Below are 57671 nucleotides of genomic sequence, written 5' to 3' on the forward strand. Positions count from 1 at the left end.
GACGCGGGGTGGAGCAGCCTGGTAGCTCGTCGGGCTCATAACCCGAAGGTCGTCGGTTCAAATCCGGCCCCCGCAACCAACACATTAAACACCTTAACGGGTGTTTTTTTGTATCTGCGGTCCGTAAAAAAAGCGCTTTTCAGCGCTTTTTTGTTATCCCCTTCTCGCCAGCGTCGCCCCATCGGCAAAGTAGGCTTTAATCCCCGCCAGAATCGACTCTGCAACTTCCTGCTGGAAGGTCGCCGTTTTGAGTTTGCGCTCTTCCTCAACGTTACTGATAAACGCTGTTTCTACCAGAATGGACGGAATATCCGGCGCTTTTAGCACCGCAAACCCGGCTTGTTCAACCTGATTCTTATGCAGATTGTTGATTTTACCAAGCTTATTCAATACCGCTTTACCAAACTTCAGGCTGTCGGCGATGGTCAGCGACTGCACCATATCGAACATGGTATGGTCGACGTAGCGGTCGCCACTCTTGCTGACGCCACCGATGAGATCCGAGGCGTTCTGGGTCTGCGCCAGATATTTCGCTGCGGTACTGGTCGCGCCTTTGGTCGAGAGCGCAAACACCGACGAACCGCTGGGCTGTCGACTGGTAAAGGCATCGGCGTGAATCGAGACAAACAGGTCTGCGCGCTGCTTCTGCGCTTTCGCCACGCGGACTTTAAGCGGAATGAAGATATCTTCATTTCGCGTCATAAAGACCTTCATGTTGCCCTCTTTCTCTATGAGAGCTCGCAGGCGGCGGGCAATCTGCAGTACCACATCTTTTTCACGCGTCTTGTATTTCCCCACCGCACCGGAGTCTTCCCCGCCGTGGCCCGGATCCAGCATAATAACAATGGGGCGATCGCGTCCCGCTTTGCCCGGCTGTGGGCCACTCTGCGCAGGCGGTACCTGTTTATCCAGATCGCCCCTGTTGTAATCTTCCAGCAATGCCAGCAGCGGATCCTGAACATCCTGGGCATTTGCGGGATAGAGATCCATCACCAGACGTTCTTTAAAGCCCGCCACCGGTGCCAGGGCAAAAAGTTGCGGCTTCACATTCTGTTTCAGCTCGAACACCATTCGCACGGTCTGTGGATCAAACTGGCCAACGCGCGCCGACTTAATATACGGATCGTCAGGACGAATCTGCGCTCCCATGCCCTTGAGCACCGAGTTCAGATTAACGTCTTCAATATCCACAACCACACGCTCAGGATTACTCAGGGCAAACTGTTTGTATTTCAGCAGACGGTTAGATTCTACCGTGACGCGGGTATAGCTGGACGCAGGCCAGATACGTACGGCAACGACCTGACTCGCAGCAGCCAGACCAACCTGGCTGACGCTTAAAAGCCACATAGCACCCGCACCTTGCAGTAAACGGCGGCGACTGATTGCTGAGTTGGATCCCGACATGCTTCTCCCGAGCAAAAGAAATCTGTATTGAGGTAATACGTAAAACGTCCGAATTGACCGGAAACTTTAGCGAATGACGCATAATCTGTCATCTATAAAAGGGTAAACATTCTTTTTATATTCACGGTATTACTGATAAAAATCTTCGGCATGGGTAAAAATTACGCTTGCGCACAGAACAAAAACAGAATAAAAATACACAAATTACGAATAATCATGCAATGAGGGTGTACCGTGGTGAAGGAGCGTAGAACCGAACTGGTACAGGGATTCCGCCATTCTGTTCCCTATATCAATACCCATCGGGGAAAAACGTTTGTCATTATGCTGGGCGGCGAAGCCATCGAGCATGAAAACTTTTCCAGTATCGTCAATGACATTGGTCTTCTTCATAGCCTCGGCATCCGCCTGGTCGTGGTCTATGGCGCACGACCGCAGATTGATGCCAATCTCGCGGCGCATCATCATGAACCGGTGTACCACAAAAACACACGCGTCACCGATGCGAAAACCCTGGAGCTGGTCAAACAGGCTGCGGGGCTACTTCAGCTTGATATTACCGCCCGCCTGTCGATGAGCCTGAATAATACGCCGTTGCAAGGGGCACATATCAATGTGGTCAGCGGTAATTTTATTATCTCGCAACCGTTGGGTGTGGATGACGGCGTCGATTACTGCCATAGCGGGCGTATTCGTCGTATTGATGAAGAGGCGATTCACCGCCAGTTAGACAGCGGCGCGATTGTGCTGATGGGACCGGTCGCCGTTTCCGTCACCGGTGAGAGCTTTAACCTGACGTCAGAAGAGGTCGCCACGCAGTTGGCTATCAAACTGAAGGCGGAGAAGATGATCGGCTTTTGCTCCTCTCAGGGCGTCACCAACGATGATGGCGATATTATTTCCGAGCTGTTTCCCAACGAAGCCCAGGCTCGCGTTGAATTGCAGGAAGAGAAAGGTGATTACAGCTCCGGCACGGTGCGCTTCCTACGCGGCGCAGTGAAAGCCTGTCGCAGTGGCGTACGCCGTTGCCATCTGATCAGCTATCAGGAAGATGGCGCATTACTGCAGGAACTGTTCTCCCGCGACGGGATCGGGACGCAGATCGTAATGGAAAGCGCCGAGCAGATCCGCCGCGCCACCATTAACGATATCGGTGGGATTCTGGAGCTGATCCGCCCACTGGAGCAGCAAGGCATTCTGGTCCGCCGCTCCCGCGAACAGCTGGAAATGGAGATCGACAAATTCACCATTATTCAGCGCGATAATCTGACCATCGCCTGTGCCGCTCTGTACCCTTTTCCGGAGGAGAAGATTGGCGAAATGGCGTGCGTGGCAGTGCATCCGGACTACCGTAGCTCATCACGCGGCGAAGTTTTGCTGGAGCGGATTGCTGTGCAGGCCAGACAAATGGGACTCAGCAAGCTGTTCGTGCTGACGACGCGCAGCATTCACTGGTTCCAGGAGCGCGGCTTCACGCCGGTGGATATCGACCTGCTGCCGGAAAGCAAAAAAGAGATGTACAACTATCAGCGGCGGTCAAAAGTGCTGATGGCGGATTTGGGATAGCGATCGTTGCCGGATACGGCCTACAATTCGCTGGCACATCTTTGGTATGCAGATCGTAGGCCTGATCAGACGCGATAGCGTCGCCATCAGGCACACAGCCGGATGGCGCTGACGCTTATCCGGCCTACATCATGCCATCATTAAACAACGCCGACAGCCCGCTTCGGCGTTCGGTTCGGGTGGCAATGGCGCTACTCAATATCCGTTCATCGGCATACAACGACAAACGACGGCGGGCACGGGTGACGGCGGTATAGACCAGCTCACGGGTCACCACGGGTGAGTGCTGGCTGGGCAAAATCAACGCCGCATGGTCAAACTCAGATCCCTGCGATTTATGAACGGTCATTGCCCAGGTGGTTTCATGTTCTGGCAAGCGACTGGGCTGGACCGATTTGATAGAACCGTCCGGCAGCGCAAACCACACTCTCAGGCCCTGCCCACGATCGAGGGCAATGCCAATATCACCGTTAAATAATCCCAACGAACTGTCATTGCGCGCGATCATCACTGGCCTTCCCTCATACCAGCGGCTATGCGTCGAACGGTGAATTTTGCGTTTTTGCGCCATCACCTGCTCAATGCGTTCATTCAATCCCCCCACGCCAAACGGACCTTCCCGCAGGGCGCACAATAGCTGATACTCATTGAAGGCATGAATGACAGCATCCGGCTCGGCGCGCTCGCGCAGTAAATCAAGATAGTGCCCATAACCCGCCAGCGCTTCCTCCAGCATCGCGGCGTAATCTTCGCTGCTGTGCAGGGCGCGTTTTTCGATGTCGCTAAATCCCTGCTGGAAGACCGTTTTTATCGCGGCTTTGTCACCACGATTAATCGCCGCAGCCAACTGGCCGATTCCGGAATCGCTACCGAAGCGGTAGCTCTTTTGCAGCAGGCATAAACTGTCACGTAAAGACGCGGCCTGAGTTCCGGTTCCCGCTGGAATGGGACTACCGGTCAGTCGACTGAGTTGTTTGGCACGTTCCGGAGTAAAGCCATCACCGACGAAAGCACAGATATCCCCCAGCACCGCCCCCGCTTCAACGGAAGCGAGCTGGTCGCGATCGCCAAGAAAAATCACCCGCCCGTGTGGCGGCAGCGCATCGATAAGGCGCGACATCATCGGCAAATCGATCATCGAGGCTTCATCCACTACCAGCACGTCCAGATGCAGCGGGTTTCCTGCATGATGTCGCAGGCGTTGGCTTCCAGGCTGAGCGCCCAATAAGCGGTGCAACGTACTGGCATCATCGGGAATGCGCTTCTTTTGCTCATCGGTCAGCGGCAGTTCTCGCAGCGCCGCGCCCAACGAGGCGGTCAGACGTGCAGCCGCTTTTCCCGTGGGTGCCGCCAGACGAATACGACAGCGTTCACCGTCCGCCATCTGAATCAACGCCGCCAGAAGCCTCGCCACCGTTGTCGTTTTTCCGGTCCCCGGCCCGCCGGAGATCACCGATATACGGCGGGTCAGCGCTACGGCAGCAGCCACTTTTTGCCAGTTCACGCCCTCCGATGGTGGGAAAAGCGCTTCCAGCGTGCGGATCAACCGTGGCTCGTCCACCTCAATGGCGTAGTTAACTTCACCGAAAAAACGGGCCACCGTGCGTTCGTTATGCCACATCCGGTTCAGATACAAGCGATCGCCGTACAGCACCAGCGGCGTAGGCTGCTCGCCACGGCTTACCGCCCCGGAGGCCAGCAGACACTCCGCCCAGTCTTCGGGCTCTCCCGCTTCAGCGAGCCAGGCGTTCAACAGCGGATGAGCATCTTCGCGTAAAGATAACCGGGAAAGCGGTAAGCAAACGTGCCCCTCGCCCGCCTCACGGCTAAGCAGAGCCGCCGCCAGCGTAACGGCAGGGTTGTCGTTTCCGGCAACCGCCAGCGCGAACTGGGCATCCAGAGGCCGGAGCTGCTTTTGCTCAACGGCTTCCAGTAATCGTTTCTGGATTGTCATGACATATCCTCCAGCGGCACTCCGGCAAACAACTCGTCCATCAACGCGATCAATTCCCCATCGGGTCGGGTGGCGTAAATTCCCTGCTGCGGATTGTCACTGTCAACGCCACGCAGGAAAAGATAGATAACGCCGCCAAAATGGCGTTCATAATCGTAACCAGCAATGCGATGGCGCAAGTAGCGATGCAGCGCCAGGGTATAAAGTTGATACTGCAGGTCATAGCGATGCGCCTGCATGGCAGAGGCCATTGCCTGCTGGGTATACGCAGAACTGTCTTCACCCAGCCAGTTTGACTTGTAGTCGAGCAGGTAATAACGCCCCTGGTGGCGGAATACCAGGTCAATAAACCCTTTCAGCATGCCGCGCACCTGCATAAAGTCCAGCGCAGGGCATCCTGCCGAGAGTGGATCGTATTGGCGGATCAACGCATCAAGTTGGCTGGCCATCAACGGCTGCGAAATCGGCAGATAAAATTCCATCTCCACCTGTTTTTCACGCGCGGAAAGCTGACTCAAACTCACGCCGGTCTCATTGAGAGGCACCTGCAAAATGGCATCCAGCCATGCGGTTAAAACCGGCGTCCAGTGCGCGTCATAACCGCCCAACGCCAGTTTTTCTTCGACCCAATGCGGTTCTACCGGTTGGGTGAAGTCGAGATCTTCAAACAAGCTATGCAAGAATGTACCCGGCGAAGCGCCGCGCGGGAACTGATGCGGCGTGAGTCCTGACTCTTCAATAACCTCACCGACGCCTGCGGCATCGATATCCAGTCGCGGGATCAGATCCTGCGCAATACCATGTCCACGCTGTTGCAGGCCGGAATAGCTGGTCACGCGCCAGCTGTCGCCGGGCGTACGCTGCAGTATTTTCGCGCTCAGTTCACCGCTGACGTTCTGCGCAACCTGCCAGGGTTCGCCGTCAGGCTGCGCAGGCGTCTGGCAGGCAATATCATCGCAGCACAGCGCTTCAATCGCGCCACGCAGACCCGCGGCATCCATCGGCTCGCCTTTTTGCAACAGGCGGCCAAGGGCGCTCTGATGCACATCGGTATCCCCTTTTTTATCGCCCCGACGGCGCACCAACGGCGCCACGCCAAGGCTGCAGTGCCATACCGAACGGGTCAGCGCGACATAGAGCAAGCGCAAATCTTCTGCCAGACGTTCCGCTTCGGCCAGCTCAACGCTCTCCGCGGCATCGCTGAGATCCAGCACCGCTTCAAAGGAGCTGCGATCGTGGTAGAACGCCTGATCCTGGACGCGGAAATTAGTGATAAACGGCAGCCAGACCAGTGGATATTCCAGCCCTTTCGATTTATGAATAGTGACGATTTTGACCAGATGCTTATCACTTTCCAGCCTGAGCTGCTGACTGGAGGCATTGCTGTCGGGTTCAAGAATATGCTGAGATAGCCAGCGCACCAGCGCATGCTCGCTTTCCAGTTGCGATCCCGCTTCCTGGAGCAGTTCGCTGATATGTAAAATGTCAGTCAGGCGGCGTTCACCCCCCGCCGTCGCCAGCAGGTTTTCCGCAATCTGGCGGGCAGCCATCAGCGCGCGCAGCATCGGCATCACGCCGCGTTTATGCCAGATCTGACGATAACCATCGAACTCCTCGACCACCGCATCCCAGGCATTTTCGTCGTTATTTAACGCTTCAAGATCCTGCGCATTCAGCCCCATCATTGAAGTCGCCAGCGCGCTACGCAGCGTGTTCTCACGCTCCGGCGTCATCACTGCCTGCAGAACCCACAGCAGCTCCTGTGCTTCGAGCGTTTCAAACACGCTGTCACGGTTGGAGAGATAAACAGAGGGAATGGCCAGTTGCGTCAGCGCATCGCGGACCAGCGCCGCCTCCTGGCGGCTACGAACCAGTACGCTGATATCCGAGGCGCGTACCGGCCTGGACGCTTTACCGCTGACCAGTTGCGCAGCGCCAGAATGCCCGGCCTTAAGCCAGTCGCGAATTTGCGTGGCGCACACCTGCGCCATGTAGTTCTGATAGTCGCCCACGCCACAGCTGTCCCCTTCCATCAGCCACATACTCATGGCAGGCTGCGTTTCACCGTGTATAACAAACCGTAGCGACTGATTTTTCTCTGCGGATCTCACCGGGCTAAAAGGAATTTCGCGGAACATAAAGGCGTCGTTCATCTGGCTGAAAATCGTATTCACGCCATTGACCATGCCAGGAGCCGAACGCCAGTTAGTATCAAGCGTATAGTGCGCGCTGACTTCGCTACGCGCCTTCATGTAGGTAAAAATATCCGCGCCGCGAAAGGCGTAAATAGCTTGTTTAGGATCGCCTATCAACAACAACGCTGTATCCGGTTGATGCTGCCAGATACGGCGGAAAATACGGTATTGCTGCGGGTCGGTATCCTGGAATTCATCAATCATTGCCACCGGGAAACGGGTACGAATAGCCGCCGCCAGCGCATCGCCGCTTTCGCTACGCAGCGCCGCGTCCAGGCGGCTGAGCATATCGTCAAAACCAAGCTCACCACGTCGGCGTTTTTCCTGTGCGACCGCCTCGCGGATTTCCGACAATGCCCGGGTGATCACCAGATCGCGGATTGTCAGCGGTTCACTCAGCAGTTCATCAATCGCGACAAACAGCGGATGTTGAGGGGTTACACCACCCGCTTTGGTGCGGTCTTCCAGAAAACGCTGAGAGAATTTCTCCAGCGCATCAGGAAGCTGGTAGCTTCGGGTTTCTTCCTGCGCCCACGCGCTGATCTTTTCGATCCACTTCCCCTGATTACCACGATTAAATTTACGTCTGTCGATCCCGGAGGCTTCCAGTAGACCGTCCAGCTCAGCGACGGAATCACGCCATTGCTGCTTAATCTGGTCGATACACGCCAGAATTTTTTCGTGCCGGGCTGCCAGCGTTTCATCAGCTGGCGGTGGGGCTTTAATCACCGGGGATTCACCCTGCAGGTAGCGATCAATATCCCTTAGCAGCGCCTGTGGACCTTTCCACGTTTCAAAAACAACCTGAGCAATGTCGCGAGACAGCGGGTAACAATGTCGACGCCAGAAATCTGCGCAGGCCTGATAGCGCAACAGCGACTCATCCTCAATCAGCTGCTGTTCAAACAACATGCCTGACTCAAAGGCGTTGAGGCTGAGCATACGCTGACAAAAACCATGAATGGTAAACACCGCGGCTTCATCCATCTGCCTTTCAGCCAATAGCAGCCACTGGGCGGCCTGCTTTTTATCGGCAATTTCATCTAACAGATGAGCGTATAGCGGGTTGTCGGTGGTTTCACGCAGGCAGGCAATGCGCAGTTCATGGATGTTGCTACGAATACGACCGCGCAGCTCTTCAGTAGCCGCCTCGGTGAAGGTGACCACTAACAGTTCTTCGACGGTCAGCGGACGGGGAAAGGCGGCAGAGCCGCCCAGCCCAAGCAGTAAACGTAAATACAGGGCGGCGATGGTAAAGGTTTTACCGGTGCCCGCAGAGGCTTCAATCAGGCGCTCGCCCGTCAGGGGCAAGCGCAGTGGATCAAGGGACTCAGCGGCATCATTCATTCTTATCACTCATCAGGGGTAAGGTTTGCTGCAACGCGCTGACGGTCTGCCACACTTTCCAGCCTTCCGGGTGCACATATTCTGCTTTCCCGTTCTGACTGCCGGAAACCTGTGACAGTATCGCCATGCCTTGCGGCTCAACCACCGCCTGATGGAAGAAGTCGGCAAGCTTTTGCGGCGTCAGCAGTTTAATCTGAGCCACGATTTTATCACGTGAATCGAAGCGCATATTGCCGCGATCGAAATCTTTGCTTAGCTGAGAGGCTTCGGCCCCCAAAGTTTGCGGCGCCTGCAGCATTTGCGCGATGATCGCTTGCTGAATTTGTGCGAACTCATCAGCTTTCATCGCCCGCAGCTTCGCTTCCGCCGTCGGGAAAAACGCTTTATAACGTTCCCAGAGATAGGACGGTTGCTTGTCGCTGCTTTGCAACAGGAAGCCCATTCCCCACTGACGGCCAACGCTCATTGGGAAAGCAAAGACGGCATAACCTAATTGCTCTTCAGTACGCAGTTGATTGTAGAACCACGGTTGAACAATCTGTCCTAGCATTGCGCTGTAAGCCGAGCTGGTGTACTCGTCATAGCCGGTAGGTACAAATACCGCCGCCAGCGCTGAATCCGTACTGCTGCCCGCTTTTTCAAAGATGGCAGACTGCTTCTTGTCTACCACAACATCTTTGTTTCGGCACCACTGTGAGCCGTTCGCACCAAGCTGCTTCTGGATATCCCGAGCCATGGTTTTCGCCTGAGTTTCACTCATATTGCCGACCACCAGGAATTCGGGACGCGCACCGGCTTTTAAGGTGTCACGGTAGGTCATCACTTCTTTCAACGTAATAGATGGCAACATCTCACGCCGTTCATCACGTGAGAAGTACGGTACCTGAGACAGCATCTGAACCGGCATAATCGCCTGATCGTAGGCTTTGCCTTTCTCCGCAGAGTCCATCATCTGGGCGTACCAGGATTTCGCCTGTTCCAGCTGTTCATCTGTTGAGGTGTAACTGAAATAACCGCTCAGCAGCGCCTGAAAAAGCTGTGGCAAACGTTGGGTGTAGCCGTTGGCATTGAGCATCAGGCCGTTATTAGCGTTAGTAGAAAAACCAATCCCCCCCACTGCGGCCTGGTTACTTAACTGGTCGAGTGCAATACCCGCCAGATAATCGTTCAGGGCGAATAAGACCTGGTTTCTGGCACTGTCCATCGCTTTCGGGTTACGCAGTATCACGCTGACATCAACCTTTGGCTCGCTGGCAAAATATTGACTCGGGGCATACACCACGCGTAAATCAGGCTCATCAACGATCAGTTCCGGATGAGCATATTTTTTATCCGTCTTAATCAGCGTGAAATCATCTGGAATATACGGGTTCAGCTCCGGTAACGACAGAGCAATGCCCTGCGCTTTTTGCTGCCAGTCGGCGAATGTTTTCTCGCTGATTTTATCTACCTGATAAGGCGCATTGACAAAATAAGCGGTTTTATTGTGTGGCTCTTTCTCACTGATATACCAGATGCGCGCATTCTGCGGTGTCATCATCGCTAACCGTTGCTCAACGGCCTTCGCATCGTATTGATCGGCAATATTCACGGCATCCAGAGTATGCTCGACGGGAACGCGAATCATGGTATCAGCCAGCCATTCCACGTAGTCCATATCACGAGTGATGGAAGGATAACGGAAATCGAGATCCAGCACGTGCGCCAGTTCGTCAAAATAGCGTTTATCGACACCTTTCTCTCGTAACAGATTGAGATAGCTAAAGATTGCAGCAACAACTTCATCACGGTTAGCCAGACCTTTGTCGGTCAACGTCGCGGAAATGGCTAACACGCCGCTATTCCCATTAACCACCGGATCGGAGTCCGCACGAATACCTTCAACCAGCCCCTGCTTTTGCAACCAGTCAGACAATGTGCCCGGACTACGATTGCCAATCAGGTAAGTCACCAGCTCATCGGTTTTACTGCGGAACTGCGCGCTATTGTTATCAATACGAAACTCGACGCGCAGCACTTTACGCGGCATTGCCGGAACATAGTGGATAATGACGCCCTTTTGCGCGTCAGTGACTACCGGTACAGTAATTTCAGGCTTGTCGATATTTCTGTTCGGCACGCGTCCAAACGTGTCAGCCGCTATCCGCGCCAGCTCTGGCAATGGTTTATTGCTATAAATCACCGCCTTCATCAGGTTCGCGGAGTAATACTTTTCATGAAATTTTTGTAAAGCCTGCACCACCGGATTGCCCGGTTTATCGCTTAATGTCTCGAGATTTCCGCCGGAGAAACGCGAACCAGGGTGCGCCGGGTTGATAGTCTCAGCGCTCACCTGCGCCATACGCATCCCGTCCCGGGTACGCGCCAGCGTCAGCTCGGAGTTAACCGCGTTACGCTCGCGATCGGCATATTTTTTATCCAGCAACGGATCGGCAATTGCATCCGCCAGACGATCTACCGCCCCGACCAGCGCGTCATTTTCGACTTCAAGATAGAAAGCGGTGCGGTAAGGCGCGGTGCTGGCATTATGGCTGCCGCCGTGCATTTTCAGGAACTCGGCCAGGCTGTCCGGCAGTGGGTATTTTTTCGACCCCATCAGACACATATGTTCAAGGTAATGTGCCAGCCCCTGATGATCGTCCGGATCTTCCAGCGAGCCGACAGGCACCACCAGTGCAGAGAGGGATTTCACAGCCTGAGGATCGGATACCAACAACACGACCATGCCATTATCAAGGCGCACGGCCTGATACTGGCGGGTATCTTTATCGCTTTTACGGATGGTTTCAGCTAAAGGCTGCCAACCGGTATCTGCCTGACTTACGGGCGCCCAAAAGGCGACGAACAACAGTAATGCGCTGAACCAGGTGCTGCGGGGCATTCACAAACCTCATCATTAACGTATTCACCTGTTCACTGCAAACAACGCATTTAGCGTGGTCTGAACAGGGCAAGACACTGTGCTGAACGCGTCAGCCTCTTCTCTTTGTAAGAATCAGTCCGTGACAGAAAGCGCATCATAGTGGAAGCCATCAAGTTGCGCAATTTTTATACAATCATCACGACTGATTAAATCGAAAAATCGGTAACAGATAACGCTGAGACTGTAAAACAATGGTCTCCAGAGTTTCAGCATCCAGTTGACGCCAAAGACGCTGATACCAGATGTCATCACCTTCACCGCGTACCATCATATTGCCTTCATAGGCCTGCAAAAACTTACTGCGCGCTTTTTGCAACGTTGCGTCGTCATCTAACATGGCATCATTTACGGCGTCATAACAGGTTTTTATCCACGCCCCACCACTTTCCGGTAATACCAGTAACGGCGATGACATGCCTTCCCGATATCCCTCAATAAGTTGCGACAGATACTGTAACGCCTGTTCGGCCTCCAGTGGAGGGAAACGCCACTCGCCGTCTTTGCGTAAGAACAACCGGCTTTCTCCCGTGCCGCCACTGGCACAATAGACAAGATGTTCCAGCCAAAGTTGCACGCCCTGCGCAATGCTGATCAAAGATGGGCGCCAGCGCAACAATCCGTCTTCCTGTACCTGCGGGAGCCAACCCGTAATTTGTACGCCATTACAGGTCAGGTCAATTTCCATGCTTTGGCTGGGCTGACGACAGGCAATAATGCGCTCAGCCAGCGACTGCATCTCCTGGTGTTGTGTATCCCAGAGAATTTCACCAAATGCACCATAGGGAAGCGACCCCGCAGCGCGGAAGCGGCGGAACAAACGTTCAGCATCGTGTTCTTCGACCAGCGTGTTAAGCAACTGCTGATTAAGCTGATAACGGCTGAGCCCTTCAAGGATAAAGGGTTCAGTTTCCGGGATCTCGCTCTCTTCTGAGCGGAAATTTACCCTCAGGCGCATCTGGAAAAACGCCCGCACCGGATGAGCCCAAAAGCGTTGCAGCGTTTCCAGCGTCAGGGTTTCAGGCATTGTAAAGGGGAGCGGCTGGACAAAATCCGTGTGCGCTTTGCCTGACAGGTTTGCCGCTGGCAACCACTCGCGCGCATAACTTTGCTGCTCACCTGGCAGATAGTTTTGTGCATCAAAGGGCATCCGGGTATGTAAACGGGTAATGTACGCTTTTACTTTCGCTTCACTTTGATCGCTAGTGAGGAATTCATCGCCCGGCAAATAGTGGCTTTGCCCAATGTAATCCATAAGTTCCTGCACCAGCACCGACGGGAAGCGTTCACTGTTATCCTGGATTGAGCGGCCGATATAGCTGATATAGAGCGTTTGCTGCGCTGAGATCAATGCTTCAAGGAACAGATAGCGGTCATCATCACGGCGGCTTCGGTCACCACGCCTCGGTTTTTGGCTCATCAGATCAAAGCCCAGCGGCGCAAGCTGGCGCGGATAAACACCATCGTTCATCCCAAGCAGACACACCACCTTGAACGGAATGGAGCGCATCGGCATCAGCGTACAGATATTGACAGGCCCTGCCAGGAAACGCTGGCTGATTCGTTCCTGATCGAGTCGCTGTGCCAGCTCATCACGCAACAACGAAAGCGGAATGGCACCGTCATACTCGGCTCCCAAACCTTCGCCAATAATGGCCTGCCACTGCTGTTCAATCAGCGTCATCGCCGCTTCGGTATCCGCGTCCGGCAGGAAGAAATCATTAAGCATGTCCCGGCAAACGGGTAGCCACGCCTCCAACGGACGCTCTACTGCCAGCTCCCGGCGCCAGAGATTAAGCTGCATTAGCAGCGAGGCCAAATGCCCGACTAACTCGGCAATCAAACCGCTGGACTCATCATAGGGCAATACCGACTGCCACTCACCCTGTGCGCTTTCCATCGCATAGCCCAGCAGCATACGTGTTAAACCAAATTGCCAAGTATGCTGGCCAGTTGGAGGAAGCGCGAGTTCGCGCACGTTGTCGTCGTCAATGCCCCAGCGAATTCCAGACTCATTGACCCACAAACGAAGATAGCGCAACCCTTCTTCATTGATGTTGAAACGCGCAGCCAGCACAGGCACATCCAGTAATGCCAGCACATCCTCCGAGATAAAGCGGCTGTCCGGTAGCGAAAGCAGGCTAATAAAGGCCTGTAAGACGGGATGAGACTGACGCGCCCGGCGATCGGAAATAGCATACGGCAGGTAACGATCGGCCGGTGCGCTGCCAAAGACCGACTGAATGAATGGGCTGTAGCTGTCGATATCCGCCACCATCACGATGATGTCGCGCGGCGTCAGCGTTGGGTCCGCCTCCAGCATTGCCAGCAGGCGGTCATGGAGTACTTCCACTTCGCGTTGTGGGCTATGACAGACATGGAACGTCACACTGGTGTCGTTCAGATCCAGCCTTCGTTTATTGTCGCTTCGGGAATACTCCTCCAGCGTAACACCCGCCACCGCATGGTTTTCGAGCTCCAGAATATCCGCTTGAATATTATGCAAAAGGTTATCAGGGGTGATATCGACAAACGCATCCAGCTCCTGGCTGTTTTCCAGTTCCGAAAGCAGATATATGTAGTCGCGTCCTAGTTTTCCCCATGAGGCCAACATCGGATTCCCTACATCCTGCTCACCATCGCTGTTAAACAGTCCTTCAGCATTCTGACTATCGCGAAACAGCGGTAAATGTCGTTCTTCAAAGCTATGCCGACGCTGACGCGCCAACAGTTTAGCCAGATAAGCGGGGTCTTTAATATCCCCCCAGTAGTAACGACAGGGATTGGTAAAAAGCAGATGAATATCAATGTGTTTACCCAGCGCTTGTAATGCCTGCAGATACACGGGCGGTAGCGCGGAGATACCACAAATAAAGACGCGCGAGGGCAGACCTTGTGGGCAGTCAGACGTACTTTCCAGGGTCTGAATAAACCGCTGATATAAATTGGCACGATGCCAGCGTGGCTGTCCCAGTTCAGCCGTATATTCCACCAGTGCTTTCCACAATGGCGCTTGCCAGGCCTGAGCGTCTTCTAACCCCTCCACCTGCTGTCCCGCCTCCCACTGCGTCAGCCATTCTGGGCGGTAGACTAAATACTGGTCGAACAGATCCGCGGCGCGTGATGAAAGCTGAAACAGCTTACGTTTGTCTGTGTCGTCGGTGAGATAGTGGCGTAGCAGTGCGAAATCATCGTTATCCAGCAATTGGGGTAGCAGCGTCATCAGCTTCCAGCTCATGCTCTGTTTGCTGAATGCGCTCTCTTTTGGGATATCCGGCAATACGCGCACAAACATATCCCAGATAAAACTCGCTGGCAGCGGGAAATCAATGTTAGCGGCAATACCAAACTTCTGTGCCAGAGTCATTTGCAACCACTGCGCCATACCGGTGCTTTGAACCAGGATCATCTCGGGTTCAAAGGGGTCGTCCAGCCGCTCGCGCTCAACGATATATTCCATCAACGCTTCCAGCACATCCAGACGATTGGAGTGGTAGACCCTTAACATAGCGACTCCTGACTACTGACGATTTGGGCAGTGCAGTCGTGTCATCTGACCCTGCCTGCCCAGAGGGGAAGTAATTTTAACATTGATGCTGACACATCCCGCTACCGTTGTCTGCATTCGGTTAATTTGCCAGTTCAAAGGTGGTGAATACATACGCAACTGTGTTTGCTGCCAGGCGTGATGCCACAATTGTTGGTACTGGCTTCTGACTAAAAAGCTCTTCATCAGCGCCCGCTGATATCCCGAAAGCGCGGTCACGATCATAATCATCAGCACCATTGCCAGCATCACTTCCGGCAAGCTAAAACCACGCTGTCTGTTCAGGGTATCAGACATAGCTCCAGCACCTTTAACGGGCAGAAATCGCTCCAGCCATGCGCTGAGAATTCGATAGTACCCTCGATAATCATCCCCTGACGCCATAGTGATATACCTTCATATTGCGCAATAAGCAGCACAAGATCGTCGTCGAGCACACGCAGGCAGACCGTCGCCCCCTGCGTGGAATAGCGTCGACACTGCGTTGCCATCTGCAAGCTCCAGGGCTGCATACGTGCCCATTCCATGGCGGATTGCACCACTGCCTGATGTTGTAGCGACTGGCTTTCCGTTGCCACCCGCGACGCAAAACTCGCCTCCTGTCGGCTCACGCCTTGCAGCAACAGACTGCCGAGTACCAGGAGTAAAAGCACCATTGCAAGCGATGAAACACCTCTCTCACGGTTCACAGGTTGAATCCTGTGACGTCATAGAATGCCTCAATGACCTTTTGAGGCTCGGCGTTGCTTCTCCCGCGCAGGTGCAACGAAAGCACAGGCGCAAATCCGCTGATATTCAGGCGCTCCACCTGAAATACCTCAATCTGAATAGAATCCGGATCGGTCATTTTATCCCAACCTTTTCCCACGCAGGTTGTTGCGCCACGCAAGGTTTCCAGCACCTTATCTTGAACACGAAACCCAACGACATCAGCCTCCTTCGCCGGAATATCGTCCCAGACACCGTTGCTGTTGGCATCCCAGCGTACAATCACACAGTCTCCCGCGGCTGATATCATCAGCCCTTCTCCGATACAGTTTCCCCGACAATAGCCAGCCCGCTGGAGATGCTTCGCCACGGTATAGATCCGCTGCCAGAGCTCATCTTCAAGCACCAGCTGACGAGTGTTATGCAAAATCTCTCGCTGCAGCGCAGGTAAAAATCGCGCAGCGCTGAGGAGTAAAATACTGCTTATCACCATAGCGATAAGCACCTCAAGCAGTGAAAAGCCACGTTCACTTACCGACATTGATCCGCCTCACTGCGTTCGCAAAGCCTGATTCGTCCCCAACCAGACACCACCACACGCCATTCACCTGCAGCATTCTTCAGGTAGATATGCCCGGCCCATGCGGTATTACGTAAGCCAAAAAAAGCCAGTGACGGTGTTATCTCTACCATCTCGACATCAGCCCAGAGCGGCGTAAAAATCAACGGTGAAACCGGCTGACACGAAGTTTGTGACGTCGCTGAGCTTGCCAGACACCATGTTCCTCCTTCGCGGAGCACGTTGATGACGTGATCACGATTACGCCAGTTAGCATCTTCGCGCAATTGCAGCAGGTAATCCCGCACCTGGCTGGCTGTTTGCCATAACCGCTGCTGTTGTTGCCAGCGCTGCCAACCGTATAACCCCGATGCGCCAAGCGCCGCGACAATCAGCATTGCAATCAGGGTTTCGAGAAGCGTGTAGCCTTGTTGTTTTTTCATGTCGCCAGTATGGCGTGAGAGAAATTAATAACGAGGGGGAAATTCAGCTTCTTCGGCAAGCTACGGAGAATATTTAGCGCATTGCATCACGTTGCAAAATTTCAGGAATCAACGCCGCAGAATGGAATGTAAGGCAAAAAAAAACCGACGCGTAAGGCGCCGGTTGTGACAGGATTAGTCTCGATCAAATAGCGACCGGTGCTTTAATGCCTGGGTGCGGATCGTAACCCTCAATTTCGAAGTCGTCGAAACGATAGTCGAAAATTGAATCTGGTTTACGCTTGATAACCAGCTTCGGCAGCGCGCGTGGCTCGCGGCTAAGCTGCAGATGTGTTTGATCCATATGGTTGCTGTACAGGTGCGTGTCACCGCCTGTCCAGACAAAATCACCGACTTCAAGATCGCACTGCTGCGCCATCATGTGAACCAGTAAGGCGTAGCTGGCGATGTTGAACGGCAGACCGAGGAATACATCGCATGAACGCTGATACAGTTGACAAGAGAGTTTGCCATCCGCCACGTAGAACTGGAAGAACGCATGACACGGCGCCAACGCCATCTTATCCAGTTCGCCTACGTTCCACGCGGAAACGATAATACGACGAGAATCCGGGTCGTTTTTCAACTGGTTCAGCACTGTCGTGATCTGGTCAATATGGCGGCCATCCGGTGTTGGCCATGCACGCCACTGTTTGCCGTAAACCGGACCTAAATTACCGTTCTCGTCAGCCCATTCATCCCAGATTGAGACATTGTTTTCATGCAGGTAGGCAACGTTGGTGTCGCCCTGCAAAAACCACAACAGCTCATGGATGATCGAGCGTAAATGGCAGCGTTTAGTCGTAACCAGCGGAAACCCTTCCTGCAGATTAAAACGCATCTGATGACCAAAAATGGAAAGCGTTCCGGTTCCGGTGCGGTCGTTTTTCTGTGTGCCTTCATCCAGCACTTTTTGCATCAGTTCTAAATACTGTTTCATGGTTCCTCAGGAAACGTGTTGCTGCGGGCTGCGACGGTACGCCCAGACCATCATAATAATACCTGCGACAATCATCGGGATAGACAGGATCTGTCCCATGCTGATGTACTGGACCCATGTGCCGGTAAACTGCGCATCCGGCTGGCGGAAGAATTCGACGATAATACGAAACGCGCCATAGCCAATCAGGAACAGACCGGAAACCGAGCCCATCGGACGAGGTTTGCGAATGTACAGGTTAAGAATGATAAACAGCACAACCCCTTCCAGCGCCATCTCATAAAGCTGTGAGGCGTGGCGCGGCAACGAGCCATAGGTATCAAAAATAGACTGCCATTGCGGATTAGTTTGCAGCAATAAAATATCTTCAGTGCGGGAGCCAGGGAACAACATGGCATACTTGAAGTTCGGGTCGACGCGCCCCCACAGTTCACCGTTAATAAAGTTACCCAGGCGGCCTGCGCCCAAACCAAACGGAATCAGTGGAGCAATAAAATCAGAGACCTGGAAGAATGTACGCTTGGTGCGTTTGGCGAAGATAATCATCACCAGAATCACCCCAATAAGCCCGCCATGGAAGGACATGCCCCCATCCCAGACGCGGAACAGATATAGCGGGTTATCAAGGAACAGCGGGAAGTTATAGAACAGCACGTAGCCAATACGCCCGCCGAGGAAGACCCCGAGGAAGCCTGCATAAAGTAAGTTTTCGACTTCGTTTTTGGTCCAGCCACTGCCCGGGCGATTAGCCCGGCGCGTCGCCAGCCACATCGCGAAAATAAACCCCACCAGGTACATCATGCCGTACCAGTGAAGCGCGACGGGTCCAATTGAGAAAATGACCGGATCGAAATCCGGAAAATGCAGATAGCTACTGGTCATCTGTCACCACAAGTTCTTGTTATTTCGCTGAAGTCAGACAGCAATTGATAAGCGCGCCAGCATAATGCAGGCGCTCCAAAGGTGCGAATGATAGCACAAGGGGATCGCAGCGGATGCCGGGAAGATGTAAAAGATCTGTATAGGTAATCTTTACTCACCGTATTGCCTGATGGCGCTACGCTTATCAGGCCTACAATCCTCCGCGAATCAATCCTCCCATGCCACGGCGCTCCATAAAGGCCGCCACCTGATGGCGTACTTCTGTCGCCATCTGCGCTTCCAGGCTGCGCTGAGCCAGCGTTTGCGCCTCATCAAAATCGATGTGGCGCAGTAGATATTTAACGCGAGCCACTGAACGACCGTTCATTGATAAATGGCGAAAACCCAGGCCAATTAGAATGGCTACGCACATCGGGTCGCCCGCCATTTCACCGCACAAGCGCAAATCGATGCCGCTTCTTTCGGCTTCCTGTGCAATCATCGCCAGTGCGCGTAACATCCCCGGATGCAGGCTGTCATAAATGCTGGCTACCCGCGTATTGTTACGATCGACAGCCAGAATGTACTGGGTGAGATCGTTGGTCCCAACCGAGATAAAATCGATCCTGTTTGCTAAATGCGGCAGCATAAACACCATCGACGGGACTTCCAGCATGATGCCAATGCGTGGTTTTGGGATCTCGTAGCCGATCATCTCTTCCACTTCGCGTCCGGCACGTTCTATCAGGCGTCGCGCTTCATCCACTTCATCAATACTGGTCACCATCGGCAGTAAAATGCTCAGGTTTCCGGTTGCCGCATTCGCGCGCAGCATGGCGCGAACCTGGATCAAAAAGATCTCCGGTTGATCGAGCGTTATACGGATCCCCCGCCAGCCAAGGCACGGGTTTTCTTCGCTGATGGGCATGTACGGCAGTTGTTTATCGGCCCCGACATCCAGCGTACGCAGAGTTACGGGCTTATCGTTAAACATCTGCAGCATTCCCTGATACTGCGCAACCTGCTCTTCTTCAGATGGAAAGCCGCTTTGCAGCATGAACGGGATTTCAGTACGATACAGCCCGATACCGTCAATTCGGCTACCCAGCTTCTCTTCATGTTCCGGGCTTAGCCCCGCGTTGAGCATCACCTTCACGCGCTCGCCGCTTTTTAACTGTGCTGGCTGGTTGACGTCATCTTCCGCCAGGCGGCTCAGTTCAACTTCTTCACTGATAAGACGCTGGTATTCCTGGATCAATACCGGTTCCGGATCGACCAACAGTTCGCCACGATAGCCATCCACCACCAACGTGCGGCGGTGCAACACAGACGGCTGGATATCAGCCCCCATTACGGTCGGGATCCCCAGCGCACGGACCATAATCGCCGCGTGAGAGTTGGCGGCACCATCCCTGACGACAACCCCTACCAACCGGTCCTGGGGAAGTTCCGCCAGCGTAGTGGCAGACAGCTCATCCGCCACCAGAACGAAACGTTCCGGCCAGGCGTTCGGTCCCTGGATCGCGTCATCAAGATGGAACAGCAGACGCTGGCCCAGCGCGCGCAAATCCCCGGCTCGCTCTTTGAGATAGTTATCGCTCAGCGCGGCGAACTGTTCGGCAAACTTTTCGATAATCGTTTTAACGGCCCACTCGGCCACCGAACCATTATCCACTTCCGCAAATAACTCGCGGCGCAAACGGGTATCGGAGAGCAGGTGCGAATAGAGATCAAAAATTGCCGCCGTCTCTTTCTGTGCCCCGGCAGCAAAACGCTTACTATAGCGGCGAAATTCATTCGCGGCTTCTTCCAGTGCGCCAGTCAGACGTTCACGCTCAAGCACCGGATCCAACGTTGAAGCCTGATACACCTGCTCCATCAGCGGCAGCGTGGCATCCTGCCAGCCTTCCGCGATCGCCACACCGGGTGCTGCAGGCAATGCGCGGATACGCGTTTGCCGGTATTGCCCAAATAGTGCGGTTAACTGCGACTGAGACAGAATAGCGGCCATTTGTGTGGCAAGCGTGACCAGAAATGATTCTTCGCTTTCGTCGTACTGGCGCAACTCACGTTGCTGTACCACCAGGACGCCTAATAACTGGCGTCGCTGGATGATCGGTACGCCTAAGAACGCACGAAAGCGTTCTTCTTTCACCGAAGGAATATATTTAAAGCTGGGGTGTTTTTGCGCATCGGCAAGGTTGATAGGTTCCGCCAGCCTGCCAACCAGGCCAACGATCCCTTCATCAAACGCCAGTGCAACAGTGCGACCGCGTGGTTTTTTCAGTCCTCGGGTCGCCATGAGGTAATAACAGCGTCGGTCGTGATCGGCCAGGTAGACCGAGCAGACCTCTGTATCCATCGCAAGACAGATGTCAGTAACCAGAATATTCAACGCCTCATTGAGACGTGGAGCACTGGCCACCTTTTCGACTATTTCGCGCAGGCGGGTGAGCATAATTTGCGTAGCTTAACCTCTTTTACGTCTGTACGCAGGTGCGCTTTGCGGCTTAGGAGTGCTCTCCTGAAGCGCCATCACAACACTTGCGAATTCTTTCATCACCCTGCGATAGACATCGCGTTTAAATGACACCACCTGTCGAACCGGATACCAGTAACTCACCCAGCGCCAGCCGTCGAACTCAGGTGTACTGCTGGTTTGCATATTGATTTCAGCATCGCTGCTGACCAACTGCAGAAGAAACCATTTTTGTTTCTGGCCGATACAAACCGGCTTTGTGTCCCAACGCACCAAACGTTTCGGTAACTTGTAACGCAACCAGTTACGAGTAGAAGCAAGGATCCGCACATCTTTACGGCTCAGACCTACTTCTTCAAAGAGTTCCCGGTACATCGCCTGCTCTGCTGTCTCTCCTGCATTTATCCCGCCTTGCGGGAATTGCCAGGAGTGCTGACCAAATCGCCGGGCCCACATGACCTGCCCCTGGCGGTTACAAATTACTATCCCTACATTCGGGCGGTAGCCATCGTCATCAATCACCGGACTACCTCAACATAAACCTTATATACAAACGATTGTTTCACACTCCAGAGGGGCGGTAAACCACTCTGTTAAGAGCGCGATATTCTAATAACAATTGAATAACTCACAGCAAAGGGCCGAGTTATAAACAGAAGATACGCTACATAGGCGATTTTATTCACCTTTTCTGTGGATATAGTTGTGAAGAAGTACGGAATTACTATGGGAAAACCCGGAACAGTCTGAATAAGACATCCGTCACAATCCAAAAATAGTCTTATATATTCATTAAGTTAAAAGTAATAACTGTAGCTAAACATGCAGAAGTGTGATGCACATCACGCATACGATCTTCGAGCTGATGAAAGATCGACCAGCGTTGGTTTTATCCACAGATTATGCCAATAAGTTAGGCACAATTTGTGTGAAAATTCGATTTTCGTCGCACGTCAAGGCTGTAAATTGAAACAGTAGTGGGGGTTTTTCACAGTTATCCCATCTTTCTGTGGATAACATGGTGTAAGATCCTGTTCATTGTCAGTGACCAGAATTGGAAAACCCGGCTTTCTGTTGCGCAACCCTCTACATCAAAATATAAAAACCACTATAAATCATGCAATTGGATAAAATATGTGGAAAAAGATAAACTCTGTCCACACGGTATAAAATCATTGCTCATTTTTTAACCCAAGGGTAACCCTGATGCCAGAACTCCATCCATTGCTTTCTCCTCCAGAATCCGAAGCCCAGTTGCTGCACCAGGCACGGCAACTTTCGGGCTACACGCTGGGAGAATTGGCGGCGATGGCAGGACTCGCCACGCCAAAGGATCTGAAGCGGGACAAAGGTTGGATTGGCGTGCTGCTGGAAATTTGGCTTGGGGCCAGTGCGGGCAGTAAACCGGAGCAGGATTTTGCCGCGCTGGGCGTGGAGTTAAAAACGATCCCTGTAGATAGCCTTGGCAAACCGTTGGAAACGACCTTTGTCTGCGTAGCACCGTTAACCGGCAATACTGGCGTGACCTGGGAAACCAGCCATGTTCGACACAAGCTTAAACGCGTGTTGTGGATACCCGTAGAAGGTGAACGCAGCATCCCTGTGGCTGAACGGCGCGTTGGCTCTCCACTACTGTGGAGTCCGAATGAAGAGGAAGATCGACAGTTACGTCTGGACTGGGAAGAGTTGATGGACATGATAGTGTTAGGCCACGTCGAACGTATCACCGCCCGTCATGGTGAAGTTTTACAACTACGCCCAAAAGCCGCCAACGCCCGGGCGCTTACCGAGGCCATTGGCGCTCATGGCGAACCCATCCTCACCCTGCCCCGCGGTTTTTACCTGAAAAAGAACTTCACCCGCGCATTGCTGGAACGGCATTTTCTATTCCAGGCTCAATAACACACCCTGACCTTTCGCCCGTCGCGTTACGCGCCTATAATTACCGCTTCTTTTTTTTGGCAGGACTTTGTTCGATGTTATTTGCATGGATAACCGATCCTAACGCCTGGCTGGCGCTCGGTACGCTGACGCTGCTGGAGATCGTTCTCGGGATCGACAATATTATTTTCCTTTCTCTGGTTGTAGCAAAACTCCCAACAGCACAACGCAATCATGCCCGACGAATCGGGCTGGCGGCAGCGATGGTGATGCGTCTGGCGCTGCTGGCATCCATCGCATGGGTAACGCGGCTCACGAACCCGTTATTCGAACTGTTTGGCGAGGCGATTTCAGCGCGCGATCTGATCCTTCTGCTCGGCGGATTGTTCCTGATCTGGAAAGCGAGTAAAGAGATCCACGAGTCCATTGAGGGTGAAGAGGAAGGGCTGAAAACCCGCGTCTCTTCTTTCCTGGGCGCGATTGTGCAGATCATGCTGTTGGATATTATCTTCAGTCTGGACTCTGTAATCACCGCAGTAGGCTTGTCCGATCATCTGTTTATTATGATGGCAGCCGTCGTGATTGCCGTGGGCGTAATGATGTTTGCAGCCCGCCCAATCGGTGAGTTTGTTGATCGTCACCCTTCGGTAAAAATGCTGGCGCTCTCTTTCCTGATACTGGTTGGCTTCACGCTAATCCTGGAAAGCTTCGATGTCCATGTGCCGAAAGGATACATTTACTTCGCTATGTTCTTCTCTATCGCTGTAGAGACCCTGAACCTGTGGCGCAATAAAAAAAATCCGCTCTGACTGACACTCTCGCTCCCCGCATGGGGAGCGAATACTCCCCGCGCACCTTCCTTCTCTCACAGATTAAGATTTTACTGCTTTCGCCCTGCACAACTTCGCGTTATTACTAAACTAGTGTCAGACGCAGGCCATTGAGGATAAGCAGATGAAAAAATGGGCAGTTTTAATTTCCGCCGTCGGGCTGGCTTTTGCCGTTTCCGGATGCAGCAGCGATTATGTGATGGCAACAAAAGATGGGCGAATGATCCTGACCGATGGTAAACCAGAAATTGACGATGATACCGGTCTGGTGAGTTACCACGATCAGCAAGGCAATGCGATGCAAATTAACCGCGACGAAGTCTCTCAAATCATTGAGCGTTGATGGTTAAGGTCAGCCACGCTGCTGGCCTTAACAATTTTGCTTCCCTTTTTCCCTTCCCTCAGCCATTTTTATAATCCTTATGTCGTGATTATAAAAAGGAAACGGCTATGCAATATCACCGTATACCCCACAGCTCGCTGGAAGTCAGTACACTGGGGCTGGGCACAATGACGTTTGGTGAACAAAACAGCGAAGCCGACGCACATGCACAGCTCGACTATGCCGTTGCACAAGGCATAAATTTAATCGACGTTGCCGAGATGTATCCGGTACCGCCGCGTCCAGAAACCCAGGGACTCACCGAAACTTACGTGGGCAACTGGCTCGCCAAACACGGCAGCCGCGAAAAACTGATCGTTGCCTCTAAAGTTAGCGGCCCGGCGCGTAACAATGACAGCGGTATTCGACCGAATCAGGCGCTGGATCGTAAAAACATCCGTGAAGCACTGCACGACAGTCTGAAAAGACTGCAGACCGATTATCTCGATCTCTATCAGGTCCACTGGCCGCAGCGTCCGACAAACTGCTTTGGTAAGCTGGGATATAGCTGGGCGGATTCCGCGCCGGTCGTTTCCCTGCTGGATACGCTGGACGCGCTGGCAGAGTTTCAGCGTGCAGGTAAGATTCGTTACATCGGTGTTTCCAACGAAACGGCGTTTGGTGTAATGCGTTACCTGCACCTGGCAGACAAACATGACCTGCCGCGTATCGCCACCATCCAGAACCCGTACAGCCTGCTAAACCGCAGCTTTGAAGTTGGACTGGCCGAAGTGAGCCAGTATGAAGGCGTTGAGCTACTGGCCTACTCGTGCCTTGGTTTTGGCACCTTAACCGGTAAATACCTGAACGGTGCGAAACCTGCCGGCGCACGCAATACGTTGTTTAGCCGCTTCACGCGCTACAGCGGCGAGCAAACGCAAAAAGCCGTCGCAGCCTATGTGGATATCGCCAAACGCCATAACCTCGATCCTGCGCAGATGGCGCTGGCATTCGTGCGTCGTCAGCCGTTTGTCGCCAGCACCCTGCTGGGCGCCACGACGATGGAGCAGCTAAAAACCAACGTTGAAAGCCTGTATCTGGAGTTGAGTGAAGAAGTACTTGCAGAGATTGAAGCGGTGCATCAGGTGTATACCTATCCTGCACCATAATTTTTAGTGCCTGATGACGCAGCGTTTATCAGGCCTACAAATTGTTCGTCCTGTAGGCCGGATAAGACGCTTGCGTCGCCATCCGGCAATGTTACCGGCGGCGCTGCCAAATCCACAGCGCCGCAATCGCCAGCGCAAACAGCGCCCCAAACCCAATACCAATCGCGACCGCCGGGATCCCCACCAGCACCGCCAGTGAGTAAATACCCAGCATCAGCAACATCGCACTGTTTTCGCCCAGGTTTTGCACCGCAATCGCATTGCCCGCGCCGACGCTTTTCTTGCCCCGCTCCTGCAGTAACGCATTTAGCGGCACAACAAAGAACCCACCACACACGCCGATAAGCAGCAGCAACACGTAGGCCGGAAGCAGCGAATGTTGAAGAGAGAAAATCAGCACCACGATGCCGATCAGTATCCCCGCAGGCATACAGCGCGACACGGTTTCCAGCGTCACCAGTTTCGCAGCCGCCCCCGCGCCGACAACAATCCCGATCGCGACCATGGCATTAAGGTAGGTCGGCGTGGCGTTATCGGTGATGCCGAGCGCCACCGGAACCCACAGCACCAGTAGAAAACGCAGCGTAACACCCGCGCCCCAGAAAAGGCTGGTTCCGACCAATGAGAAACGCGTTTCACCGTTGCGCCACAGTGAGGAGGCGGCACAGAAAAAACTGCGCGTCATTTTGCCCAGATGCCACGACTGACCGGGGCGAGCCGCAGCCAGTTTCGGGATATACAGGTTAGCCACCACGGCACCAGCATAAGCCAGGGCGCAGGCGGAAAGCGCAGCAATGACATGCCAGTCGGCCAGCACACCACCAGCAACAGAACCCAACAAGATAGCGGCAATGGTTGACGCCTCCATCAGGCCATTCGCTTTCACCAGTTTATCGCCGGTCGTCAACTCACCCAGGATGCCATACTTGGCCGGAGAATAAGCCGCTGCACCAATACCCACCAGCGTATACCCCAGAAATGGGTTAACGCCAAAACAGATACTCGCCGCCCCCAGTAGCTTGAGACCGTTGGCGAACATCATCACTCTGCCTTTCGCAAAGCTATCCGCGACCTGCCCGACAAAAGGAGCAAATAGAATGTAAGCACCCACAAACACCATTTGCAGGATTGGCTGGCTCCAGTCCGGGTAGAACTGCGCCTTGAGCAAAGCCAGGGTAGCAAACAACAACGCGTTATCGCCAAACGCTGACAAAAACTGCGCGGCGATAACGGACATCATCCCTTTTGACCAGATTGAAGTGCTAGTGTGTACTGACTCACGCATGTTGTTTTTCCGGTTCATCGACCCAGTTTTTCAGTGTCACAAAATCTGGCTTACCGCTGCCGAGCAGAGGGAGTTGTTTCAGGTGGCGGATATCACGCGGTACGGCAAGCTCTGGAATGCCGTGGATGCGCGCATACTGGAGTAATTTTTCACGGGTCAGCTCGCCGTCGGTAGTAAACAGCACCAGCGCTTCCCCTTTATTGGCATCGCTCTTGATAGCCGTGGCATGCATTTTTTCAGCAGATACCGCCAGCGCCAGCTGTTCAACCATCTCCAGTGACACCATCTCACCGGCAATTTTGGCAAAGCGCTTGGCACGTCCCTGAATCTGTACAAAGCCATTTTCATCAAAGCGTACAACATCACCGGTGTCGTACCAGCCGTGTTCTATCTGACCCTGCGCATTTTCTGCGGTTGGGACTTCCAGTACACCAGGTTTTTCGACGCGCAGATAGCCGCTCATAATATTAGGGCCTTTCAGCTGTAAACGCCCGCCATCTTCAATACCAGGCACCGCCAACAGTCGGGCATCCATACCAGGCAGAATGCGCCCTACCGTTCCCGATTTCGCCGCCATCGGTACGTTGATAGACACCACCGGCGCACATTCCGTCACGCCATAGCCTTCAAGGACGCGCAGGCCAAATTTCTCCTGCCACAACTGTTTCGTGCTGTCCTGCAGTTTTTCCGCTCCCGCTACCACATAGCGCAGACGGTGGAAATCGTACGGATGAGCAAACCGCGCGTAGTTGCCGAGGAACGTTGACGTACCAAACAACACGGTGCAGTTCCTGTCGTAGACCAGCTCCGGCACAATGCGGTAATGCAGCGGACTGGGGTACAAAAACACTTCAGCACCGGTCAGTAATGGCGTGAACAATCCTACCGTCAGGCCAAAAGAGTGGAACAGCGGCAGCGCCGACATAAAGCGGTCATCGGCGGTGAAATCGGCAATCGTCTTAATCTGCTCGACGTTCGCCAGAATGCTCTTATGGCTGTGTACGACACCTTTCGGGTGGCCTTCTGATCCCGAGGTAAAGAGGATCACCGCAGCCTCTTCCGGCTGCTGCTTCACCTGTGCCAGGTGTGGAGCCAGCAGATGTGAAAAAATCCACAGCTTATCGCCAAAGGTCACATCGGCCTTCAAGTCCTCCAGATACACCCAGCGCACTTGAGTAAGTTGTTCCGGTAAATGCCAGAGTTTGCCTTTATCGAGAAACTGCCGGGAAGTGAAGATCGTTTTGATTTCAGAGGCAGTAATGGCGCTGGTCAATCCCTTCACGCCCGCGGTGTAATTCATCATGGCCGGAATGCGTCGACGCGCAATGGCGCCAAAAATAACCGCCGCGCTGATTCCCGCATTTGGCAGCATCAGGCCGATTCTTTCACCCTCGGTGCTGTATTTTTCCAGAATACGCGCGACAAACAGCGTTTTCGTCAGCAGTTTGCGGTAGCTGTCCGGAGTGAAATTAATATCTTCAATGCAGTTTTTGCCTGCGCCAAACCGATATTTTGCCGCCAGCAGCGACTCGTAGAGCGTCTCACGCGGACGAACCGCCATGCGTGCTTCCATCATAATTTGATGTAGCATCTCTCCGGCGATTTTACGGCGATCGCGAGCTCGCGGTGCTTCCGGCATCGGCAGTTGTGTCGGCGGTAGGATGTGTAAGCGGATGCGCGGGAAGAATCGCTGTTTAACCAAACCTTTCAGGCGGCTAAAGCGGGAAAGCTCTGCGCCCTCAATGCGCACAGGTACGACCGTCGCTCCCGACTTAGCGGCGACAAACCCGGCACCGTCATAGATTTTCATCAACGAACCAGTGGTCGAAATACGTCCTTCCGGGAAGATAACCACCGGGCGGCCCTGTTCGACCAGACGAACCAGATGCTTAATCGACATCGGTTTGGTTGGGTCTAACGGCACGAAATCAATCAGCGGGGTTAGCCAGCGCATATACCATTGCTGACTAATAGAGGTGTAAACGGCAAACACAGGGCGAATCGGTAAAAAGAGCGCCAGCAGGATACCATCGATAAATGAGACATGGTTGGGCGTGATTAAGACGCGTTCTCCCCGTAGCGCGCTGACATCGCCCGTAACGCGAACACGAAACAGCACGCGAAACAGATTTCGAAAAAAGCCAAATAGCATCTCAACTCCCTGTGCCATTAATTATATATATAACCATCAATGGTGGGAGAGTATACGAGTTGGAGAAGGGGCGCGACAGATAACGGGTAAATAGAGTCCGAAAAAAAACCTGCGCATCCGCGCAGGTCGGTGCAAGAGACAGGTACGAAGTGCGTACCGAATAATCTCACCAATCAATACCTCTGGGATCTTGATTGTGGTCGTCACCGCGCCGTTCCGCCAGTTGGAAAACGCAAAGGAATGAACCCAAGTGCAACGAGTTGTGTAAATTATCGGTTACTGTTACAGATACGCTGGACGCAAAAAAAAACCTGCGCATCTGCGCAGGCTGGTGTAAATTTTGTGATCAACCCGAAAGTTGATTTCACCTATCAATACCTCTGGGATCTCAACTCTATCAATCCGCTCTCTCACCTCACCAGCGAACAATCGCAACAGCACATCGCAAAGTGTAAGCAAAGGTTTTCATTTTCTATTTTCTGTCTTACTTCGCTCGTGTCCGCTCACATTTGCGACGTCCTGACGGGCAATCTGCTTGAACAGGCAGCCATTTTCCGTAACACTGGCGGGATGTAAGCGTTTACCCACAACAGGTACTATCATGGCGACCATAAAGGATGTAGCCCGACTAGCTGGTGTATCAGTCGCCACCGTTTCTCGAGTGATCAATGACTCCCCCAAAGCCAGCGACGCATCGCGTCTGGCTGTAATGAGTGCAATGGAATCACTCAGCTACCACCCCAACGCCAACGCGCGGGCGCTGGCACAACAATCTACTGAAACCGTCGGTCTGGTAGTCGGTGATGTGTCCGATCCGTTCTTTGGGGCAATGGTTAAAGCTGTCGAGCAGGTGGCCTATAATACCGGTAACTTTTTACTGATTGGCAACGGCTACCATAACGAGCAAAAGGAACGTCAGGCGATTGAGCAACTTATTCGCCACCGCTGCGCAGCCCTCGTGGTCCACGCTAAAATCATCCCGGATGCCGAGCTGACATCATTGATGAAACAAATCCCCGGAATGGTCCTGATCAACCGAATTTTACCGGGATTCGAACAACGCTGCGTTGCGCTGGACGACCGTTACGGTGCCTGGCTGGCAACCCGTCATCTTATTCAGCAGGGCCATACGCGCATCGGTTATCTGTGTTCCAACCACAGCATTTCAGATGCGGAAGATCGTTTGCAAGGCTATTACGACGCGCTGGCGGAAAGCAATATTCCGGTAAACGATCGACTGGTCACGTTTGGCGAGCCCGATGAAAGCGGCGGCGAGCAGGCAATGACTGAGCTGCTTGGTCGCGGCAAAAACTTCACGGCTATCGCCTGCTATAACGACTCAATGGCGGCGGGCGCTATGGGTGTGTTAAACGATAATGGCATTGATGTACCGGGCGAAATCTCGCTGATTGGTTTTGATGATGTACTGGTTTCACGCTACGTGCGTCCACGGCTGACGACGGTACGCTACCCTATCGTGACGATGGCAACCCAGGCCGCCGAACTGGCGCTGGCGCTGGCCGAAAAACGCCCGGTCCCGGAAATCACTCACGTCTTTAACCCAACGCTGGTACGCCGGCATTCCGTTTCGGCGCTGACTGAGCCGGGAAATTCTTCGTCAAACGATTAATCAGGATTGCGTCATGACAACGATGTTAGACGTTTCACGACATGCTGGCGTATCGAAAGCGACCGTTTCACGCGTACTTAATGGTACGGGGCAGGTAAAAGAAAGCACGCGCCAGAAAGTCTTCAACGCCATGCAGGCACTCGATTATCGGCCCAATTTTTTAGCGCGCTCACTGGCAAACCGCACCAGCAACAGCATTGGTCTGGTGGTATCTACATTTGATGGATTCTACTTTGGTCGTTTGCTGCAACAGGCATCGCGCCAGACGGAGTCTCACGGCAAACAGCTGATTGTCACCGACGGTCATGACACACCAGAGCGAGAGCAGGAAGCCGTTCAAATGTTGGCCGACCGACAGTGCGACGCCATTATTCTCTACACTCGCTACATGAGCGAAAAGGCGATTATGTCGCTGATGACCCGCATTGATATGCCCTTGCTGGTCATTAACCGCGACGTCAGCCAGGCCCGCGACCGCGCGATTTTCTTTGAACAGGAAGACGCGGCGTTTCAGGCAGTCGATTACCTCATCTCGCAAGGACATCGTGATATTGCCTGCATCACCGTACCCGGCCATACGCCAACCGGTAAATCCCGGTTGATGGGATATCGTAAAGCGCTGGAAAAAAACGGTATTCCCTGGGAACCCGCCAGGGTCAAATACGGTGATTCAACGATGACCAGAGGCTATGAAGCCTGTCGTGAACTATTGGATGAAGGGGTGATATTCAGCGCGCTGTTCGCCTGTAACGATGATATGGCGTTAGGTGCATCGAAAGCATTACATCAGGCTGGACTAAAGATCCCCGAAGATGTTTCGTTGTTTGGTTTTGATGATGCGCCCAGCGCGAAATGGCTGGAGCCAGGACTCTCTACCGTCTATCTGCCGATCGATACCATGATAACCACGGCAATCGATCAGGCTATTCGTCTGGCTAATGACGAAGACGTTGAACCCATTCCGCCGTTTACGGGCACCCTGGTGTTGCGGGAATCGGTGACAACAGGGCCGTATTATAAGTAATTCTTAATCAGATGCCGGATGGCGGCTTCGCCTTATCCGGCCTAAAGACCCCACCGTTAATTTCGTAGGCCGGATAAGCGTAGCACCATCCGGCATGCAATCAGATAAGCTCCAGCGCTAACAGCTCTTCAATGGTCTGACGACGACGAATCAGTCGCGCCACGCCGTTATCAAACAGCACTTCCGGTAACAGCGGGCGGCTATTGTAGTTCGACGACATCGACGCGCCATACGCACCGGTATCATGCAATACCAGGTAATCTCCCGGCACTACCGCAGGTAATAGACGGGTTTCGACTTTACCGCCTTCCTGTTGGGTAAAAACATCGCCCGATTCGCACAGTGGACCGGCAACCACCGTCTCAATCTGCGCCGCATTATCCAGCGAGCGGCCATCCCCGGCCAATGCGGAGATATGGTGATAGCTGCCGTACATTGCTGGCCGCATCAGATCGTTAAAGCCAGCGTCGATCAACACGAAGTGGCGACTGCCCATCTCTTTCACACTGCGCACCTGCGCCACCAGCACACCCGCTTCCGCCACCAGAAAACGTCCTGGCTCGATCTCAAGCTTCACCGGATGCCCCAGATGTTTGGCTATTTGATCACGTGCCGCGCTCCACAAACCAACGTAGTGATCGGTGTTGATCGCCTCTTCTCCTTCGCGATACGGGATCGACAAACCTCCACCCGCAGATATAGCTTCCAGATCCTGACCTAATTCAACAACCTGACGCACCATCGCGCCACACACTTGCTCCAGATGGCCGTAGTCCACACCGGAGCCGATATGCATGTGAATGCCCACCAGTTTCAGTTGATAACGCTGAATCACCTCCAGCGCCGCCGGAAGGTCGCTATACCAGATACCGTGCTTGCTGTTCTCGCCGCCGGTATTGGTTTTCTGGCTATGCCCGTGACCAAAACCCGGGTTGACGCGCAGCCATACACGATGCCCTGGCGAAACCTGGCCCAGTTGTTCCAGCATATCAACCGACCCGGCGTTTACTGGAATACGTAGCTCATGCACCCGGGCCAGCGTCGCCTGGTCAATCATATCGGCGGTAAAGACGATCTCATCATTCTCCGGCACAAAACCTGCCGCCAGCGCACGTTCAATCTCACCCAGCGAGACGGAATCCACCTTCACGCCCTGCTCACGCATCAGACGCAAAATATGAATATTCGAGCAGGCCTTTTGGGCAAAACGCACCACATCAAACTGACTCAGTTTGGCTATCTGCGCGCGGATAATCTGTGCATCGTAAACCCATACCGGACAGCCGAATTCGGCGGGCAGACGCAGCAGGTTATCTGCGGTCAGGTCAGTATCAGTGCTGTTGAGTGGACGTGGCATGGTGTGCTCCGGTATTGGCTTTTTTATGATTACGCCACAGCACGAAGAGAATAAAAAATATCGTTTTATCGCGAGTCTATGCAAAAATGATATGGGATGTTTATTTGAGGATCGCCAATGCCCGCCGTTAACTTGCGCCACATTGAAATTTTTCACGCCATTATGACAGCAGGCAACCTGACGGAAGCCGCACGGATGCTGCACACGTCGCAGCCTACCGTCAGTCGCGAGCTGGCAAGATTTGAAAAAGTTCTGGGGTTAACACTGTTCGAACGTACGCGAGGCCGGCTGCATCCTACAGTGCAAGGGCTACGCCTGTTTGAAGAGGTGCAGCGATCCTGGTATGGCCTGGACCGGATCGTCAGCGCCGCCGAAAGCCTGCGTGAATTTCGTCAGGGCGAGCTGTCGATTGTCTGCCTGCCAGTGTTCTCACAGTCCTTTTTACCGCCGTTGCTGCAACCCTTCCTCACCCGCTACCCGCAGGTTAACATTCAGATTGTGCCGCAGGAGTCGCCGCTGCTGGAAGAGTGGCTATCAGCACAACGTCACGATCTCGGGTTAACTGAGACCCTGCATACCCCCGCCGGGACTAAACGCACTGAATTACTGTCGCTGGATGAAGTTTGCGTGCTGCCGCAGGGACATCCGCTGACCGGGAAAGCAGTATTAACACCGCAGGATTTTCAGGGGGAAAACTATATCAGCCTGTCGCGCACCGACAGCTATCGCCAGTTGCTGGATACCCTGTTTAATGATCATCAGGTCAAGCGCCGAATGGTCATAGAAACGCACAGTGCCGCATCAATTTGTGCGATGGTACGTGCCGGCGTGGGGATCTCAGTAGTAAACCCGCTGACCGCCCTGGATTACGCAGGCAGCGGGATTGTAATCCGGCGTTTTAGTGTTTCGGTGCCTTTTACCGTCAGCCTGATTCATCCACTGCATCGCCCGGCATCCGCGCTGGTTGATACTTTTACAGCACATCTACAGTCCCATCTCCACCGGCTTACCGACCCGCTGGAGGCTATTTTGCAGTCTCAGGTGAAAGCATAAACGTCACGGCATCCTGCGCATGGATCGCCGCGGTATCGAAGACCGGCAACGGGCTCATTTCAGTGGGAACCAGCAGGCCAATTTCGGTGCAGCCGAAGATCACTCCTTGTGCCCCCTGACGAGCCAGTTGCTCAATCACGCTCAGGTAATAATCACGGGATGTTTCGCTAAATTCACCAAGGCACAGTTCCTCGAAAATAATCTGGTTTATTTTCTGTCGGTCGTCAGCATCAGGGATTAGCGTGCTAATGCCAAATTCCGTCTGTAAACGCCCACGATAGAAATCCTGTTCCATGGTGTAACGCGTGCCCAACAGCGCGACGTTACTCATCTTCTGCTGTTGTATGGCTCGTCCTGTTGCATCGGCAATGTGCAAAAACGGGACATCGCAGGCCGTTTCAATGGCCTCGGCCACTTTATGCATGGTGTTGGTACACAGCACAATTCCCTCAGCCCCCGCTTGCTGTAGCCCCACCGCCGCCTGCGCCAGGATCTCCCCTGCCCGCGGCCAGTCACCGTTCGACTGACACGCTTCAATCTCATGGAAATCGACGCTATGCAGCAGAATTTTCGCAGAATGCAGACCGCCCAGACTCTGCTTAACCCCTTCATTAATCAGACGATAATAGGGAATAGTGGATTCCCAGCTCATTCCGCCTAACAGACCGATCGTTTTCATCATTTGCCCTTATTCGTGGTTGTCCTCCCAGTGAACCAAAGATGTGATCAACTTTCCACATCTGTCGGCGCACATTTCCTTTTTTCATTTTCTGATATAAATTTAATGAAATAATGTTTCATTTTACTGAGGGAATACCGAATGTTTATTTTTCATAAAGAAACCGCGCTTGAAGATCTGGGTAACGGCGTTACCCGGCGTATTCTGGCTCACGATGGCAAAATGATGGCCGTGGAAGTTAATTTCGAGCAGGGCGCAGTTGGCCCAATGCACAACCATCCGCATGAACAACTCACGTACGTTTTATCGGGTGAGTTTGAATTTACGATTGGGGAAGAAAAGCATGTCGTCCATGCAGGTGACACCCTGTACAAGCAACCCAATATCATGCACGGCTGCGTCTGTTTACAGCCGGGGACATTGCTCGATACCTTCACCCCGGTGCGCGAAGACTTCCTGCAGGCGTAATCTCTCTATTCTCAAACCTTGTTATACAAAAATGCCGGGTATCGCTTACGCTTACCCGGCCTGCACAAGACGTCATCCGACACTGCGTCTCACTATTTACACCCCAATATCTCTTAACTTCTCGCCAGCCATCAGCTTACGTTCGATATGCTCAAGCGTAACGTTTTTGGTTTCAGGAATAAGCCAGAAGGTAATACCAATAAATACGACGTTCAGTGCGGTATAAAGCCAGAACGTACCCGCGGCGCCAATACTATCGAGCAGCGTCAGGAACGTTGCACCAATGATCATGTTCGACACCCAGTTGGTGGTGGTGGAGCAGGTAATACCAAAATCACGGCATTTCAGCGGCTGAATTTCCGAACACAGGATCCACACCACCGGCGCGGCGCTCATCGCATAGCCTGCAATACACATCATGGTCATGCCGACTGACAGCCAGGAAAGTCCACTGGATGCGGTGCCGTTATCAAACTGCATCAGGCAATAGCCGAGCACCAGCGTCCCAATGGCCATCACGCTGAAACCAATTTTCAGCGCCGGTTTACGCCCGGCTTTATCTACTGTAAAGACAGCGATAAAAGTCGCGAACATAAACGTTAAGCCAACCACCAGCGTGGCAATCATCTGCTGCTCTGTGGTGGTAAAACCGGCCATTTTAAAAATGCGCGGCGCGTAATACATAATGATGTTCATCCCGGTGAACTGCTGCATTGCCTGCAACAACATCCCGAGGAAAACCGCGCGCCGTACGTTACGGTTAATTTTAAACAACGCCCAACCGCCCTGCTTCAGCTTCAGGCTTTCACGAATTTCATTCAGCTCATCGCGGGCTTTTTCTGACGTATCACGCAGCATACGTAATACTTCTTCGGCTTCGATGTGGCGGCCTTTCTCCGCCAGCCAGCGCGGGCTGTTAGGTAAGAAAACGACCAGAACAATCAGCAACACCGCCGGGAGCGCCAATACACCCAGCATAGCGCGCCAGTTACCGCTGTAGCTAAACGCGGTATCGGATAAAAAGGCCAGCACAATGCCCAACGTAACCATCAGTTGATACATACTGATCATCTTGCCACGCACATTCTCACTGGCCATTTCAGACAAATAGAGTGGCGCAGTGTAGGAGGCGATACCTACGGCAACGCCCAGTACCACGCGGGCAAAAATGAGCATTTCCACGCTGGAAGCAAATGCCGACCCCAGGGAACCGACGACAAACAGGATCGCCCCGGCCATCAGGCTGTATTTGCGTCCCAGTCGGAATGACAACCAGCCGTTAAACAGCGCACCAATCGCCGCGCCAAGCATCATACTGCTCACCACCCACTCCTGCAGACGGCTGGTCAATACAAAGTGATCGGTGATAAAAGGCAACGCGCCGGCAATTACGCCGATATCGAGGCCAAATAACAACCCTGCGACAGCCGCAGAGATCGAAACAAACATATTCATACGTCGCGTATCGCGCACAGTGCGCGGCGCTAAAGCAGCATCATTATTTATTGAGACCATTTTTTCCTGCCAGATACAGAGTAAGCCATGTCGATGAAAGTAAGGGATCCCTTGCAGGAAGCGTCAGGCGGGAAACGGCAAAAACATGGATAAAATTGCTGCACCACATCGTTATGTGATGGATATTCCAATTTTAAAATTTACCGCTAATTACTCAATTAAATTTAAAGCAATGATATTAAAGAATATTAAAAATAAAGAATCCATATACAGGGAAATAAATATGGAATAATTTATAACCACAATATGGATTTTAATGATCCGAATATGAAAAAAAACCCTGCCAGATGGCAGGGTTTATCGGTGCTGGAAGGCGGATTAACGCGCCAGCCAGCCGCCGTCTACCGCTACGGTATAACCGTTGATGTAGTCAGAGGCGCTGGATGCCAGGAACACGACAGGCCCCATCAGGTCACTCGGCAGCCCCCAACGACCCGCCGGAATACGATCGAGGATTTCGGCGCTACGCTGTTCATCAGCACGCAGCTGTTGAGTGTTGTTCGTCGCCATGTAACCCGGGGCGATCGCATTCACGTTGATATTATGTTTTGCCCACTCGTTGGCCATCAGACGCGTCACGCCCATTACGCCGCTTTTTGACGCGGTGTAAGACGGCACACGGATGCCGCCCTGGAAGGAGAGCATAGAGGCGATATTAATAATTTTACCGCCGTTACCCTGGGCAATGAAGTGCTTCGCCGCCGCCTGAGACATGAAGAACACGCTCTTAATGTTCAGGTTCATCACGTCGTCCCAGTCTTTTTCGCTGAAGTCGATCGCATCTTCACGACGGATAAGACCGGCGTTGTTCACCAGAATGTCGATATGACCGAATTCTGCGACCGCACGCTCCAGCAGTGCCGGAATACCATCAATTTGACGCAGATCGGCGGTCAGGCTTAAAAAACGGCGGCCCAGTGCGGTAACACGTTCGATGGTTTCAGTCGGCTCAACAATGTTGATACCCACGATATCACAACCTGCTTCCGCCAGACCCAGCGCCATCCCCTGACCCAAACCGGTGTCACAACCCGTCACAACGGCGACTTTACCTTCAAGAGAGAATGCATTCAAAATCATTGTAAATCCTTATTTTTTATAATGCCCGTCACAGACAGGCTGAGTAGCCGCCCGCGACTAGCGCAGATCTTTGACTGCAACGTGGTCCATATCATCAAAGACCTGATTTTCGCCAACCATACCCCAAATGAAGGTATAGGCTTTCGTACCAACGCCAGAATGGATAGACCAGCTCGGAGAAATTACCGCCTGCTCATTGTGCATCACAATATGACGCGTTTCCTGAGGTTGCCCCATCATGTGGAAGACACAGGTGTCTTCTTCCATATTGAAGTAGAAATAGACTTCCATACGGCGTTCATGGGTATGGCACGGCATGGTGTTCCACAGGTTGCCCGGCGCCAGTTCGGTCAGGCCCATGCTCAGTTGGCAGGTTTCCAGTACGTCCGGCACAAAATACTTGTTGATGGTACGGCGATTACTCGTGAGATCATCACCCAACGTCACTGGCGCAACGTCGGCTGGGGTCACTTTTTTGGTTGGATAAGTCATGTGTGCCGGCGCGCAGTTATAATAGAACTTGGCGGGTTTTGCTGGGTCAATGCTTGCAAAAACCACTTCTTTGGCCCCTTTACCGACATACAGCGCATCGCGATGACCAATTTCATAGCACTGGCCGTCAACAGTAATCGTGCCCGGTCCACCGATGTTGATCACGCCTAACTCACGACGCTCGAGGAAGTAGGTTACGCCCAGCTGTTTGCCAACTTCACCACCTACAGAGACGGTTTTACCCACTGGCATAATGCCGCCAACAATAATGCGGTCAATGTGGCTGTAGACCATGGTGTATTCGTCAGCAACAAACACTTCTTCTACCAAAAACTCATTACGCAGCGCCTGGGTATCCAGGGTTTTAGCATGCGCACTATGGATGCTTTGTCTTACGTCCACATTTACCTCCAGTGATAAATTGACCGTGAATTCTTGAGCGATAGCAAAACGCCGTTCCGTTTTACCTAATGCGTTCATGATATCCCTCCCGGAACGGGTTTTCAATTATAACTAAAACGATGTTTCACTTTTTCCGCATCTTATTATCAAAAGTGTAAGTGCGATCACGTCAGCGCGTATAAATAGCGAAATGTGTTTAAATAAAATGATTTAATAACAATAAGATAAATTGATTCATTCATTAGAGGTGGGGATAAAAAATGAAAAATTCAGCCGAGATCATCGGCCGATAAGACACCTTTTCTAACAAAGTGCGCAGTTAATCACATGAAATGAAACAATGTTTTGATAAGTTAACGGTGTTTAGAGTGTATGTTTCTGTAACTGGCCTTGCCCTCCTGCTGGAGGGCTTTTTTACAGGTGCAGCGAAAACACTTAGAAAGGCGTTTAAGACGGTAAATCTAAGATCGTTAATCTCGTTCGATAGCGAGTGCCACACCCTGGCCACCGCCGATACACAGCGTTGCCAGGCCTTTGTGCGCCCGACGTTTCACCATTTCATGCACCAGTGAAACCAGAATCCGGCAGCCTGATGCGCCAATCGGGTGACCGAGCGCAATGGCTCCGCCGTTCACATTCACCCGCCGTTCATCCCACTCCAGCATTTTCCCAACGGATAATGCCTGCGCGGCGAAGGCTTCATTGGCTTCAATCAAATCGACATCCGCCAGTTGCCAGCCGACGCGCTCAAGGCAGCGACGCGTCGCGTACACTGGCGCAATCCCCATGAGCGCGGGGTCAACACCGACACTGGCAAAGGCGCGAATGCGCGCCAGTATGGGTAAATTCAGCGCCTGTGCTTTGGCTTCGCTCATCATCATCACCGCGGCGGCACCATCATTGATAGATGACGCGTTGCCCGCCGTAACCGAACCAAGTCTGTCGAAGGTAGGATCCAGACGCGCCAGCCCTTCGGCGCTGGCATCGGTGCGCGGCTGCTCGTCGGTATCCACCACAAAGGATTGCCCATTACGCTGGGTCACCACCGGCACGATCTCATCTTTAAAGCGCCCGGCATCAATTGCCATCCGCGCTTTATGCTGCGAATGAAGCGCGTAGGCGTCCTGTAATTCGCGGCTGATACCATATTCCCGCGCCAGATTTTCTGCAGTGACGCCCATATGATAATCGTTGAAAGCATCCCACAGCCCATCATGCACCAGGCTGTCGACCAGTTGACTGTTACCCAGTTGCGCCCCGGTGCGGCTGTCGGTGAGGACATGCGGCGCGCGGCTCATATTCTCTTGCCCGCCCGCAATCACAATGTCAGCTTCGCCGCACTGGATAGCCTGGGTCGCCAGATGCAGCGCTTTCAGACCCGAACCGCAAACATCGTTAATGGTGATAGCGGAAACGGTATTGGGCAACCCACCATTGATGGCGGACTGACGCGCCGGGTTCTGCCCGGCACCTGCGGTAAGCACCTGACCGAGGATCACTTCATCCACAGCGTGAACGTCCACGCCCGTGCGTTCCAGTAACGCCCTGACCACCATACTACCTAATTCAACGGCAGAGTGGCGCGCCAGTGTCCCCTGGAAGCAGCCAATCGGTGTCCTTAACGCCCCGACTATCACAACCTCTTTCATCACCACCTCAGCGCAAAATAACACCGCAATAGTAGATGATTGTTAAAAAGAGTTATCAAGGTTGTTTAAAAACGGTGATTTTTATCACAAAGGAAATTCGTATCATTTATTGGTCATCTGAACGCCACTCTGCTGTAAATGGTCGCGCAGCCAACTTCCCGCCACGCCAGGCGGGGATTTCTTATTCCACAACAGATCGATAGAGATAGCCTTTGGCCAACCGGGCAGCGTCAATGGAACCAGCGGCTTTTCTGCCGCAAATTCTTCTACCAGCGCGCAAGGCAGCGCGCACCAGCCGAATCCCTGAACCGCCATACTCAGCAGTAACAAATAGTTGGGAGCAGACCATACGGGGCCGCGCGCCACGTTGGTGCGGCTTTCCAGATAGGTATTCAGACGCAGCTCGCGCCAGGTGTGGAGCTGTTCCCACTGCAGTTTTTCCTGGCCCGCCAGCGGATGCGAAGCCGCGACATATAATCCCATCCAGGTTTGCATCGGCAGACGCGTGACGCCCATGTCGGTCGGGTAATCCTGCCGCGCTTCGATCAACCCCACCTGAGCACGTCCTTTTTGCAGCAGATCGATCACGTCCTCGTCTTCACCAATCAGACATTCAAACTCGGTATGGGGAAACTTGCGGTCAAACTGCACCATCAGTTCTTCCAGCACATCCGGATGCAGCGTATCTGACAACACGAAGGTCAGACGCGCTTCCGTTTCACCCGACAGCGAAATCGCCGCTTCGTCCAGACGATCGCTCGCCGACAGAATCGCCTGCACATAACCCAGCACCCGCTTACCTTCTTCGGTCAGCGTTGGCTGGCGTGATGAACGGTCAAACAGCGCAAAACCAAGGTCGGCTTCCAGATGCGCAATGGCCGTACTGATGGTGGACTGGCTTTTGCGCAGTCGCCGGGCCGCAGCCGAAAATGAGCCGCAGGAGACGGTCTCTACAAATGCCGTCAACGCTTCAGGAGAGTAACGCATGAACTATCTACTTTATCGATGGATACTATCTTTTAGATATCACATAAAACGATAAAATTGCCACCATTCCGTTATCCAGGCATCAAAGAAGGTTTAGGTTATGCAACACGATACAGTCCAACGTCGCTCGTTAATGGAGCGCATTTTTCATGCCGTCTGCTTTGAAGGCATTGCCACCGCGATCCTCGCACCAACCACCGCATGGTTAATGCAGCGCTCGGTGCTGGAAATGGGCGGACTGACTATTATTCTCGCTACCACGGCGATGATCTGGAATATCATTTATAACGCCCTGTTTGACCGCTTATGGCCGTCACATCGGGTGAAACGTACGGCAAAAGTCCGCGCATTCCACGCCTTAGGTTTCGAGAGTGGTTTTATCGTCATCGGGGTAAGCATCGTGGCGTATGTGCTGAACGTCAGCCTGCTTCAGGCATTCACGTTGGAAATAGGTTTCTTCCTCTTCTTCCTGCCGTACACCATGTTCTATAACTGGGCGTATGACACATTGCGCGAGCGCGTAATGAAGCGTCGTCAGCAGCGCGTTACTGCCTGATAATTCAAACAATAGTCGGAATTTTCTCAATTCCGGCTATTCATCCATTCACCAGCCCACTTGTTCACACTTCCCCCAGCCCCTCTCATTTGTGGTAAATTGCGCTTCTTTTTGTTTATTTTATAGTTGATACGTTCAAATAATGTCGAAATTTTGGTCAAAAGAAGAGACTCTCTGGAGCTTCGCACTATATGGGACTGCCGTCGGCGCAGGAACCCTCTTCCTTCCCATACAGCTGGGTTCTGCAGGCGCGGTGGTGCTGTTTATCACCGCACTCGTCGCCTGGCCTTTAACCTACTGGCCGCACAAGGCGCTGTGCCAGTTTATCCTGTCATCAAAAACCTCTGCAGGTGAAGGGATCACCGGCGCGGTCACCCACTATTACGGCAAAAAGATAGGTAGCCTGATTACCACCCTCTATTTTGTTGCTTTCTTTGTGGTGGTGCTGATCTACGCCGTGGCGATAACCAATTCACTCACCGAGCAGCTGGCAAAACATATCGCGATAGATCTTCGCGTGCGTATGCTGGTCAGTCTGGGCGTGGTGCTGGTACTGAATTTAATTTTTCTGATGGGTCGACAAGCCACCATCCGGGTGATGGGCTTTCTGGTGTTCCCGCTCATCGCGTATTTTTTATTCCTTTCGCTGTACCTGACCGGAAGCTGGCAGCCGACGCTACTCACCGGCCAGATGTCTTTCGATCAGCACACGTTACATCAGGTATGGATCTCTATCCCCGTGATGGTTTTCGCTTTTAGCCATACGCCCATTATCTCCACGTTTGCCATCGACAGACGCGAGAAATACGGCGAGCAGGCCATGGGTAAATGCAAAAAAATCATGAAGGTCGCCTACGTCATCATCTGTCTGAGCGTACTGTTTTTCGTCTTTAGCTGTCTGCTTTCGATTCCGACAAACTATATCGAGGATGCAAAGAATGAAGGCGTGACCATCCTGTCAGCACTGTCGATGATGCCAAACGCGCCGGCCTGGCTGTCAATCTCCGGGATTATTGTTGCCGTCGTGGCGATGTCAAAATCGTTCCTCGGCACCTACTTTGGCGTGATTGAAGGGGCGACAGAAGTCGTAAAAACGTCGCTGCATCAGGTGGGTGTGAAGAAAAGCCGGGCCTTTAACCGCGCCCTGTCCATTATGTTGGTCTCAAGCATCACGTTTATCATCTGCTGCATTAACCCTAATGCCATTTCAATGATTTACGCGATCAGTGGGCCGCTGATTGCCATGATTCTGTTTATCATGCCGACGTTATCGACCTATCTGATCCCGGCGCTGAAGCCGTACCGTTCAGTGGGTAACCTGATAACGTTGATTGTCGGTCTGTTGTGCGTATCCGTGATGTTTTTTGGCTAAATGACGTTATCAACGGCTCATTCATCAGCGCGTGGATGAGCCGCACTCCGCCTTACTTGATGTAAGAATCCAATACCTTCAGGACCACGTCCAAATCCTCTTCACGCTTTATTTCATCGCCCTGATGCACAATATGCTCGGTCAGATGACCTTTAATCACCTCACGCATTAATCCGTTTACCGCGCCGCGGATCGCCGCAATCTGCTGCAACACAGCCGCGCATTCATGCGGTTCATCCAGCATGGTTTTCAACGCCACTACCTGGCCCTGAATCTTACTGGCACGGGCTTTGAGCTTCTGTTTGTCGCGGATCGTATGTGACATAGCATTACCTTAATTAACGTAAATCCGTAGCGACAATACCATCGACATTCTACTGGGGGGTAGTATTTGATACTGGGGGGGAGTAGAATCAGGCAAAATTAGACAACTAAGAATCATTCTCATGGGTGAATTTTCTACGCTTCTCCAGCAAGGCAACGCCTGGTTCTTCATTCCCAGTGCAATTTTATTGGGGGTGTTACACGGCCTGGAACCGGGGCATTCGAAGACAATGATGGCGGCGTTTATTATCGCCATAAAGGGGACTATCAAGCAGGCGGTGATGCTGGGGCTGGCGGCTACCCTGTCGCATACGGCCATAGTATGGCTGATTGCACTTGGCGGAATGTATATCAGTAAAGCGTTCACGGCCCAGGCCGTCGAACCCTGGCTACAGTTTGTCTCGGCGATCATTATTTTGGGCACTGCATTCTGGATGTTCTGGCGGACATGGCAAGGCGAGCAGAACTGGCTGACTCAGACACATCACGACCATCATCATGATCACGATCATAACCACGATCACCACCACCATCACGAACATGACCACCACCACGACCACGATCATAACCATGCCACGTTAGCAGGGCTGAGCGAGGGTTCGAAAGAGTATCAGGACGCGCACGAACGCGCACATGCCAACGATATCCAGCGCCGCTTTGCGGGCAAAGAGGTCACCAACGGGCAAATTTTGCTGTTTGGTCTGACCGGTGGTCTGATCCCGTGTCCTGCGGCTATTACCGTCTTACTGATTTGTATCCAGCTCAAAGCCTTTACGCTGGGGGCAACGATGGTGCTGTGCTTTAGCCTCGGACTGGCGATAACGCTGGTAACGGTAGGGGTTGGCGCGGCTATCAGCGTACAGCAGGCGGCAAAACGCTGGAGCGGATTTAACACGCTGGCGCGTAAAGCCCCCTATTTTTCCAGTGCACTCATCGGCATGGTCGGCATATATATGGGGATTCACGGCTATCTGGGGATCGCCGGTTAACGGTAACAGCGCGCAGCAGCAATTGCCGCTGCGCGGAAAACCAAACTAGCTTGCGACATTCCCCCACACCAGTTGGCCTTTATGGAAGGTCGCGGTGCGAGGGGAAATCCTCGCGACCGCTTCCGCCGAGCAGGAGGCATCCACCAGCACAAAGCTGGCTTCATCCTGCGCTTTCGGCCAGACACGTTCACCTTTATCGTTGAGCGGCAGCACATCGCCTGTGGCGAGGAACAGCGCCCGCGACAGGTTGAGTTCGTTCGGGCGAATATACAGCTGAGCATACAGATTGGCTTTCTCCAGCATATCCCCCAGCCCATACGGCGACCAGTGGTCAATCACGCTGTCGGTCCCGGTTATCACCACCACGCCTTTATCGCGCAGCTGTTTCAGCGGCATGTGCATCGTGCCAATCGGCACCGTCGAAGCAATGGTAATTTGCTGCGCCGCCATGCGGGTTGCCAGTTCATCCACCTGCTGCTCGTTCAGCGTGGACAGCGCAAACGCATGGCTGATGGTCAGCTTGCCTTTCAGTTGCGGGGTTTTCTCCACCGTTTCCACCATATAATTCACCGCCGCCACGCCCGCTGGACTGGTTTCATGCAGATGGATATCCACGCCTTTATCGTAATCCAGCGCAATCTGGAACATGGTATCGAGTGATTTTTCCATCGCCCCGTCCACGCTGGTTGGATCCAGGCCGCCGACGTAATGCGCCCCCGCCTGCATCGCTTCGCGCATCAGCGGTTCAGACTTCGATAGCAACAGGCCATGTTGTGGAAACGCCACGATTTCGCAGGCAAAATCCGGCTGGCGACGCGCCAGTACCGCCTGCAGGTTTTCCAGGTTTTTCAGCCCGGAAACTGGCTCAATATTGCAGTGGCTGCGGGCAATCGATGTCCCTTTTGATTGCAGCAGATCGATAAGCTTTTCCGCCCGCTCCTGAGTATAAGGCTGCAGCTCGGGTAGCAGCTTTTGTTCCAGGCGGATCATATCCTGAATGGTGGTGCCCGCCGGACGGTTCAGAGAACGCCAGGGGCCACCGTAAAAGGTTTTATCCAGATGGATGTGCATGTCGCGCATGGCGGGCAACATCAGCTTTCCACCCGCATCGTAGTGCGGCAGCGTCGCATCCGGATGCTGCTTATTCTCGCGTAGCGCAACAATCTTCCCATCCTGAATTTCAACGGTTTGCAGTGCAGTACGTGTATGTACCACCACGGCATTTTCGTAATCAAATCCCGCTTCCAGCAGAACGTTATCGAGGTAGTAGTGTTTATCGTTAATCGTCATCGTGCTCTTCGACCCGCAGGTGTTCCCGACAGGATTAGCAGCATACGTGACCGGAGCCACTGCGCCAAACAGCGCAGCAGCAGTGACCATTTTTCCGCTCTGACTTAAAAACTCGCGGCGGCTGTTACTTTCCTTCATTCGCATCTCCTCTCAGGAATGGACAATGTGGGTACCCGTTTCACCGCGCAGTGCGGCGGGCAGGCATTCCGGCGTAGTGATGATCACCCGCTTACCGCCACGTGCCAGGAACGTCAGGCTGGCGATAATTTTGGGTAGCATGCTGCCCGGCGGGAAGTGACCTTCCTGCATGTAGCGGGTCATTGTCGCAATATCCACAGTATCCAGCGCCTGCTGGTTGGGCTTACCGAAGTGAATACACACTTTCTCTACGCCAGTAGTGATCACCAGAATGTCAGCGCGGATCTCCTGCGCCAGCAGCGCAGTGGAGAGATCTTTATCAATCACCGCATCCACGCTGTGATAATCCCCGTGCTCGCTACGTACAACCGGGATCCCACCGCCGCCCGCGCCAATCACCACAAAACCTTGCTGAGTCAGCGTTTTGATCGCCTCTGCTTCAACAATACGTTTTGGTTCAGGGGAGGCCACAACCCGGCGGTAGCCGCGTCCGGAATCTTCCACAAAATGCCAGCCCGGATTGACCCGCAGCAGCTCATCGCGCTGCGCTGCGCTAAAGAAGGCGCCAATCGGCTTGGTTGGATTCGCAAACCCTGGATCGTTCTTATCGACCTCTACCTGCGTGACCACCGTCACCGCCTTCTGCTCACCGCGTCGCGCCAGGCGGTTATTCAGCGCCTGTTGGATCAGGTAGCCAATACCGCCCTGCGTATCGGCGACGCAGTTTGCCAGCGGAGTGAGCGGCAAACCTTCACGTTCGTGCGCGATTTCAGCACGCCGGAGATCCAGCCCCACCTGCGGTCCGTTACCGTGTGTCAGCACAATGTTGTAGTCCGATGCCAACATCTCCAGCACCGTGTCCGCCACCGCTTTTACCGCTTCAGCCTGGTGCTCAATCGACTGGCTGGCGTTATCTTTGATAATGCTGTTGCCGCCAATGGCAACGACCACAAGTTCTTTCATAGTGTTATCTTCCGCTTACAGGCGATTCAGGTCGTTTTCGTCGGTTCCTGCTCAGGCGCAGTCACCGCTTCACGGCTATCAAGAACATGCTTGAGGACAAACATGCCGCTCATCATCAGGTAGGCCACAACAAACATCATCGAGCTGCCCTCAGCAAAGCCGACTGCCGGGGAGTGAATCACACCAAACAGCGACAGCAGTGCACCGAAGGCAGCGGCAATCGCCCCACGTAACGGCTTGTTCATGATGGCGAAGATAGCGACGCAGCCCCACAGCATACTGGCCAGCGGCGCACCGCTTCCCAGATGCACCAGTCCGTCGTAATAGACACCTTTGCTGTGCAGCAGATCGCTCCCCAGTTTCCCCGCAGAGGTTCCGGCGGCCCCCATCACGCTGTTAACGATGGTCAATGCCCAGTTGGCAATCCACGGGAACAAGCAGATGAAGATAACGGGAACCTCGACTTTGGGCGTTTCTCGCACCACCTGGTTGGCGGTCACCACGCCGATAAACACCAGAATCGGCACTATCGCGGTCATCGGAATAATGGCTAGCATAAATGCGCCCAAGCCAAACAGCGGTACCAGGAACATGGTGATACCAGATGCCAGGGTATAGCCGATGCTGGCGCCCATCGCTTTCCAGCCCGCATGCCCAACATACACGGTCACCGGGAACGGGTTGCCCAGCATGCAGCCAAGCATGGAGGCAAAGCCGTTCGCCATCATCACCTTACGGGTGTTGTACTCATCCCCCGCCGCGTGCGCACTTTCAATGTTCTCAAGGTCGAAAATGTAGTTTGCCAGACCCAGAGGAACCGCAGAAGCCAGATACGGCAGTGCATGCGGCAAACCTTGCAGGAAGCTGTCGACATGAATTTCCGGCGGGTTGAAGCCAAAGGAAGACATCGACGCTTTAATGGCTTCCGGGCTTTGTAAACCGGAGATCCACGCCAGGGCCGTACCGGCAATCAGCAGCAGCAAACCGGTCGGAATGCGGGCAAAAATAGGTTTCTTACCAAACCAGTTGATGAAAATCAGCAACAGGACGATGAAGGAGACGGTCGGCGCTTCGAATGCCTGCAGCATCGGGTTCATCGCCAGCAGCAACAGTCCCAGGCCGGACAGACAAGAAAGCAGTACCGTACGCGGGATCATCTTGCGAATAGTCTCGCCCAGGAAAGAGCCGCCCACCAGGATCAACGCTTCGACAAAACACCACACCAGCGCTATCTGGATGGCGAAGTTGGCATCTTTGGTTTGCTGATAAACCGGCATCAGCACCAGGAACGTCACGGTAAAGATTGACGGTGCGCTGGGCCCGGACGGCAACGCCGTCACATCATTACGGCCGGTGTGTTTTGCCATCTGCAAGCCAAACCAGGCATAGCAGACGCTGGCCACCAGCACCGCCAGACCAAAGGCTGGCGCAATGCGGCCGTAAACTATTTCAGTCGGGATGCCGACAACAAAAATGAGCAGCCCCATCATTGTCAGCAGGTTAGTCAGGTTGTTGGTCATCAGCCCGAAGTAAGCCGCCCAGTCACCACGTTTCCATTCTAGTTTTATGCTGTTCATGGAATATCCTTCACAGGTTAAGCATCGTTTGCGATCTCAGGGATCGCCCAGCCCTGCAGGTAAGCAACGTTTTTCGCTTCGCTACCGTGGGGCTAACGCAGTTAGCCCCGATTGTTGTTATTGGCAGTAGCGGTCGCGCCAGTTGAGGATCGCCTTTTCAAAACAGGCGAATGGCGGGTGGACTATTCCGGCGCCGATCATGCCGATCCCCGCGTCTTTATGCGCAATTGCGGTGTTAATCACCGGCAGAATACCGGTGCTGCCCACGCGCGTAATATCTATCGCGGTCGGTACGCCCATAAAACCCAGCAGTGGAATGGTGACGTTGGGGTTTTCACCGAGGGTGATTTCACGCATCTGGCGAGAGAAATCGACCGCTTCTTCAACTGTTCCCCCCACCAGCGCCACGATAGCTGGTGCCGTCGCCATGGCGAAACCGCCAATGCCGTAGGTTTCGGTAATCGCGCTATCGCCGATGTCACGACCGGAATCTTCCGGCTTATAGCCCGCAAACATCGGACCTATCACCTGTTGCGCCGGACCGGTAAACCACTGACCCGGTAAGCCGCTGATGCGCAGACCAAACTCAACGCCGTTACGCGCCATCGTCGTCACCACGGTGCTGTATTCGATACCGTGGGCGGCGTCCATCGCCGCTTTACACATCGCCATCCAGGTCGGCCCGGAGAAGTAATCACTGCTGAGGACAAACTCAAACACTTCCCGCTGTTGCTCAACCGGATAACCGGTCTGAATGATCCACGGCGTCAGCGCCTGAATCAGTAGCGCAGTCCCGGCATTGTTGCGGTTATGGCATTCATCCCCCATGTGCAGCGCCTGCGCCAACATCAGACGCAGATCGATTTCTCCCGCCAGCTTCATGGCATCGCGCAGCATTGGGCCCATCACATCACGCATCCAGTTCAGACGATCGATAACGCTTTGATCGTTCGCCCCCATGCGCAGGATCTTCGCCATCTGCTCGCTCATATTGGTATATGCGCGGTTGCCGTAGGTTTTGTTCTCAACGACGTGCATAAACATGGATGCTGACGTCACACCCGCCATCGAGCCAACGCAGTCATGCTCGTGGCACGGAGAGAAGATGATTTCACCGGAGGCGGCAAGCTCAGCGGCTTCATCCAGATCTTTCGCCAGCCCTTCAAACACCAACGCACCGGTGACTGCGCCCTTCATTGCGCCGCACATGTTTTCCCAGCGGATCGGCGGCCCGGCATGCAGGATGGTGTTGCGGGTCATCCCCGGCACGACATTGATTGCCTGGTCATAGCCAATCAGCACCGGATGCGACTGGATAATGCGTTCCAGCGCCTGCTGATTAGCGGCAGTAATTTTGTCTGCCAGCGGAGAATCAGCAATCTCGTCCAGTGCAGCAACCACCTGCATGTTGCCCTGGCCCGGCGGCGTCCAGTCGAGTTGGGTCACAGGTACGTTTTGCTTTTTCAGGTCATCGCTGAACATCGCAATGCCAACGTTAATCACATTCAGCGGCTGGTTAAACAGCGTCTGGCTCATCAGGCTTCCTCCCCTTTACAGATAAATTCACGCGCCAGCAATCCGGTGTTGGTGCTACTGCTCGCCCAGATAACCCCGGCATCGGTCAGCATCTGGCACTGTTTTTCCAGCGACGGCGTATCCTGATCGGTTCCCAGCACATAGCCGAGGATCTCCAGCGGACGCCCCTCTGCAGCGGCGATCGCTTTGGCTTCAACGATCGCGTCGAGCATCACGCCGACCGGATCTTCATGCGATCCAAAGCCGAGGACGAAATCCATCACGATCACGCCGACTTCAGGATCGCGCGCCTCCTGCAACAGACGACTAATGCGGTTGGTGGGATCGATCATCGGGTGCGGTTTACCGTTGGTGAAATCATCATCACCGAAATCGAGGAAGGTATGCGCGACGCTGCGGTTAAGATCCTGCAGGCGGAACGCCGGATCCGGATGGATGTTGCTGTACACTTCGGCATGTTTTTCCATCGCGGCAAACATCGCTTCATCGCACAGTGTGCCGCCGCAGAACAGCCCACGAATGTACTTTTGCTGTGGCGTCAGACGGGCGCGAACCTCTTCAATCAGCGGCCAGTTGAGCGGATGCAGATCCAGGCTCTCTTTTTTCACGCCGGTCAGCAGCACTGCTTTCAACGCCGCCTCTTTAGTACCGCGTGCAAACTGCAGGCCTTTTTCATCCGCAGGCGCGGCTTCACGCCCAAGGAAACACACCACAACAGGCTTATGGCAAGCGCGCGCGCGTTCCAGCACCTTGCGAGCCACCGCTGGCGCAGGCGGTTTGGAGATAAGCGCAATGATCTCGGTTTGTGGATCGGCTTCCAACATGCCAATCGCGTCAAGCATCATCAGACCACCAATTTTCTCGCTTAGATCGCGTCCACCCGTGCCGATCAGTTGGGAAACACCGCCGCCAAACTCATGAATACGCACGCTCAGTTCCTGGCTACCGGTACCGGATGCCCCCACAATACCAATGTTGCCGCGACGTACTGCATTACCAAAACACAGCGCCGCGCCGTTAATAATGGCGGTCCCGCAGTCTGGCCCCATCATCAACAGTCCTTTTTCGTGTGCCAGCTGCTTAAGCGCCAGTTCGTCCTCAAGAGAAACGTTGTCCGAGAACAGCATCACATTGAGGTTATTTTGCAGTGCCTGACGTGCCTCACGTGCGGCAAACAGACCGTTAACCGAGATAACCGCCAGGTTACTGTCAGGTACGTGCTTTTTAGCACTGGCAAGCGTGGCGTAGCGCGCTTCATGCTGGCCGCCCTGCTCTTTATGCGTGAACAGATCCTCAATCGCTACCAGCGTCTGCTCGTTCGCCGCTTCACTCGCGCCTTTAATGACAATCATCAGATCGCCACTCTTCGCGTCTTCCAGCTCAGGCGTAAGCAAGCCAAGATTCTTCAACACACCCTTGTTCATTTCTGTCGCCATTGCCACGAACGCCTGCTCCACACCATCGAGCTTATTTGCGCGTGTTGAAATAGACATCAGTGAGACAGAATCAAAATACGTATTCTTTTTAACAACTATCCTGATCGACATAATTCCCTCCGGACCTGTGGCTCAGGGCGCAGGCATCCGCCATGCCGTATAGCATGTCGCAGCCAGAACTTGAGCCGATATTTTTAATATCAGTTATATATTGCGTAGAAACGGGTTGTTGCTCATTAATAATATGGTTCAGAAGTCGTGCGACACTTTCCCGATAGCGCTGATGAAAAGCCTCCTCCAGCGTAATTTTACTGAGTAATGTCGTATTATTTCCGTCACGCTGCAAGGCGGCGAAAAACTCTCCCCGATATTTTCCCAGTGGGTGTCCTGGAATAAATAAAATGGTACTAAGACCCACTAAATAATCATCGGATGATGGCGTCAGCCCAATACCCAGGCCAATTAAACGGCTGACGGCAGCAGAGATATTTTCTCCTGTGTTCAGCGCCGTCATTAATGTCTGGCGACGCTGGAGTAGTTCACGGGTGATTTCCTGATAAAACGGGTTGTCACCCTGGTACAGAAATAATGTGTCGTCGTTTTTAAGCTGTTGGCGGAGACACTCTTCCCAGCAATGCCAGCGAATAACCGCAAACGCTGTTGCATCTGGCGTCCACTGTGGCATTCGCCACGGCAGGCACCCGGAAGTCTCTATCCACTTATCCTTACCAACGACAATCCCTGATTCGGTAAAACTGACCGGCTCACCGGGATGAAACAGGTCTTCACAATGCGTCAGCGCCAGCCGACAGCTATTGGGCGCGTTATCACAACCTTCACTCAGTAATGTCAGTAATTGCTGCTGCTCGGGTATGAACAGATTCACCGCGCGGGAAAAAACCTGTTCGACTCGCCCGGTTCCCCGGAATGAAAGAAACGCGCCGTCTGCGGTTAGCGCCCGAACGCATCGCCGTGATGGCGTGGCGATAGCGGCGCTCCTCTGTCAGGCTCCGGCGGCAATCAGCAGCTCGGCAATTTCGTGATACCCCTTTTCCCTCGCCAGCTCTAGCGGGGTTTTACCGTATTTATCCGTCATGTGCGGGTTCGCGCCATGGTCGAGCAGCAGCTTGACGATCTCCTGCTGCTTCGCGCCACCGTCGTTAAGTACGATAGCTTCCAGCAGCGGCGTCCAGCCAACGAAATTGGTGTGGTTGACGTTAATATCGGTACGCAGCAGCAGCTCGCGCACGATCTCTACATGACCTTTCTCACTGGCAGGCGTAATGCCGACACCGCCAAAACGGCTCAGGCGCTCAAGATCCGGGTTAGCCGGTAATACCGTGCGCAGCAGTGTTAAATCATTTGTCAGGCAGCTAATCAGAAATGGATTAAAACAGGTTTGATCTTGTTTATTAATATCAGCACCGGCAGCAATCAATAAAGAAACGCAGTCATAATGTTTATTCAGGCTGGCAATAATAATGGCAGTACGGCCCTGGCGGTTGGTGGCATTAATATCCACCTTTTTTTCCAGACAGGATTTTAATCCTTCGGCGTTACCCTGTTCTGCCGCCAGCAGAAATTCAGTAATAAGTTCTTTCTCTGACATAATCACTCTCCTGCAGTTTTTTAGACTCTTCATATTTCCGATAACCTGAGAATAGCAACAGAGTTTAGAGAATAACATCCGCTTAAATTTCATTCATCGTAAGCGTGTCGATTATTGAATAAAATTTAATAATGAGGGTAAAACGTGCTGTAGTGCAATCTTTCCCTTATGACGGAAGCCGTTTTAGCGATGAATCAGAGCCTGGGGAAATCAGGCGGTATGCAGCACGGATAGTGGGTCGCAACTAAAATACAGAAGTGTGATTGCCTTCAAATCAAATGTAACTCTAGTGTTAAATTCTGTTCAAAACTGATTGCTCTCGATAAGGATTACAAATACATTCAACAATCATCGTATCGTGGGCATCGCAGCATGGCCTGAGGGGAGAACGGATGAATTCAATTTTTACCGAGGAAAACCTGCTGGCCTTTACGATGGCAGCGCGCTATAGCAGTTTCAGCAAGGCCGCAGAGGAGCTTGGCTTAACAACGTCGGCCATCAGCTACACCATCAAACGCATGGAGATGGGGCTCGATGTGGTACTGTTTACTCGCAGTACCCGCAGCATTGAGCTCACCGAGTCCGGTCGCTACTTCTTTCGCAAAGCAACCGACCTGCTGAATGACTTCCACGCCATCAAGCGCAGCATCGATACCATCGCCCAGGGTATTGAAGCCAGGGTACGCATTTGCATTAACCAGTTGTTGTATACCCCACAGCATACTGCACGGCTGTTACAGGTACTCAAAAAGCAGTTTCCGACCTGCCAGATAACCGTCACCACCGAGGTGTATAACGGCGTCTGGGATTCGATCATCAACAACCTCGCCAACATCGCTATTGGCGCGCCCGATACCCTGCTGGACGGCGGCGGGATTGATTACACCGAAATCGGTGCGATCCGCTGGTCGTTCGCTATCGCACCGGATCACCCACTGGCGTTTATGCCTGAGCCGATTTCAGAAAGTCAGTTGCGTCTGTACCCGAACATTATGGTGGAGGACACCGCGCACACCATCAACAAGAAGGTCGGCTGGTTGCTGCACGGGCAGGAGTCGATTCTGGTTCCTGATTTTAATACCAAGTGTCAGTGCCAGATTCTGGGTGAAGGCATCGGTTTTCTGCCGGACTATATGGTGCGCGAGGCCATGGAAAAGTCGCTGCTGGTCACGCGACAGATCCATAACCCTCGTCAGGATTCACGCATGCTGTTGGCAACCCAGCACGCGGCAACCGGTCGCGTAACGCAGTGGATTAAAAAAGAGTTTGGCCCACAAGGGGTACTGACGGGGATTTATCAGGATCTGCTGCATCGGCAGTGATGTGCCGGATAAGACTATCCGGCGAAAATCAGTCTTCAGGCGCGAATATCGTCGTACTCGCGAGTTTTATCAAACTCATGCCGGGCAAACGGACACAGCGGGATCACTTTGCGGTTTTCGGCGCGCATTTTCTCCACCACCTTCGCTACCAGCAGCTTACCCACGCCCTGACCTTTCAGACTAGGGTCGACATCAGTATGCTCAATGATGCTCAGATGCTCGCCCGTCGGCACAAAAACAATCTCGGCGACCTGCCTGCCTTCAGCATCGTTAACATAAAATTTGTTGTGGCCTGCAAGAATTTCCATGGTTCCCTCACTTATTTCTGGCGATACTTCAGTGCACCACTCGGACAGGTATCAATAACCCTGATAACCGTCGCAACATCGACTTCATCCGGGATGATCCACGGTTTACGCTTCAGGTTGAAAAGTTTTGCGCTTCCTCGTACGCAATTGCCTGAATGTTGGCACATCCCCGTGTTGAAATAGACATCAATCTTCTCGCCGGTATAGGCCCGGTAACCTGCATCCAGTAGTTCCTTATCCACGACATTGCCTCACATTTTTTTATTGTCTGGGTCTAATCATAGACCGATGCGAGGCTGAAGGAAGCCGCTGAAAGCAGAAATATCACTCAGACCGTCTCTGCCACGACGGCTGCTGCTCTGGTGGCAAATACTCCAGCATCGCAGGCGTCGGTGGCGGCAGACGGTTATCGGCGATATCCCTGTCCACATCGATATGACTGATCTCACCACTTTCATGATGGTGAACCGTCAGCACCCTCGCCTTGTTCAGCTCTGTCACCAGCTCGCGGGTAATGCGTAAACTTTCCGCCAGCTCATGATCTTCCAGACCCGGTCTGCGACTGCGGCGTTCCACCCGGAAACGAAACTGGTTGTACTTAGCCCAACCAATAAGCACCAGACCATTGACCAGGGCAATAAGAATGTAAAACGTCACCGTATCCAGGGTCGTGAAAAAGGGGCGAACCCCCATATGCGGTGAATGCGCCAGTGCGACGATCAACCCTTTATAAATCAGGTATAAGAACCCAATCCAGGCAACAAGCGTCAACACGACGTCGATCACCCGCGGCAGCAGACGCCGTTCGGTAAAAATCAGCGGTTGGTTCATGATTCAATCCTCCCGATACCACGATCAGGACTGACCCAGCGTGCCCTGCCGCGTTTGCGTTTGAGCATCACTTTGGGGAACGCCACCAGCGTGGTGAACAGACTCAGCATCCAGTACACCACCGGGAACCAGATGATCCAGAACAATGAGGCCCCAATCCCTTTTTCATAGCGCCGTTCAATCATCAGGCTCACCGCGAACTGCAACAAGCAGACTACGCCGAGGATAAGCCCAGTGAAGGCTGGCGGGAACAGATGCTGAACATACAGCGTGTCTGGCATCGGGAATAGCAGCCCTAACAGGAACAGCACGATACTAACCGCATACGCAAATGCCCAGGCGGTAGAGAAACAGAACTCAAGGAACAGTGGCCACATACGGCGGAATTCCCACGACCACAGGCGGCGCATGTTAACGATAAACACCTCCGCACCACCTTGTGCCCAGCGCAGGCGCTGTTTCCACAGTCCTTTCAATGTTTCAGGCATCAGGATCCAGCACAGGGCGCGCGGCTCAAAGAATACCGACCAGTGGCGCAATTGCAGCTTCCAACTGATGTCGATATCTTCGGTGATCATGTCCGGGCTCCAGTAGCCAACTTCAGCCAACGCCCGGCGACGAAACGCGGCAACAACACCTGAAACGGTAAATATCTGCCCGTAGACTCGCTGAGTTCGCTTGATCAAGCCGATAATCGACGAGAACTCGCCGACCTGTACACGGCCAATTAACGTCGAGCGGGTACGAATACGCGGGTTACCGGTCACCGCACCAACGCGCGGGAACTGGATCAAAGGGGCCACAATATAGGCGACAGCATCACGATCCAGTAACGCATCCCCATCGATGCAGACCAGGTAATCACTGCGCGCTGCAGCTGCACCGGTTTTAAGAGCCAGGGCTTTCCCCTGGTTTTCCGCTAAGTGAATCACTCGCAGGCTTGGGTACTCTGTTGCCAGCTGTTCCAGAACATCGTGCGTGTCATCTGTCGAACCATCATTGATGGCAATAACTTCAATATTCTTATATCGCTGAGCCAATGCAGCCTCGATCGTCTCGCGCGCGTTGATCCCTTCGTTAAAACACGGGATCAAAATCGAGACCAGCGGATTTCCCTCCAGAGTTGGCGGCGGCGTTTCATCTCCCCATTTCCAGTGACGCTCACGGTAAAACCAGAAATAGACCCCGCCGCTTATCCACAATGCAGACATGAACAAGGGCCAGAAGAAGACAAAGTTCAACATCACTTCACCCGTGAAGACAACAGCCACGCCAAACGGCAGGCTGAACATCAGGCAAAGTATCAGGAAAGCAATTATGCGATCGGTCATTTTTGCGGGTACCAGTATGAGGAGAACGTCGAACGAATCTCTGACATCTCAGGTTTATCGCTGATGAAATCATCCGGGTAATAGCCGTAGTTGCCTGCGCCGCTTAACTTAAGCTGACGCATCCATTCGGCGAGTTGTTTACCGCTGATTTCGGCCTGTTCCCCGGATTTACGCCAGTCGCGTGCCTGCAGTTCAAACACGGTTTTATCCAGCGCGCCGGGCGTCTGTGCGACAGCATTCACCAGTCGATCAAGCCAGGCATTAGCATCATTGGCCGGAATTTTCTCCATGAATGGCATCGCCATGGGGGCTGTCCAGTCATAGGTATTCAGGAAATCATTCAGGTTTTGCGCAAACCAGGCTTCACTTTCAGGTTCCAGTACCGGCATAGCATAGATATTACGGGCGGTTTGTACCTGCGGACCGCGAATATTGCGTACCGATTGCGTCAACTGCTTAGTGAAGTCGATCAACATCTTACTTTTCAGGCGAGTCCAGCGCTCAAACGCCTGAGGGTTATTACGGATTTGCTCAATGCTTCCCGGAAGTCCTGCGGCACGGTAGGCGGCTAACGCCTCCGGCGACGCATCTTCAAAATCCGTCAGGAAGGCATCGTCATGGAACAAGATGCCTTTGAAGCTGGCGTGCTTCGCCAGGTCTTCGTAGATCTCGGTAATGCGCTGACGCGCTTCACTGCTCCAGGGTGAAAGACGGACATAGTTCTCGCGGTTGATCGCGGTACGTCCGGTTTTCGGATCCCATGCCGTTACACGCGGAATTGAGGCGTCCAGATCGAAAGCCAGCACCGGCATCCAGGCGTACACGGTAACCCCTGCACGGGTTTGTAACTGCCAGGAGATATAGTTAAACAGATCGGCGCGCATCGGCAGCCAGCGGTTAGGGAAATAGACCTCGCGAATATTCCCGTCGCCCTGCGGATCGGCATACGCCTGCAGGAAGACATGAGAGATACGCATGTCATAGACACGCTGAATCAGCTTATCGATGTTTCTCTTTTGCTGGGCGGGGTCTTTGTCATAGACGTAATCCAGATCGACATGCATCACGCGCATCGTCTGCGGCTCACGCACCTGAGCAACCTGACTGGCAAAACGCTTGAGCGATGGGTTATCAGAAATCAGTACACGC

At 53.3% G+C, this 57671-nt stretch carries 50 protein-coding genes and 1 tRNA gene (1 of these 51 running past the window's edge); 16 read left to right on the forward strand and 35 right to left on the reverse strand.

Translation table 11 applies throughout. The features are described from left to right. The first annotated feature begins 2 nt into the window (after positions 1–2). Positions 3–79, forward strand: a tRNA-Met gene (locus OGX91_RS16690). Between the two features lie 74 nt (positions 80–153). Here OGX91_RS16690 and amiC read toward each other — a convergent pair. After that, positions 154–1407, reverse strand: a complete 1254-nt coding sequence (amiC, locus tag OGX91_RS16695; protein ID WP_149692195.1) for an N-acetylmuramoyl-L-alanine amidase AmiC — start codon at positions 1405–1407, stop codon at positions 154–156. Between the two features lie 234 nt (positions 1408–1641). Here amiC and argA point away from each other — a divergent pair, with 234 nt between their 5' ends. Next, positions 1642–2973 (forward strand): amino-acid N-acetyltransferase, encoded by a 1332-nt coding sequence (gene argA / locus OGX91_RS16700; protein ID WP_040232180.1) that lies wholly within the window; start codon positions 1642–1644, stop codon positions 2971–2973. Between the two features lie 124 nt (positions 2974–3097). On the opposite strand, the gene recD is transcribed toward argA, so the two are convergent. From recD to rppH, 12 genes are all read right to left on the reverse strand, one after another. Continuing rightward, positions 3098–4927, reverse strand: coding sequence for an exodeoxyribonuclease V subunit alpha (recD, locus tag OGX91_RS16705; RefSeq protein ID WP_149692194.1), 1830 nt, complete (start codon positions 4925–4927; stop codon positions 3098–3100). Further along, positions 4924–8469, reverse strand: a complete 3546-nt coding sequence (recB, locus tag OGX91_RS16710; RefSeq protein WP_286626915.1) for an exodeoxyribonuclease V subunit beta — start codon at positions 8467–8469, stop codon at positions 4924–4926. Before recB ends, recD begins: the two co-directional genes overlap by 4 nt. Next, positions 8462–11350 (reverse strand): pitrilysin, encoded by a 2889-nt coding sequence (ptrA, locus tag OGX91_RS16715; protein ID WP_286626917.1) that lies wholly within the window; start codon positions 11348–11350, stop codon positions 8462–8464. Before ptrA ends, recB begins: the two co-directional genes overlap by 8 nt. Before the next feature lie 178 nt (positions 11351–11528). Beyond that, a complete protein-coding gene (gene recC / locus OGX91_RS16720; RefSeq protein ID WP_286626918.1) occupies positions 11529–14897 on the reverse strand; it encodes an exodeoxyribonuclease V subunit gamma in 3369 nt (1122 codons plus the stop codon). Positions 14898–14909: 12 nt separating this feature from the next. Beyond that, complete coding sequence (locus tag OGX91_RS16725) at positions 14910–15233, reverse strand: prepilin-type N-terminal cleavage/methylation domain-containing protein (RefSeq protein WP_005123424.1); 324 nt, start codon at positions 15231–15233, stop codon at positions 14910–14912. After that, positions 15218–15625, reverse strand: coding sequence for a DUF2509 family protein (locus OGX91_RS16730; protein WP_005123423.1), 408 nt, complete (start codon positions 15623–15625; stop codon positions 15218–15220). Before OGX91_RS16730 ends, OGX91_RS16725 begins: the two co-directional genes overlap by 16 nt. Then, complete coding sequence (locus tag OGX91_RS16735) at positions 15622–16185, reverse strand: prepilin peptidase-dependent protein (RefSeq protein ID WP_040232171.1); 564 nt, start codon at positions 16183–16185, stop codon at positions 15622–15624. Before OGX91_RS16735 ends, OGX91_RS16730 begins: the two co-directional genes overlap by 4 nt. Next, positions 16176–16646, reverse strand: a complete 471-nt coding sequence (locus OGX91_RS16740) for a prepilin peptidase-dependent protein (protein WP_040232170.1) — start codon at positions 16644–16646, stop codon at positions 16176–16178. Before OGX91_RS16740 ends, OGX91_RS16735 begins: the two co-directional genes overlap by 10 nt. Positions 16647–16830: 184 nt before the next feature. Beyond that, positions 16831–17625, reverse strand: a complete 795-nt coding sequence (gene thyA, locus OGX91_RS16745) for a thymidylate synthase (protein ID WP_005123418.1) — start codon at positions 17623–17625, stop codon at positions 16831–16833. A gap of 6 nt (positions 17626–17631) precedes the next feature. After that, the gene (gene lgt / locus OGX91_RS16750) at positions 17632–18507 is read right to left on the reverse strand and encodes a prolipoprotein diacylglyceryl transferase (RefSeq protein WP_005123417.1); all 876 of its coding nucleotides are present in this window, start codon (positions 18505–18507) and stop codon (positions 17632–17634) included. A 190-nt stretch (positions 18508–18697) separates the two neighbouring features. After that, a complete protein-coding gene (ptsP, locus tag OGX91_RS16755) occupies positions 18698–20944 on the reverse strand; it encodes a phosphoenolpyruvate--protein phosphotransferase (protein WP_005123415.1) in 2247 nt (748 codons plus the stop codon). 12 nt (positions 20945–20956) lie between these two features. Beyond that, a complete protein-coding gene (rppH, locus tag OGX91_RS16760; protein ID WP_003825602.1) occupies positions 20957–21487 on the reverse strand; it encodes an RNA pyrophosphohydrolase in 531 nt (176 codons plus the stop codon). Positions 21488–22171: 684 nt separating this feature from the next. On the opposite strand from rppH, the gene mutH reads away from it, so the two are divergent. The 4 genes from mutH (at position 22172) to OGX91_RS16780 (ending at position 25167) form a co-directional block, all read left to right on the forward strand. Next, complete coding sequence (gene mutH / locus OGX91_RS16765; protein WP_005123413.1) at positions 22172–22867, forward strand: DNA mismatch repair endonuclease MutH; 696 nt, start codon at positions 22172–22174, stop codon at positions 22865–22867. 74 nt (positions 22868–22941) lie between these two features. Next, positions 22942–23655, forward strand: a complete 714-nt coding sequence (locus OGX91_RS16770) for a TerC family protein (protein WP_040232169.1) — start codon at positions 22942–22944, stop codon at positions 23653–23655. A gap of 145 nt (positions 23656–23800) precedes the next feature. After that, positions 23801–24019, forward strand: a complete 219-nt coding sequence (gene ygdR, locus OGX91_RS16775) for a lipoprotein YgdR (protein ID WP_005123410.1) — start codon at positions 23801–23803, stop codon at positions 24017–24019. A gap of 107 nt (positions 24020–24126) precedes the next feature. Beyond that, entirely contained in the window at positions 24127–25167 is a 1041-nt protein-coding gene (locus OGX91_RS16780) for an NADP(H)-dependent aldo-keto reductase (protein ID WP_040232167.1), read from the forward strand. Positions 25168–25258: 91 nt separating this feature from the next. On the opposite strand, the gene lplT is transcribed toward OGX91_RS16780, so the two are convergent. Together lplT and aas are read right to left on the reverse strand one after the other, a co-directional pair. Then, positions 25259–26452 carry a lysophospholipid transporter LplT gene (lplT, locus tag OGX91_RS16785; protein WP_149692338.1) on the reverse strand — a complete coding sequence of 398 codons (1194 nt, stop codon included), beginning with the start codon at positions 26450–26452 and terminating at the stop codon, positions 25259–25261. Beyond that, the gene (aas, locus tag OGX91_RS16790; protein WP_199947089.1) at positions 26445–28604 is read right to left on the reverse strand and encodes a bifunctional acyl-ACP--phospholipid O-acyltransferase/long-chain-fatty-acid--ACP ligase; all 2160 of its coding nucleotides are present in this window, start codon (positions 28602–28604) and stop codon (positions 26445–26447) included. The genes lplT and aas overlap by 8 nt, the downstream gene beginning before the upstream one ends. Before the next feature lie 129 nt (positions 28605–28733). On the opposite strand from aas, the gene OGX91_RS16795 reads away from it, so the two are divergent. From OGX91_RS16795 to OGX91_RS16805, 3 genes are read left to right on the forward strand one after another with little or no spacing between them, the layout of a single operon-like run. Then, a complete protein-coding gene (locus OGX91_RS16795) occupies positions 28734–29180 on the forward strand; it encodes a hypothetical protein (RefSeq protein ID WP_286626925.1) in 447 nt (148 codons plus the stop codon). 25 nt (positions 29181–29205) lie between these two features. Continuing rightward, the gene (gene galR / locus OGX91_RS16800; RefSeq protein ID WP_149692339.1) at positions 29206–30234 is read left to right on the forward strand and encodes an HTH-type transcriptional regulator GalR; all 1029 of its coding nucleotides are present in this window, start codon (positions 29206–29208) and stop codon (positions 30232–30234) included. A 13-nt stretch (positions 30235–30247) separates the two neighbouring features. Next, positions 30248–31258, forward strand: coding sequence for a LacI family DNA-binding transcriptional regulator (locus OGX91_RS16805; RefSeq protein ID WP_137378446.1), 1011 nt, complete (start codon positions 30248–30250; stop codon positions 31256–31258). 100 nt (positions 31259–31358) lie between these two features. On the opposite strand, the gene lysA is transcribed toward OGX91_RS16805, so the two are convergent. Then, complete coding sequence (gene lysA / locus OGX91_RS16810; RefSeq protein WP_005123401.1) at positions 31359–32615, reverse strand: diaminopimelate decarboxylase; 1257 nt, start codon at positions 32613–32615, stop codon at positions 31359–31361. Positions 32616–32732: 117 nt separating this feature from the next. Between lysA and OGX91_RS16815 the strand changes: the two genes are divergently transcribed. Next, complete coding sequence (locus OGX91_RS16815; RefSeq protein ID WP_040232160.1) at positions 32733–33668, forward strand: LysR family transcriptional regulator; 936 nt, start codon at positions 32733–32735, stop codon at positions 33666–33668. On the opposite strand, the gene OGX91_RS16820 is transcribed toward OGX91_RS16815, so the two are convergent. Then, the gene (locus OGX91_RS16820) at positions 33640–34347 is read right to left on the reverse strand and encodes an aspartate/glutamate racemase (RefSeq protein ID WP_005123397.1); all 708 of its coding nucleotides are present in this window, start codon (positions 34345–34347) and stop codon (positions 33640–33642) included. The two genes, OGX91_RS16815 and OGX91_RS16820, sit on opposite strands and share 29 nt — an antisense overlap. Positions 34348–34488: 141 nt before the next feature. Here OGX91_RS16820 and OGX91_RS16825 point away from each other — a divergent pair, with 141 nt between their 5' ends. Continuing rightward, the gene (locus OGX91_RS16825; RefSeq protein WP_005123396.1) at positions 34489–34815 is read left to right on the forward strand and encodes a cupin domain-containing protein; all 327 of its coding nucleotides are present in this window, start codon (positions 34489–34491) and stop codon (positions 34813–34815) included. A gap of 96 nt (positions 34816–34911) precedes the next feature. On the opposite strand, the gene araE is transcribed toward OGX91_RS16825, so the two are convergent. Beyond that, positions 34912–36330, reverse strand: coding sequence for an arabinose-proton symporter AraE (gene araE, locus OGX91_RS16830; RefSeq protein WP_005123395.1), 1419 nt, complete (start codon positions 36328–36330; stop codon positions 34912–34914). Positions 36331–36415: 85 nt separating this feature from the next. Between araE and OGX91_RS16835 the strand changes: the two genes are divergently transcribed. After that, entirely contained in the window at positions 36416–36562 is a 147-nt protein-coding gene (locus OGX91_RS16835; RefSeq protein ID WP_156135321.1) for a hypothetical protein, read from the forward strand. An 86-nt stretch (positions 36563–36648) separates the two neighbouring features. Here OGX91_RS16835 and kduD read toward each other — a convergent pair whose 3' ends face one another. From kduD to OGX91_RS16855, 4 genes are all read right to left on the reverse strand, one after another. Beyond that, positions 36649–37410, reverse strand: a complete 762-nt coding sequence (gene kduD / locus OGX91_RS16840; RefSeq protein ID WP_005123393.1) for a 2-dehydro-3-deoxy-D-gluconate 5-dehydrogenase KduD — start codon at positions 37408–37410, stop codon at positions 36649–36651. A gap of 57 nt (positions 37411–37467) precedes the next feature. Further along, positions 37468–38304, reverse strand: coding sequence for a 5-dehydro-4-deoxy-D-glucuronate isomerase (kduI, locus tag OGX91_RS16845; RefSeq protein WP_005123391.1), 837 nt, complete (start codon positions 38302–38304; stop codon positions 37468–37470). Between the two features lie 470 nt (positions 38305–38774). Further along, complete coding sequence (locus OGX91_RS16850) at positions 38775–39953, reverse strand: acetyl-CoA C-acetyltransferase (RefSeq protein WP_005123390.1); 1179 nt, start codon at positions 39951–39953, stop codon at positions 38775–38777. Between the two features lie 102 nt (positions 39954–40055). Then, positions 40056–40940, reverse strand: coding sequence for a LysR family transcriptional regulator (locus OGX91_RS16855; protein WP_005123388.1), 885 nt, complete (start codon positions 40938–40940; stop codon positions 40056–40058). Positions 40941–41040: 100 nt separating this feature from the next. On the opposite strand from OGX91_RS16855, the gene OGX91_RS16860 reads away from it, so the two are divergent. Together OGX91_RS16860 and OGX91_RS16865 are read left to right on the forward strand one after the other, a co-directional pair. Beyond that, complete coding sequence (locus OGX91_RS16860; protein WP_199947090.1) at positions 41041–41496, forward strand: multidrug/biocide efflux PACE transporter; 456 nt, start codon at positions 41041–41043, stop codon at positions 41494–41496. Positions 41497–41638: 142 nt separating this feature from the next. After that, on the forward strand, positions 41639–42868 hold the full coding sequence (locus OGX91_RS16865) for an amino acid permease (protein ID WP_040232157.1): 1230 nt from the start codon (positions 41639–41641) through the stop codon (positions 42866–42868). Between the two features lie 52 nt (positions 42869–42920). Here OGX91_RS16865 and rcnR read toward each other — a convergent pair whose 3' ends face one another. Continuing rightward, positions 42921–43193, reverse strand: coding sequence for a Ni(II)/Co(II)-binding transcriptional repressor RcnR (rcnR, locus tag OGX91_RS16870; protein ID WP_005123385.1), 273 nt, complete (start codon positions 43191–43193; stop codon positions 42921–42923). A 121-nt stretch (positions 43194–43314) separates the two neighbouring features. On the opposite strand from rcnR, the gene OGX91_RS16875 reads away from it, so the two are divergent. Then, entirely contained in the window at positions 43315–44181 is an 867-nt protein-coding gene (locus tag OGX91_RS16875) for a nickel/cobalt efflux protein RcnA (RefSeq protein ID WP_286626932.1), read from the forward strand. A 45-nt stretch (positions 44182–44226) separates the two neighbouring features. Here the strand turns inward: OGX91_RS16875 and OGX91_RS16880 are convergent, their stop codons facing one another. From OGX91_RS16880 to OGX91_RS16910, 7 genes are all read right to left on the reverse strand, one after another. Further along, positions 44227–45609, reverse strand: coding sequence for an amidohydrolase family protein (locus OGX91_RS16880; RefSeq protein WP_286626934.1), 1383 nt, complete (start codon positions 45607–45609; stop codon positions 44227–44229). 12 nt (positions 45610–45621) lie between these two features. Then, complete coding sequence (locus OGX91_RS16885) at positions 45622–46572, reverse strand: carbamate kinase family protein (RefSeq protein ID WP_005123380.1); 951 nt, start codon at positions 46570–46572, stop codon at positions 45622–45624. Between the two features lie 26 nt (positions 46573–46598). Next, on the reverse strand, positions 46599–48149 hold the full coding sequence (locus tag OGX91_RS16890) for a hypothetical protein (protein WP_003825560.1): 1551 nt from the start codon (positions 48147–48149) through the stop codon (positions 46599–46601). Between the two features lie 117 nt (positions 48150–48266). After that, the gene (locus OGX91_RS16895) at positions 48267–49685 is read right to left on the reverse strand and encodes a YlbE family protein (RefSeq protein WP_286626936.1); all 1419 of its coding nucleotides are present in this window, start codon (positions 49683–49685) and stop codon (positions 48267–48269) included. Then, positions 49685–51232, reverse strand: coding sequence for an acyl-CoA synthetase FdrA (fdrA, locus tag OGX91_RS16900; RefSeq protein WP_155021761.1), 1548 nt, complete (start codon positions 51230–51232; stop codon positions 49685–49687). Before fdrA ends, OGX91_RS16895 begins: the two co-directional genes overlap by 1 nt. After that, positions 51210–52109, reverse strand: coding sequence for an oxamate carbamoyltransferase subunit AllH family protein (locus tag OGX91_RS16905; RefSeq protein ID WP_502873374.1), 900 nt, complete (start codon positions 52107–52109; stop codon positions 51210–51212). Before OGX91_RS16905 ends, fdrA begins: the two co-directional genes overlap by 23 nt. 15 nt (positions 52110–52124) lie before the next feature. Beyond that, the gene (locus tag OGX91_RS16910; RefSeq protein ID WP_286626940.1) at positions 52125–52730 is read right to left on the reverse strand and encodes an ankyrin repeat domain-containing protein; all 606 of its coding nucleotides are present in this window, start codon (positions 52728–52730) and stop codon (positions 52125–52127) included. A gap of 392 nt (positions 52731–53122) precedes the next feature. Here OGX91_RS16910 and OGX91_RS16915 point away from each other — a divergent pair, with 392 nt between their 5' ends. Beyond that, complete coding sequence (locus tag OGX91_RS16915) at positions 53123–54052, forward strand: LysR substrate-binding domain-containing protein (RefSeq protein ID WP_005123372.1); 930 nt, start codon at positions 53123–53125, stop codon at positions 54050–54052. Positions 54053–54087: 35 nt separating this feature from the next. On the opposite strand, the gene OGX91_RS16920 is transcribed toward OGX91_RS16915, so the two are convergent. The 5 genes from OGX91_RS16920 to pgaB form a co-directional block, all read right to left on the reverse strand. Beyond that, complete coding sequence (locus OGX91_RS16920) at positions 54088–54360, reverse strand: GNAT family N-acetyltransferase (protein ID WP_005123370.1); 273 nt, start codon at positions 54358–54360, stop codon at positions 54088–54090. 11 nt (positions 54361–54371) lie between these two features. Continuing rightward, positions 54372–54602, reverse strand: coding sequence for a 4Fe-4S mono-cluster protein YjdI (gene yjdI, locus OGX91_RS16925; RefSeq protein WP_005123368.1), 231 nt, complete (start codon positions 54600–54602; stop codon positions 54372–54374). 82 nt (positions 54603–54684) lie between these two features. Then, complete coding sequence (gene pgaD, locus OGX91_RS16930) at positions 54685–55191, reverse strand: poly-beta-1,6-N-acetyl-D-glucosamine biosynthesis protein PgaD (protein WP_005123367.1); 507 nt, start codon at positions 55189–55191, stop codon at positions 54685–54687. Beyond that, on the reverse strand, positions 55188–56522 hold the full coding sequence (gene pgaC, locus OGX91_RS16935) for a poly-beta-1,6-N-acetyl-D-glucosamine synthase (RefSeq protein ID WP_040232145.1): 1335 nt from the start codon (positions 56520–56522) through the stop codon (positions 55188–55190). The genes pgaD and pgaC overlap by 4 nt, the downstream gene beginning before the upstream one ends. Then, positions 56519–57671 carry the 3' portion of a poly-beta-1,6-N-acetyl-D-glucosamine N-deacetylase PgaB gene (gene pgaB, locus OGX91_RS16940; RefSeq protein WP_040232143.1) on the reverse strand. The gene runs 869 nt beyond the window's last position, so the window shows 1153 of its 2022 coding nt (coding positions 870–2022); the start codon falls outside the window, past its right edge; the stop codon is at positions 56519–56521. Before pgaB ends, pgaC begins: the two co-directional genes overlap by 4 nt.

The organism is Citrobacter sp. Cpa228, assembly GCF_030333085.1.
Lineage (GTDB): Bacteria > Pseudomonadota > Gammaproteobacteria > Enterobacterales > Enterobacteriaceae > Citrobacter > Citrobacter pasteurii.

Coding starts and splice junctions, on each gene's coding strand:
- OGX91_RS16890 (WP_003825560.1), bottom strand. CDS start 48,149: ATGAACAGCATAAAACTAGAATGGAAACGTGGTGACTGGGCGGCTTAC.
- kduD (WP_005123393.1), bottom strand. CDS start 37,410: ATGATTTTGAATGCATTCTCTCTTGAAGGTAAAGTCGCCGTTGTGACG.
- lplT (WP_149692338.1), bottom strand. CDS start 26,452: ATGCGTGAGTCAGTACACACTAGCACTTCAATCTGGTCAAAAGGGATG.
- OGX91_RS16825 (WP_005123396.1), top strand. CDS start 34,489: ATGTTTATTTTTCATAAAGAAACCGCGCTTGAAGATCTGGGTAACGGC.
- OGX91_RS16780 (WP_040232167.1), top strand. CDS start 24,127: ATGCAATATCACCGTATACCCCACAGCTCGCTGGAAGTCAGTACACTG.
- OGX91_RS16865 (WP_040232157.1), top strand. CDS start 41,639: ATGTCGAAATTTTGGTCAAAAGAAGAGACTCTCTGGAGCTTCGCACTA.
- galR (WP_149692339.1), top strand. CDS start 29,206: ATGGCGACCATAAAGGATGTAGCCCGACTAGCTGGTGTATCAGTCGCC.
- OGX91_RS16860 (WP_199947090.1), top strand. CDS start 41,041: ATGCAACACGATACAGTCCAACGTCGCTCGTTAATGGAGCGCATTTTT.
- OGX91_RS16855 (WP_005123388.1), bottom strand. CDS start 40,940: ATGCGTTACTCTCCTGAAGCGTTGACGGCATTTGTAGAGACCGTCTCC.
- araE (WP_005123395.1), bottom strand. CDS start 36,330: ATGGTCTCAATAAATAATGATGCTGCTTTAGCGCCGCGCACTGTGCGC.
- mutH (WP_005123413.1), top strand. CDS start 22,172: ATGCCAGAACTCCATCCATTGCTTTCTCCTCCAGAATCCGAAGCCCAG.
- OGX91_RS16880 (WP_286626934.1), bottom strand. CDS start 45,609: ATGAAGGAAAGTAACAGCCGCCGCGAGTTTTTAAGTCAGAGCGGAAAA.
- pgaC (WP_040232145.1), bottom strand. CDS start 56,522: ATGACCGATCGCATAATTGCTTTCCTGATACTTTGCCTGATGTTCAGC.
- pgaD (WP_005123367.1), bottom strand. CDS start 55,191: ATGAACCAACCGCTGATTTTTACCGAACGGCGTCTGCTGCCGCGGGTG.
- OGX91_RS16835 (WP_156135321.1), top strand. CDS start 36,416: ATGGATAAAATTGCTGCACCACATCGTTATGTGATGGATATTCCAATT.
- OGX91_RS16740 (WP_040232170.1), bottom strand. CDS start 16,646: ATGAAAAAACAACAAGGCTACACGCTTCTCGAAACCCTGATTGCAATG.
- aas (WP_199947089.1), bottom strand. CDS start 28,604: ATGCTATTTGGCTTTTTTCGAAATCTGTTTCGCGTGCTGTTTCGTGTT.
- OGX91_RS16850 (WP_005123390.1), bottom strand. CDS start 39,953: ATGAAAGAGGTTGTGATAGTCGGGGCGTTAAGGACACCGATTGGCTGC.
- OGX91_RS16815 (WP_040232160.1), top strand. CDS start 32,733: ATGCCCGCCGTTAACTTGCGCCACATTGAAATTTTTCACGCCATTATG.
- OGX91_RS16875 (WP_286626932.1), top strand. CDS start 43,315: ATGGGTGAATTTTCTACGCTTCTCCAGCAAGGCAACGCCTGGTTCTTC.
- ygdR (WP_005123410.1), top strand. CDS start 23,801: ATGAAAAAATGGGCAGTTTTAATTTCCGCCGTCGGGCTGGCTTTTGCC.
- ptsP (WP_005123415.1), bottom strand. CDS start 20,944: ATGCTCACCCGCCTGCGCGAAATAGTCGAAAAGGTGGCCAGTGCTCCA.
- OGX91_RS16915 (WP_005123372.1), top strand. CDS start 53,123: ATGAATTCAATTTTTACCGAGGAAAACCTGCTGGCCTTTACGATGGCA.
- OGX91_RS16770 (WP_040232169.1), top strand. CDS start 22,942: ATGTTATTTGCATGGATAACCGATCCTAACGCCTGGCTGGCGCTCGGT.
- OGX91_RS16805 (WP_137378446.1), top strand. CDS start 30,248: ATGACAACGATGTTAGACGTTTCACGACATGCTGGCGTATCGAAAGCG.
- OGX91_RS16910 (WP_286626940.1), bottom strand. CDS start 52,730: ATGTCAGAGAAAGAACTTATTACTGAATTTCTGCTGGCGGCAGAACAG.
- OGX91_RS16885 (WP_005123380.1), bottom strand. CDS start 46,572: ATGAAAGAACTTGTGGTCGTTGCCATTGGCGGCAACAGCATTATCAAA.
- OGX91_RS16920 (WP_005123370.1), bottom strand. CDS start 54,360: ATGGAAATTCTTGCAGGCCACAACAAATTTTATGTTAACGATGCTGAA.
- lysA (WP_005123401.1), bottom strand. CDS start 32,615: ATGCCACGTCCACTCAACAGCACTGATACTGACCTGACCGCAGATAAC.
- lgt (WP_005123417.1), bottom strand. CDS start 18,507: ATGACCAGTAGCTATCTGCATTTTCCGGATTTCGATCCGGTCATTTTC.
- rcnR (WP_005123385.1), bottom strand. CDS start 43,193: ATGTCACATACGATCCGCGACAAACAGAAGCTCAAAGCCCGTGCCAGT.
- ptrA (WP_286626917.1), bottom strand. CDS start 11,350: ATGCCCCGCAGCACCTGGTTCAGCGCATTACTGTTGTTCGTCGCCTTT.
- thyA (WP_005123418.1), bottom strand. CDS start 17,625: ATGAAACAGTATTTAGAACTGATGCAAAAAGTGCTGGATGAAGGCACA.
- OGX91_RS16735 (WP_040232171.1), bottom strand. CDS start 16,185: ATGTCGGTAAGTGAACGTGGCTTTTCACTGCTTGAGGTGCTTATCGCT.
- OGX91_RS16895 (WP_286626936.1), bottom strand. CDS start 49,685: ATGAGCCAGACGCTGTTTAACCAGCCGCTGAATGTGATTAACGTTGGC.
- amiC (WP_149692195.1), bottom strand. CDS start 1,407: ATGTCGGGATCCAACTCAGCAATCAGTCGCCGCCGTTTACTGCAAGGT.
- recC (WP_286626918.1), bottom strand. CDS start 14,897: ATGTTAAGGGTCTACCACTCCAATCGTCTGGATGTGCTGGAAGCGTTG.
- recD (WP_149692194.1), bottom strand. CDS start 4,927: ATGACAATCCAGAAACGATTACTGGAAGCCGTTGAGCAAAAGCAGCTC.
- recB (WP_286626915.1), bottom strand. CDS start 8,469: ATGAATGATGCCGCTGAGTCCCTTGATCCACTGCGCTTGCCCCTGACG.
- OGX91_RS16725 (WP_005123424.1), bottom strand. CDS start 15,233: ATGTCTGATACCCTGAACAGACAGCGTGGTTTTAGCTTGCCGGAAGTG.
- fdrA (WP_155021761.1), bottom strand. CDS start 51,232: ATGTCGATCAGGATAGTTGTTAAAAAGAATACGTATTTTGATTCTGTC.
- OGX91_RS16820 (WP_005123397.1), bottom strand. CDS start 34,347: ATGAAAACGATCGGTCTGTTAGGCGGAATGAGCTGGGAATCCACTATT.